A 49267-nucleotide genomic window follows, 5' to 3' on the forward strand; every position below is an offset into this window, starting at 1 on the left:
GATTATCAGCGCTATAAGCAGGCAGCTCAGGAGCTTAAGGTAAGAGCGCAACAGCGGCAACAGCATTTCACCCGTCCGGCGATGGCCGTTCCCGATGATGTTGTGCTAACTGTTGAACCGGGGATTCAAGCCGCAGATTTGCAGACGGCCCTGGCACGACTGATTAAGCGAGCTCGAATTGCCCGGCCAGTCACCCAGAGCATTCAGCAAGAACAATATACAATTAAAGAACAGATGCAGGTGGTTCTGACCCGGTTAGAACGGGCTAAGGGGCCGATGGACTTCGAACGCTTAGTGGGACAGACCACGGTGGTGGACGAGATTGTCACGACCTTCTTGGCGATTCTGGAGTTGGCTCGACAGCGGCAAGTGGCACTCTCACAGGCCAGTCGACTGCTACCCCTGCAAGTTAATTTTTTGAAAGCGAAAGGAAGTTATGCCACCGATGTCACCTCTGGCACAAATTGAAAGTCTCTTGTTCGTGAGTGGCGACGAGGGGATCACCGTGGCGGATTTAGCCGCGGCAACCGGTCTTTTACGGCCAGCCATTCTAGCCAGTCTAGAACGACTGGCGGAGAAGTACCGGGATGACGCGGACTCAGCCCTGGAGCTGATGGTCAATGAAACCACCTATCGTCTGGTGACTAAGGCCGCGGCGGGTGATCTCATCAAACGGTACTTTGAGAATCCACTCAGTACGAGTCTGTCACCGGCATCCTTAGAGGTCTTGGCGATTATTGCCTACCGCCAGCCGATTACGCGAATCGAAATTGATGAGATTCGGGGTGTCCAGAGTGCGTCAACGGTTCAGAAACTGGTCTTGCGCCGGTTGATCGAAGATGCCGGACGGTTGGACGAACCCGGTCGACCGAAGGTGTATCGGACAAGTGCCTATTTCTTAGATTACTTTGGTCTCGGAGAACTGACGGATCTACCACCATTGCCTGCCGCGGCAACGGCTGGCGAACATACGGATGACGACGGTGGCGATATCTTTTTAAAAGCCTTCAATCAACAACTCAATCAAGCAGGAGATGACAAATAAATGGAACGATTACAAAAAGTTTTAGCCCACGACGGGGTGGCCTCACGGCGTCAGTCGGAAAAGCTTATCATGAGCGGCCGAGTTCGGGTTAACGGCGAAGTTGTGACGGAACTGGGAACCAAGGTTGGCGTTCACGATGAAATCGTAGTTGATGGTGTGCCCGTTTCTAGCGAAGCACCAACCTATGTGCTGTTGTATAAGCCCCGTGGGGTGGTGTCAACGGCTAATGATGAAAAGGGCCGGGAGACGGTGGTCGATCTGATCGAAAACGTTCCCCAACGAATTTATCCCGTGGGTCGTTTAGATTATGATACGACGGGCTTGCTACTACTGACCAATGATGGTGAACTCGCTAATCGGTTGACTCACCCTCGTTATGGGGTCGAGAAGACCTATGTGGCCAAGGTCACGAACATTCCAAGCAACGATGCTTTACGCCAGCTCCGCCAAGGGGTCAAGGTGGATAATGTCACCTATGCACCCGCCAAGGCTAAGGTGTTGAGCACCGATGACAAGAAGCACACGGCGATTGTCTCGCTGACAATCCATGAAGGAAAGAACCATCAGGTCAAGAAGATGTTGGCCAGTGTGGGTTGTCCCGTTGAAAAGTTGAAGCGCGAGGAATACGCTAAACTGACGCTTAAGGGCCTTAATCCCGGGGATTCTCGTTATCTGAAGCCCGAAGAAGTTAAGGAATTGCGTCGATTGACGGATTTGGCCTAAGTCAAATGATTGACAGATCAACGCAGTATTAGTATATTTATGGTGTCAAATAATTTATGGTTCATCTTCAGGGCAGGGTGAAATTCCCGACCGGCGGTAAAGTCCGCGACCCGTGTTAAGCGGTTGATTCGGTGTAACTCCGGAACCGACAGTAAAGTCTGGTATGCAGAAGATGAGACGTTGCTCTTTGCGTGGGCTCATGTTTGCGTAAAGCCAAGGTCTTACCCTTCTGTGGTGGGATCTTTTTTCGTGGTCGCACCACTGAGATGGCCGCAAGGAGGAACAGAATTATGGAAAATGTTCACAAGGGTCTAGGCGTTCGGGCAATGGTGGAAATGTCACTGTTTGCGGGGGTGGCCTACATTCTCATGTTCATGTCGGTTTCAATTATTCCGATCGTACCGTATATGAAGCTCGATCTTAGTGATTTAGTCGTCTTGGTTGGACTTGGGGTCTTCGGGCCCACGGGAGCGATTCTGATTGCAGCTTTGAAGGAATTGCTCTACTTCGTGACGACTGGGATGGACATTATGAACTTTATCGGCGTCATGACGGCTTTTATTGCGGACGTGGCCTATGTGTTACCGATCAGTGCCGTTTTGCGGCGACAACATACCGTCTCGATTGGTCGCCATATTCTCGCGGTGATTGTCGGAACGGTTAGTCTAACGGTGGTGTTGTCATTGGCAAATTGGTGGGTCATTACGCCACTTTACCTGCAAGTCTGGCACATGAACCTGGGGCTGCCAGTGAAGCAGCTAGTTCTGCTGGGCGTGGTGCCCTTTAACCTGATTAAGGGGATTGTGCTCGGGGTGCTCTTCATTCCCCTGAATCGCCGATTGGCGCCGTGGATGGCTAAGCATACGCTGTCATAAAGGACCACATAAACAATTACACGTAAACGAGGGACTGGCGGTTGTCAGTCCTTTTTCTATGGTAAAATTAAGCAATATGAGGAGATGGTCTTTTGGAAGCGGCGGATTTAATTCAGGTTTTGACCCCACAACAAACGCGGCGTCTGCGGGTGATCGAAAACCTCCTTCGTGGGAAAAAGACAGTCTCAACGCTCTATTGGGGGCAGCGCTATCAGCTCTTGCCTCTCATTGGGTTGGATAAGTCCCTCGATCGAGGGGGCTTGGATGCCGCGGCCCGGTCGCTAGTTACCGGCGGTTTAGCGACGCTAGACGAAGAGAATGATCAGCTGCGGCTGACGCCTACCGGTGTCATTGCCGCCCAGCGGACGTATTATCAGCCACAAACGGCCGACACCTGGATCCAATTGGACCTGATGGCCGCACGACAACGTTTACTGTTGGCCGTCCAAGTTGTCAGCGAGTATACCCATGCCACGCGGCGCTACTATCCACTGGCCACGGATCTGGCGACTCGCCAAGCAGTCAGAGCCTGGTTTCAACGAGAAAAGTCCGATCGGCTGGGCCAGCAAATTCTGCAGGCCCTGACTCACGCCTTAGAACAGTTGCCTGAGACCGTAGCGACGGTGACGACAAGTCTATTGACCGGGTATCAGCACCCCGGGCTGACCCGTGAGCAGGTTGCTCAGCGGCAACAACGGACGGCCTGGGAGGTCACACTCATGCAGCTGGATGGTCTCATGCAGATCTGTCAGGATGCGCGAGTGGACCAGACCCCATTTACCAGTTTGCTGAGTAGCTTGTGGCAATCACCGGTGACCCGTAGTGCTCAGTTAACTCTAGAGGCAGTCCGGCAGACGGGGGATCTCGATCAGGTGGCTACCCAACGGCGGATTAAGCTCAGTACGGTACGGGAGCATTTATTAGAGGCGGCCATCTTTTTGCCTCTGGTAGACTTCCCCTATGAGCAAATCCTAACGCCCAAACTATGCCAACTTTTTGCTAAAAATCTAACGGGAGCAATTGATGACTGGCAATATACCAGTTTACCGGCTGACTTGCAGGCTCGGTATGATTTCTTTTACTTTCGGTTGTATGCCATTTGGATTGAGAAAGGGGGCGTTCTGAGTGACGGCGTTAACAACGAGTCTTAAACAGGTCTTTGGCTTTGACCACTTTCGAACGGGTCAAGAAGAGACTCTGCGAGACCTCGATTCCGGACAGGACGTGTTGGCAGTTCTACCAACCGGCGCGGGTAAGACCTTAATCTATCAGCTTTACGGTTATCGTCACTCGGGTTGTGTCCTGATCGTGTCTCCATTATTATCATTGATGAATGATCAAGTAGACCGGATGCACATGGCAGGGTTTCGCCGGGTAGCGGCCATTAACTCGCTAACCGGACGAGACGAACGGCAAGCGATCCTACGTCATCTGGGAGATTACCAGTTTCTCTTCATGTCACCAGAGATGCTTTCCCAGCCGACGATGCTCAGTCAGCTTCGTCAGTTAACGCTTAGCCTGTTGGTTATTGACGAGGCCCACTGTATCGTGCAATGGGGGCCGGACTTTCGCCCAGAATACCTCTTACTGGGGGCGATTCGCGAAAAGTTGGGAATGCCCCGAACCTTAATGTTAACGGCCACGGCAGGCAAGACGACTCGACAGGAGATTGCCCATCAGTTACGGTGTCACCCTCAGGTGGTGGCGACGTCCGTGGATCGGCCGAACATCTTTCTCGATGTGGAAGACGTTGGGGATGGCACGGAAAAGCAGGCTCGCCTGGCCGAGTTAGTGGCAAAGTTGCCGGGGCCAGGAATCGTGTACTTTTCTAGCAAGCAGCTCGCCAGTGACATGGCCTTGTGGTTGCAGTCGCAGACGGGCAAGGTCGTTGCCGCTTACCATGCTGGTTTGGACAACGAAGCCCGGTTCAAGATTCAGCAGCAGTACATGGCTGGTCAGCTGGATCTCATCTGTGCCACCAGTGCATTCGGCATGGGTGTCGATAAGAATGACGTGCGTTATGTGATTCATTATCATTTGCCGGCAGATATGGAAAGCTATGCCCAGGAGATTGGGCGAGCCGGCCGTGACGGAGAACCGAGTCTGGCGGTTCTGTTGTATGCGTCGGGGGATGAACAACTTCCCTTAATGTTGGGGCAGGCTAATCGGCCCACAGCGGTCACCGTCCATGACTACTACGCACATCCAGAGGCGTTTGATGTGGCTGATCCGGGCGTTCATCTGCTGGAATTTTACCGCAATCACGGGATCAGTGAGGCGGCAGTAGTGCGGCTCTTTACCCGCCGTGAACGCGAGCGTAACCGGGCCCTGGCTCAGATGCTGAGTTATGTCAGAGAGCCCCATTGCCTGCGTCAGAACTGGTTACAGGCCTTCGATGAGCAGGGTTCCCATCATGAGCACTGCTGTGCCCCTAAGCAGGTGGCACTCGATTTGGCGGCGCTGAATCTACCGGAAACGGCAGTGGCGACAGCCGCAGAACCTGAGATCGCGTGGCGTGACCAGCTTCGACAGCTATTTTAAGAAGATTTTAGAGAATTCAGGTTGTCGATATGGTACAATTACGGGTGAAAGTTTTTCTGGGAGGTTAGATGATGAGTCAAAAGCGTGACGATCAAACACCAAAGGAGCAAGAATCCCATCCATGGGATCAATCGTTTGCCGATGATCGCGACGATCAGGGTAACCTGTCGCGATCAAAGATGCGGCGGCAGAATCACAGCAACACGATGGTGACGATTATTCTCGTTGCCATTATCATCGTGATTGCGGCGGCCTCACTGGTTTATGGTTTAGCACGACAGAGCGCGGTTAACCGGCCTGAGAATACGGAGAATGTGGCGACGAGCTCATCTCACTCGTCTAAGGCGGCTAAGCACAAGTCTTCAGCCAGCAAAAAGTCTTCCTCAACGACCAGTAGTCGCAAGAAGAACTCAACGTCAACGACGACTGCTAGTTCAGCAAAGAAGACTAGCAGTTCTTCGGCTACCCAAGAAAGTCAAGCGGCTTCATCGTCTAGCAAGACCACGAGTAGCAGTAGTAGTACCACTGCTGGTGCCAAGTACACGACCGTTGAATCTGGCCAAGGTGTTTATCGAGTAGCGACCAACGCTGGTATCTCGGTAGACAAGTTGCTGGAACTCAACGGCCTTTCCTCGGGTTCATCATTGTATCCGGGTCAGCGCTTACGGGTTAGATAAGCAAATGATTAAAATTGGATAGGGAGCTTGGTTTTCATGGATAAACAAGGTTTGCAAGTCGCAATCGACGGACCAGCATCGGCTGGTAAGAGTACGGTTGCCAAGATTGTCGCAACACGTTTTCACTACATTTATTGTGACACCGGGGCGATGTATCGCGCCATCACTTGGAAGGCGTTACAGGCTGGGGTTGCTTTAGATGACGAGGCGGCTATCAAGAAGCTGTTAGACGGCATCGTGATTCGGTTTGAACCCGGGAAACCCGTACAAAAGGTTTTTGTGGATGATACTGAAGTAACGTTGGCGATTCGCCAACCAGATGTCACAAACGCTGTTTCTCAAGTATCCGCACTATCTGCGGTCCGGTCAGAGTTAACGGAACGGCAACGGCAGATCGCTGATGCCGGGGGCATTGTCATGGATGGGCGCGACATTGGCTCGACCGTTCTTCCCAACGCCGAAGTGAAGATCTTCATGGTAGCGAGCGTCGATGAACGCGCGCAACGTCGTTTGAAGGATAATGCGGCTAAGGGGATTAACACACCATTGGCGACCCTGAAGTATGAAATTGAGGAGCGGGACCGGAAAGATTCCACTCGGGAAATTTCACCATTAACCCAGGCAGATGACGCGATTCGGCTTGATACGACGTCGATGTCCATCGAACAAGTTGCCGATCGAATCGCTGAAATTATTCAAGAAAAAGAATCCCTAGAGAAATAGGCATTTTACTAGCTTTTACTGGCGTAATCGGCTAGAATAGTATATAGAGTTGTCGCAAGGAGGAAAAATTCGCATGAGTGAAAATGGCACGAGTCAAAACAATGAAAACAACGATTTATTGAATGCTTTAAACAGCATCGAAACCGTTAAAGTTGGTGACGTTGTTAAGGGTGAAGTCTTAGCAATTGATGATGACCAACAAGCAATCGTCGGGATTGCCGACACTGGGATTGAAGGGGTGGTTCCTAAGAAGGAATTATCCACTAAGCCAGTCGATGATATTAATACTGTAATTAAAGTCGGGGACGTTATGGACCTCGTCGTAATTTCTCGCATCGGTACCGATAAGGAAGGCGGCAGTTACTTACTGTCACAACGTCGTTTGGAAGCCCGTAAGGTTTGGGACGACATCCAAAAGGAATTCGAAGCTGGTCATACGTTGACTGCCCCTGTTACCCAAGTGGTTAAGGGCGGGTTAGTCGTTGATGCTGGTGTGCGTGGATTCGTTCCTGCATCCATGGTATCCGACCACTTCGTTGAAGATCTTTCTCAATTCAAGGGTCAAACTCTTGAATTTAAGATTATCGAAATCGAACCTAGCGAAAACCGTTTAATCTTATCTCACCGTGCAATCGTTGAAAAGGAACGGGCAGCTCAAAAGGCCGAAATCATGGCTAAGTTGACCGCCGGCGACATTGTCGAAGGTAAGGTTGCTCGTTTGACCAACTTCGGTGCATTCGTTGACCTTGGTGGCGTTGATGGGTTGGTTCACGTTTCAGAAATCGCCTTTGAACGGGTTGAAAAGCCTAGCGATGTCTTGAAGGTGGGTCAAGAAGTTAAGGTTAAGGTCTTGTCTGTAGACCCAGACCGTGACCGGATTTCCCTTTCCATCAAGCAAACCTTGCCAGAACCTTGGGATGGTATCGAAGAAAAGGCACCACAAGGTAGTGTCTTGGACGGAACTGTTAAGCGTTTGACTAGCTTTGGGGCCTTCGTTGAAGTCTTCCCTGGCGTTGAAGGTTTAGTTCACATTTCCCAAATTTCTCACCAACACATCGCAACGCCTGCTGACGTTCTGAAGGTTGGTCAAGAAATCAAGGTTAAGGTCTTGGACGTTCGTCCTGACGACCACCGTTTAGCCTTATCAATCAAGGCTCTTGAAGAAAAGCCACAATCTGGTGATGACAGCAATGCTGGCGAACACCGGAGCAGCAGTAACAACAACCGTAGCCGGAACAATGGCGGTAACAACCGTCGTCGTAACGGCCGGAACTCTGCTGAAACTTCAACGGCTAACGCCCCAGAAGAAAGCACTGGTTTCTCTTTAGGCGACCTGATTGGTGACAGCTTAAAGAAAGATATGGAAGATAACGAAAACAACTAATACGTTTGGTTGAAATGGGTCTAGAGCGAAACTTTTGTTGGTTTCGTTCCAGACCTTTTTTCGTCACTATTTGAAATTAAAGGAGGGATTGTCGTGGCATTTCCAGTAGTTGCCATTGTCGGCCGCCCCAACGTGGGGAAGTCGACGTTATTCAACCGGATTGCCGGTGAACGCATCTCGATTGTTGAAGATACGCCAGGTGTCACCCGTGACCGGATTTATGCCGGTGCCGAGTGGCTGGGAACCGAATTCCGGATGATTGATACCGGGGGAATTGACCTCGGTGACGAACCATTCATGAGTCAAATTACCCAACAAGCCGAAATCGCGGTTGAAGAAGCCGATGTGATTGTCTTTATCGTGAGTGCCCCTGAGGGTGTGACCGATGCCGACGAAAAAGTTGCTAAGATCTTGTATCGGGCCGACAAACCAGTTATCCTGGCCGTCAACAAAGCCGATAACCCCGAAGTTCGGGAGTCCATTTACGACTTCTATGCCTTAGGATTTGGCGATCCATACCCCGTTTCTGGGGTACACGGACTGGGCTTAGGGGACCTGCTTGACGCTGTTGTGAAGGAATTCCCTGACAACAGTGGTGCGCCCAAAGATGACACGATCCGTTTCAGTCTGATTGGCCGTCCCAATGTTGGGAAGTCGTCTTTGGTGAATGCCATTCTTGGTGAAGACCGGGTGATTGTTTCCGACATTGCCGGCACCACGCGTGATGCCATCGATACCAAATTTACCGCGGACAAGACGAAGTTTACCATGGTCGATACGGCGGGGATTCGGAAACGTGGGAAAGTCTACGAAAACACGGAACGCTACAGTGTGATGCGGGCCATGCGCGCCATCGATAACTCTGACGTTGTCTTGATGGTCATGAATGCCGAAGAAGGGATTCGCGAACAGGACAAACGAGTTGCCGGTTACGCCCATGAGGCGGGACGCGGGATCATTATCCTGGTCAACAAGTGGGATACCTTGAAGAAGGATAACCACACGCTGACGGATTTCCAGAACTTGATTAGACTGGAGTTCCAATACCTGAGTTATGCGCCAATTATCTTTGTTTCCGCTAAGACCGGTCAACGACTGGAACAATTACCAGCGCTGATCAAACGGGTCTCAGAAAACCACAACAAGCGGGTTCAATCATCCACGCTGAACGATGTGGTGATGGATGCCATTGCCGTTAATCCAACACCGTCGGATAACGGGAAACGGCTACGGGTTTACTACGCGACGCAGGTCGCCGTGGCCCCACCAACCTTCGTGGTCTTCGTCAACGATCCGAAGATGATGCACTTCTCGTACGAACGTTTCTTGGAAAATCAGATTCGGGAACACTTCGATTTCGAAGGGACACCCCTTCATCTGATCGAACGCGCAAGAAAGTAAGACAAAGGGCCTTAGACCGGCTCTAAGGGGGATTTTGGTGAGTTTTCACCGAAAACTCTTAATATTCGACGTTTTATTACTAAAAAATGCCGTTATCCCTTGTCATATAAGGCTTCCTGTGCTATCTTTGATTAAGAAATGATGCGGCTGACCGTATTTGTTTCATCATTTTTGGACCACTCAAAAATGATCTAGATGGTAATCATCTAATCTTCTTTGCAGGAGGTGAATTCAAACATGGCAAACAAAGCACAATTGGTTAGCGACGTTGCAACTGCAACTGGTTTAACTAAAAAAGACGCAACGGCTGCAGTTGATGCAGTCTTCGATTCTGTCCAAGCAACGTTAGCTAAAGGCGAAAAGGTTCAATTGATCGGCTTTGGTAACTTTGAGGTTCGTGAACGTGCAGCTCGTAAGGGCCGTAACCCACAAACTGGACAAGAAATCCAAATCCCTGCAAGCAAAGTACCTGCATTCAAGCCAGGTAAAGCTTTAAAGGATGCTGTTAAATAATGACTCTTCATTATTTAATCGGTAAAGGACCAGGTCGACTCTTGTCGGTCTGGTTTTTTATTACCCAAAATTTGCGCTGGACTGAGTGTTTATGGTTTCCATGTTTGCTGGGATTGCGTATAATTAAATGCGTTGTGAATTTTAGTGAATTTAACGAAATAGGGGTGGCTGTGACAGGGCTGCACCTAATGAGCAGATTAAATGGAGGCGGGTTATGAGTTACGCACAAACGGCACTTGACCAATTGGAAAAGGGGCAGCTTGAGGATTTTAAGAAGCAGTATGCCTTGTCGCTACGCCATGACGACGATGATACCCTGTTTAGTTTGGCGGAGGAACTCTACTCACTGGGTTTCTTGAACCAGTCGCGGCGAATCTACGAGAAGCTGCTGAAGAAGTACCCGGACGAAGATGAATTGCGGACCAACCTAGCGGATATTGCCATCGATGAAGACAAGAATGATGAGGCCCTGGACTACTTGAACCAAGTCAATCCGGATTCCCCAGCCTATGTGGAATCTTTGATGGTTGCGGCCGACTTGTATCAGACCCAAGAACTCTTTGAGGTGAGTGAGCAGAAGCTCCTGACGGCTAAAAAATTAGCGCCGGACGAGCCTGTGATCACCTTTGCCTTGGCCGAGTTGTACTTTACCATGCGCGAGTTCCGGAAGGCCATTCCTTTATACCTTGACCTGATCACCAGCGGAACGACGACACTTTCTCAGGTGAACCTGGTTGAACGTTTGGGTGTGGCCTATGCCAATGCGGGTCGTTTTGAACAGGCGATCGGCTATCTTAAACAGATTCATCCGGGCGATATGACCCCGGACGTCAAATTTGAAACGGCGTTTACCTACCTCCAGCTGAAGGAACGGACGACAGCAATCACCTTATTTGACGAACTGAAGGACAGTGATCCTCATTACACCTCACTCTATCCTTATCTGGGACAGGCACTGGAGGATGAGAACCGGCTTCCTGAGGCCCTGAAGAGCCTCCAGGAAGGTTTAGGTGTCGACCAGTATAACGAGAAGCTTTGGCTCCAGGCGGCGCATGTGGCGACGAAATTGGACGATGAGAAGCTTGCGGAACGTTACCTGAAGAAGGGACACGAACTGGATAGCGAGGATTTAGGAGCCGTGATTCAGCTCAGTAATCTCTACGTCAAGCAGGAACGTTGGGACGAGAATGCCGAACTGGCCAAGCCATATCTGGCGAGTGAGGATGCCGACCCACAACTGTACTGGAACCTGGCAGTGACGGCGCAGCACCAAGAGGACTACGATGCGGCGAGAAAGTACTACGATGCCGCGACACCATTCTTTATGGACCAGGCTGACTTCTTAAAACCAGTCATCTACTTCTACCGTGAAGAAGGGGCCACTGACCAAGTGGTAAAGTTGCTAACGGCTTACCTGAAGGTTGTGCCAGATGATGAAGAGATGGCGCTAATGCTAGAGGGTTATCAGGAAGATTAACACACGAGGAAGGTGACCACGGGGTCATCTTTTTTAATAAGTTAGAACACAATAATTACTTTAACTTATAACATTCTTCGAATCACAACCGCAAAACCCGCGGTTGCAACCCCTAGTCAACAATCAATTCAGTTCGTCCAAAAGGACGCCGTCTTTGAATTCAATTCTGCGGCCGAATCTGTTAGACTGGCATATAGAGCATTACCGACTACTATCGGCTGGAAAGGTGACGGAAAACATGCAATTGAACCACTTACCACAGGAATTCGAGCTGGCACGGCCCGTCTTACAAACCATCGAGCACGCGGGCTACGAGGCCTACTTCGTTGGTGGCAGTGTCCGTGACACTATTTTAGGGAAACCTATTCACGACGTTGACATCGCCACCAGTGCCTATCCCAACGAGATTAAGGGGCTCTTTCACCGCACCGTCGATACCGGTATCGAACACGGAACGGTTATGATTTTAGACCACGGAACCGGCTATGAAACCACAACTTTCCGGTCGGAATCAACCTATACCGACTTCCGACGACCGGACCAGGTAACCTTCGTTCGTTCCTTAGAAGAAGACCTCAAGCGGCGGGACTTTACCATCAACGCCCTGGCAATGAGGGAGGATGGCGAAATCATCGATCTTTTTGATGGCCTCAACGACCTGAAGACCCATCAGATTCGGGCGGTGGGCAATCCTCAGGAACGGTTCCACGAAGACGCCTTACGCATGATGCGGGCCGTTCGTTTCGCTAGTCAACTCGACTTTACCATTGTCGAACCGACGTTAACGGCCATCACCGATCATGCCGAGCTACTCGCCAAGATTGCCGTTGAACGCACTCAGATGGAGCTACTCAAGCTCTTCACCGGTCAGACACCGCAACGCGGTCTGAAACCATTCATGGCGACGGGCTTATGGAAACATTGTCCTGACTTTGCGGTGCACGAGGACGCGTTAAACGATCTGACTCAACGTCTGACCCAGGGGGTAAGTGATGCGGAGACAGCCTGGACACTACTGGCAACGCAGTTCGACCTGGCAGCCGCCGCCATCTCCCCATTTCTGAAGCACTGGAAGACGGCCAACCAGACCATCGCCACCGTTCAAAACGCCAGCCAGACGGCACAACACCTCCGCCAAGGCGCGCTCAATGCCTGGCAGCTTTACCAAGGTGGGGCTAATTTAACGCGGGCCAACGAGGTCGCCGTCATTCTCGGCGCCCCTGATCGCCAGGCTGAATTGACCCAAGCCTATGCCGCACTACCGATTCATGATAAAAAACAATTGGCCGTGACTGGCCGCGATCTCATCAAAGCCGGGATTCAACCCGGACCACAGTTGGGGGCAACCCTCGGCGATCTCGAATTCCAAGTCGTCACGGGACAGTTGCCCAACGACGCCTCCGCGCTAATTCATCAAATCACCACCAACTGAATCTAAACTAAGAGAGTGAAGACAGTATGCAAACCTTACGCGCAGAAAATTTACACCGAACTTATGGTGAAAAGGTCCTTTTTGACAATTTAAATTTCATTATTAACGAACACGACCGTATCGGCCTGATTGGGGTCAATGGGAGTGGGAAGACATCATTGCTGGACACCTTAGCTGGCGTCAGCAATGACCAAACCGGGGTAATCGACACCCCTAAAGAATACAGCATCGGATACCTCACGCAAAAGCCCGCTCTTGATGAGAATTTGACGGTCATGGACGCCGTCTTCTCTGGTGACCAGCCGGTCTTTAAGACTATTCGACGTTACGAAGCCGCTCTGGCGACTTATGGAGCGCATCCAGAGGATCAGAAGGCACTTCAACGCTATCTGGATGCCGAGGCCCAGATGAACGAAGAGGACGCCTGGACGGCCGAGAGTGACGTCAAAACTATCCTGACTCAACTGAAAATTACGGACCTCTCACAGTCGATTAAGACCATGTCCGGAGGTCAGATCAAGCGGGTGGGTCTAGCGCAAGTGCTGATCCAATCGCCAGACTTGCTCTTGTTAGACGAACCGACCAACCACTTGGACTTCGATTCTATCGCCTGGCTCCAACAGTATCTGAGTGCCTACAAGGGCGCCTTACTCGTTGTCACTCATGATCGGTATTTCTTGGATCAGGTCGCTAACCAGATCTGGGAACTCGACTTTGGGAAACTCTACCAATATCCCGGAAACTACCAGGATTACGTCCAGGAAAAGGCCGAACGGGTCAATCAGGAGGCCGTCGCCGATCGGAAACAACAGCGGCTCTACCAGCAGGAATTAGCCTGGATGAAGGCCGGGGCCCAAGCGCGTTCGACCAAGCAACAGGCCCGGATCAACCGATTTAACGATCTGGAAGATAATGTAGGGACGCGTCAGGTGCAACACAACGTTGCCATTTCTTTGGGGCAACAACGCTTAGGGAAGAAAGTCATTGAGCTTAAAGACGCCACGCTGGATCTCGGAGGGCACCACATTCTCAATGATTTCAGCGACCTCATTCAGGCCGGCGAACGCATCGGGATCAGCGGGGACAACGGGGCCGGTAAGTCCAGTCTCTTAAATGTCATCGCCCAGCGGCTACCCCTGGATTCCGGCACGGTATCAATCGGTGAGACGGTCAAGATGGCTTACTACACGCAACAGATCGAACCAATTCCCGAAGACAAGCGCATGATTAACTACCTTTCCGAAGTTGGACAAACGGTTACCGACAAGGATGGAAACGCCGTCAGTGTCACGGATCTCTTGGAACAATTCCTGTTCCCACGATTCATGCATGGCACCCTGATTCGGAAGTTATCTGGTGGGGAAAAGCGTCGGCTCTACCTATTGAAGCTCCTCATGGAACAGCCCAATGTCTTACTACTAGACGAACCGACCAATGATCTCGATATTGGAACCTTGACTGTGTTGGAGGATTACATTTCGCAGTTTGCGGGGACCGTAATTACCGTTTCCCATGACCGTTACTTCCTGGATAAGGTGGCCGATCGGCTCCTGATCTTCAATGGGAATGCGCAGATTGACCGGTATTCTGGCAGATTTAGCACGTATCTAAATGACCGTTTGAAGGCCGATAAAGCCCAACCAACGGAAAAGAAGGCGCCCAAGACCGTCGCGAAGGAGACGCCTGACAAACCTAAGAAGAAGGTCAAGCTGACCTATGCCGAACAAAAGGAATGGGAAGGCATCGAAGGGGTCATCGACGGTTTGGAAGACCAGAAGTCACAGGTCAAGGACGCTATGAATGCCAACGGCGCCAACTATGACAAGTTGGCCGACCTCCAACAACAACTAGACCAATTGGATCAACAGCTCGATGATAAGATGGCGCGTTGGGAATACCTCAGCGAATACGCCGACTAAGGAGACGACTAGCATGTTAGAAGCGGCTTACCTCAATCTCGCCAAGACAGTCTTGACGGAAGGTCACCAAAAAACCGATAGAACGGGGACTGGGACCATCAGTCTGTTTGGTTATCAAATGCGATTCAATCTGCAGGAGGGTTTTCCACTCTTGACCACGAAGAAAGTGCCCTTTGGCCTCATCAAATCAGAATTGCTCTGGTTTTTAAAAGGGGATACCAATATTCGTTTTCTCCTTCAACATCATAACCACATCTGGGACGAATGGGCCTTTCAACGCTTCATCGAAAGCCCCGACTACCACGGCCCTGACATGACGGACTTCGGGCGACGCTCACTGGTCGATTCGGCCTTTAACGACCAGTACCAAGCTGAAAAGAAGGCCTTTGATGACCGCATCCTAAACGATCAGGCCTTCGGGGACCACTATGGTGATCTCGGCTTGGTCTACGGGAGCCAGTGGCGCGCCTGGCAGGGACACAACGGCGAAACGATTGACCAGTTGGCCAACGTGATTCAGACACTACGGACGCACCCCGATTCTAGACGGATGATCGTTTCAGCTTGGAATCCCGCCGACATGCCTTCGATGGCCTTGCCACCTTGTCACACGCTGTTCCAATTCTATGTGAATGACGGTAAATTGAGCTGTCAGCTCTATCAACGCAGTGGTGACATCTTCCTAGGGGTTCCCTTTAACATCGCCAGTTACGCGCTGTTGACGTCACTGATTGCCAAAGAAGTCGGACTTGAGGTTGGCGACTTTGTTCACACCTTAGGTGATGCCCACATTTACAGCAACCACATCGAACAAGTCAAAACACAATTATCCCGGACACCGAAAGCGGCACCTAAACTGTGGTTGAATCCGGATAAGTCCAGCATCTTCGATTACGACATGCACGACATCAAAGTTGAAGGTTACGACCCAGCCCCCGCAATTAAGGCCCCAGTGGCCGTCTAAGACAGGAGGACCCACCTATGCTGATCTTCTTATGGGCAGAGGGTAACCAGGGCGTTATTGGCCAAAATGGCCAGCTTCCTTGGCACCTACCTGCTGACATGCACTTCTTCAAGACCGTCACGACCGGCAATACCATTTTGGCGGGATCACGAACCTATGCCTCGTTTGGCCGGCCGTTGCCCAATCGCCAAAACATCGTCATTACGCATCAGGATCGTACTAACTTCCCGGCAGAGGTCATCGTGCTTGAAAGTATCGATGCCGTCCAGCAGTATGCCGCGACCCATCGCCAGGATAAACTCTTTGTCGTGGGTGGGGCCCAAATCTTTACGGCCTTACTACCTGACGTTAATCAACTCTACCGAACGGTAATCGACGCTGACTTTGCCGGGGATACCTGGATGCCCACCATCGATTACAGTCAGTTCGAGTTGACTGCGACCCAACCGGGCGTCCGAAATGAGAAGAATCCTTACGATTATCGATTCGAACAGTACCAGCGCCGCTCCGTGAAATAAGCCAATTAAATGACGTCGGAATGAAATGAACCCCCTGAATTGGATCTTCTCCAGTTCAGGGGGTTCATTTCATCTACGTCGCTTGAATCTTACAAATTCACAAGCATAGAATACTTTGTAAAGTGTTTGAATTTATCATTATCTGGTATCAAAATACTTAATCGAGCAGGTGCATTTCTGTATTTATAATTAAAGGAAGGGGTTGTAAAATAGAATTTTGCGATCTTACTCTTCCCATCGCTCAGTTCTTTTATCGTATAGCGAGTGCCGTTGACATGTTTCATCCACTGACTCATGTTACTAAAACCATACGGAACATTAATCCAAATACTATTGAGAATGTTGGAGTTTCCTTTTATTGCCCCATAATTTCCGGGGGCCAATTGCTTAATTTGCATCGTAACCGTGGCGCGTTTTTCATCGGCACTGGTTGAGGTCACAACTTTTAAAACTTTGAACCTAACTTGTGGGGCATTTACCCACTTGTTTTGAGAAAATATTTTTTCACTAACAGGATGCTTAGACCCACTATTTATTCTTGTATATTGCCAAACGCCTAGGCTGATTAAGCTCAAAGCTGCGAGGATTATGAGGCTATAAATTGTTAAATTACGCTTCTTCATCTATTCTGCCAGCCTTTACCTTTATTCGCTGTGAGGTGATGTCTTCTAAAAATTCACGATCGTGAGATGTAATTAAAAATGTTGATCCCATCGAGTTTATCTCACGAATGTAGGTGGTTAGTTTCTGGATACTTTCCTCATCCAGCGCATTTGTGGGTTCGTCTAAGACAATTAATTCACAGTTCCCTAACATTGCTTGCGCGATACCCAATTTTTGTTTCATGCCGAGCGAAAACTTTCTAACCCGATTCTTTTTATCAGTAGGCAAGTCAAATTTAGTCAGTAGATTTAGTAAACTGTCTTCATTGACGGCGCCTTGTAATCTCGCAATGAGTTCAAGATTTTTAAATGCTGAAAATTCTTCTATGATACTGGGAGATTCAATCAATGCACCAGATCTAACCGGGAATCGACTGCTTACTGATACCAGTTCACCTTTAACTTTAACTTCACCAGTCGTTTTAATTAATCCTAAAATGGATTTTAGAATCAAGGTTTTGCCAGAGCCATTGATTCCCTCTAAAGTTGTTATGCTACCTTTTCTTACGGTTAGGGAGACATTGTCTAGCAATGTTCGACCCTTTACGACTTTACTGACATTAGTCAATTCGATTAAGTTCATTATTCTCTCTCATTTCATTTCAAATTTTCCATAGATTAACACATACGCAACGCACAACAGTAGGGAACAAATTATCAGCTCAACAATTGATGCCTGAGGCATTGCCGTTCTTCTTGTAGCCATTGTCAGATTTAAAGGATTCAGCTTATTTATTGAAAATGCAGTGTAGACAACAAAAAGGATTGGCACCAGTAACAGGAAGATCCTGTTAATCCAGCCACACAACTGCTGAACGACAAGAATAGCTAGCAGTGATAGAAACAAGATAAAGTTAAATACCAAATACTGTTCAAGTAAATTGCGTTTTAAAAAACCAGTGAATCCTAGGGAACTGAGATCAACTAGTGTTGTGGTTAATTGGATTATCCCCATGTAACCCAAGACTAGCAAGATTAAAAAGGATAAGTTGATTAATCCTACCTGCATTTTGGTGAATCTCTGGCTTCTAATTTGCGACAGTAACTTTTGGTGAACTTGATTAAAACTGTCACCGATGATAAATAAGGGCAGCATTAATAGTAGCAGCCAGAAAATAGGGAGATAGGGGTGTCCGGCCTTAATCATTTCAAAGCTTGGACCATTCGTCGTGGCTTCCAAAATGGAATTATAAGCATGAAACCGTACTTTCAAGATAATAATTGTCGCGACGTAAATGCCAGTAAGCCATAAAAAACGTTGAAGCACATGTGACACTAAGTATTTGAATTGTACATACATCAATCTGGTCACTTAATAATCCCTACCTTTTACAATGGCATTTAAAATCGCGGAAATAACCCCAAGCATTGGCAACAAACTAAGACAATTAATCAATTTTACTAATGGTGGTTCAAAATCCATAAATTTCCAAAATGGGAGACTAACGCCTACTTGATGTAGACTAAAAAAAAGTAGGTTGAGTGAGACGGCGACGAAAATGCCAATTATTCTTTTTCTAGTTAACATGAATCCAATTAAAGCTATAAGTACTAAGAGAAGTTGCGCAAAGTAGACCTGAACAAGGCCTAATAAGACAATAACTAAAGTTTGAAAATCTGTAATCGTTCTTAGACTCGCGAAACTTGCCACCGTTAACGTCGCCCACGGCGCCCATAAGAGAAACTGTATTAGAAGAGACTGAACGAGTATCTGGTAAAATAAGGTCTGTCGTGTTCCAACGGTTAGATAGTCAGTGGACCGGTAGGTAATATGTGATATCGCAATCAAAGAGGTAACCAGTAAATAGATAAGGCCGATTGCAAACTTGCCAAACATTTGTGTATATACCGTGGTAAACATCATTGCGTCACCGGTGAATACAGCTGGCTCGCTCATAATAGTTATAAATTTAGAGGCAACAATCAAGAGAATCACGGTACTGGCAATTCCCAATGCCCTGAAATAAAGGGGAATATAATGTACCTGCTGTTTAAAGACGTTATAAATCACTGAGTTTTTCCCTTCCTAACCGTAGAAGTATCATTGTGCATCCAATGGATACAATGGTTGTGGCTAAGGTTGTCCCAAGACTGATATCTGACATCGCGGTTTGTTTAAGAAAGTCTGCGGGTGATAGGCTATACGGTGTAACATGCAAGCCTTGGAATAACAGTAAGGACATTTGGATCAGCAATCCGACGCTCAGGGAGAAAAAGCGATTATTCAAATTCAATGATATTGCGGTCGTAAACAAGGCGTATAGTCCTCCCCAAAGGAACACCATGATTAAGTTCAGCAAATAATGAACAAATGGATGGGTGTAATACAGTGATACTAGCAAGGTATTTCGATTAATAACTAAAATATTTTGGTTTAATAGATTATCTGGGAAGGTACTAGGCACCTTTAATGCAATTGCTGTAAAGTTGACTAATAATGGCAGTGTGACAATTAAACCACCTAGTAGAAAGGCTAAAACGTAGTAATCTCGAAGCACTTGCTTCAACGTATTTTTCAACTTCACCTGCATGAAAAAACCATTACTTAGATCCTTTTTTAGCAAAGTGGCTGCTGGCAATGCCGCTATTAGAGGTAAGACCAGGTAATAAGCAATTGAAGCAAAATGAAAGCTATCAATTCCCATCCATAATGTGTACGGGGAAGAGTGAAAAGAATTAGATTGTTGGGTAAATTGTTGCAGTATTGGATAAGCTTGAATGCTTGGAAGAAGTAACGCGATAACAAATATCGAAAAAAGTGTCCGTTTATTTAGCCGATGCCATAAAGTTAACAACTGACGTGCTCCAATCTAATTATTGACTTATGTTTCATGGTAATCCGGAGATAAGCATCGAGATTCCAGTTCCACACGGTATTACTCCCTAAGTAGGTCACTTATCTCCGCACTTCGTAACTATACAGAAGTTGTTTAGACATGCAAAGGACGAAACGTTCGCATTCAAAAAGCCTATAAGTATACATACATCGTAATGTATACTTATAGGCTCCTTTAGTATTTATCCATAATTTATACCTGTACGATTGGTACAGACGTGCTTTCTACTTGATCAAAAAAGCAAAACCGTCTTTTGAATAATTGGTATGTACCAGTCCAATAAATCTTTCCGGCTTTTTCTATCATTCAGTATCCAACGATATTCATAGAACTGGTTACAAGCGTTTTAATATCTTTTTTTGAAATCTATGCTTTAATCCGCAAGTCAGACAGGGGTTGTTGAAGGATAGTAAGACAGGATATATGTTTCCTGAATACCCTACAGTCGTCTGTGGGCACATTGTGCATTAAAAACCAACTAATGAGATCCCTCTATGACCGTATCTGGTTTGAGTGGCTAACATTCCCTAGTATTTTTCGTTTTTTTAAGCGTAGAGCAAGATCGAGAAGTACATCAATCCGGTTCCTAGCATCACAAAGAGATGCCAGATGACGTGGCCGAAGGGAATCCCTTTAAAGCTGTAGATGACGGCACCCAAGGTAAACGCCACGCCGCCCGCAACCAGCAAACTGAACCCAATCGGTCCGAGGCCACGATACAGGGGTGAAATTCCCATCAAGCACATCCAGCCCATGACGACGTAAATCACCGTGGAAAGTTTTTGAAATTTTCCTAGCCAGATCGCTTTGTAGATAACTCCGGCGATGGCCATGGCCCAGATGATCCCGAACATGACCCAGCCCAAGGTTCCACCAACCACTAATAGACTGAATGGCGTATAGGTTCCAGCAATCAATAGGTAGATGGCACAATGATCAAATATTTGAAAGACATGGCTGGCACGGGTAAAGTACAACCCGTGGAAGAGGGTTGAGGCTAAGTAGAATAGCACTAAGATGATCCCGTAAACCAGGAAGGTGGTCATCCGTAGTTGCCCACCTTTACCATGAGCTTGTAAGATTAGGATTACCAGACCGGCAATACTCAGCGCGGCGCCGATGCCGTGAGTCACGGCATTGAGCACTTCATTAACGATTTGATAGGTGTGACTGCGTTCTTGTGTCAAGCAAACTCCTCCTTAAGTGACCAGTCTTGAAACTTTTAACAAACTGGCCCGGTGAGTTAGCAACAACTACTGAAAAAATTCAGTAACTCTGCTATACTATTACCGTATGTTTCATTACGCATATTGTAGCATAAACCAAATCTCTGGTCAGAAAGAGTGGGATATCCATGGCTAAAATTAAAATTGTTACGGATTCATCTGCTGGCTTAACCGATCAGCAAATCCAAGACTATAACATTACCATTATCCCGTTGACGGTCATGATCGATGACACCATTTACGTTGAACGGGAATCCATCACAAACAAAGAATTTATTGAAAAAATGAAAATGTCCAAGACCCTACCGAAGACGAGCCAACCGCCGTTAGGTAAGTTCGTTGAGACTTTCGACAAGCTCGGGGCAGACGGCAGTTCCGTCATCTGCTTCAGCATGTTAGCCGCCATCAGTGGCACGGTTCACACCGCCGAACAGGCCGCACAACTATCGAAAACCGACGTCACCGTTGTGGATAGCCAATACACCGATCAGGCGTTGGCCTTCCAAGTTGTCGAGGCTGCCAAGTTAGCGGCAGAGGGTGCCGATAAGCAAGCCATCTTAGACCGGGCTGTGGCTGTCCGTGACCACACCAAGCTCTTTATGGGCATCGTAACGCTTGAGAACATTCTCAAGGGTGGTCGCCTTAGCCGGGCTGCGGGTATGCTAACGGCTTTGTTAAACATTAAGATCGTGCTCCAGGTCACTGGGGGCGAACTGAAGATCAGAGCTAAGGGCCGGGGTATGAAGACTATCGACCGTTACTTTGACAAAGTGTACGAACAGATGAAACAGATTCCAGATATCAAAGCGATTGGCATTTCTCACGTGGAGGCCTTCGAATCCGTTGACAAGATTCAGGGTCACCTGCATGAGATGTTCCCGGACAAAGATGTCCTGGTCAGAGAAACGGTACCCATCATCGCCACCCATGGGGGACCTGGGGCCTTTGCTCTGATGTACTACACCGATCCAACTAAATAACACCATCGACAAAAAAGGGGTGGCATAGCCACCGCTTTTTATTTATCCCGAGGGGGACTTTAAAATGAAGAAAATCGGAAGACTCAGTAAGGTGATTGGGGTCGCTTTACTCCTGGTACTCATCGTTTTGGCTGCCTTGACCTACTGGCACCCCGGCGTCCGGACGACAAAGAGTGGCACCGCTAACCAGCACCGGAAAGTTGTGCGGGTCGTGGCCTTGGGAGACTCACTGACCGAAGGGGTCGGCGATCCACAAAAGGACAAGCAGGGCGGCTATACCGGCCGTCTCAAGACCATGATTCGCCAAAAGGATCACGTCAAGGTCGTCATGCATAATTACGGCAAGTCCGGTGATCGTAGTGACCAGATTGAAGCGCGGCTGGTCAAGAGTTCCAGCATGCAGCGGCAGTTAGGAAAGGCCCAGGCAGTCGTGATGACTGTTGGGGGTAATGACCTGCTACAGACGTTGACAAAGAATGTCACCATTAACCAACAGTCGCGCCTCAATACGCAACTGGACTCCGCAGAAACCACCTACCAACAGAAGCTCAAGCATCTCTTGGACACGGTGCGACACTACAATCCTAGTGCACCAATTTATCTCTACTCAATCTACAATCCCATCTACGTTTACTTTGCCGATGTGGCGCAGATTACGAATGCCGTCGACGATTGGAACGACGCGACGGAACAGACGGCCGATAAGTTTAAGCAACTCTACATGGTCGATATCAACCGTGCCTTATCCGTTGGCCAGTTCAAGTCAGTCACCCAACAGGTGAAGTTAAAACGCACCGCTCAGAAGGCCAACGACGGGCAACTCTCGGCACAGAACTTTCAGAAGCAAATCCTAGCTAGCAGTGCGACTGACGAGCTGAATGATTATCTGTCACCCGTCGACCACTTTCACCCCAATGCCAAGGGGTATCGCTTGATGACTGACTACGTCTTCAAGAAAATGCAAGCCCACCAACAGTGGCTAATGAAGTAAGGAGGCACCATCTTTTATGAAACGACACGCGACAACCACTTCGACCAACTGGTGGAAGTGGGGCTTTATCGGGCTAGTTAGCCTGTTCGTCATTATTCTTGTGGTCATGGGGATCAAGGCCACGTCCGGCGTTAAGGTGGCCTCTACGGCCAAGCCCGACACGGATACCACCAATATCAATGTGACTCTGAATAAACGCCAGGTGAATGCCTTGGCAGACTACTATGTCAATAAGTCCCTTGAGGGGCAAGATGTTAAGTATCAGTTCCAGGTCACGGATCACGCCATGATTACCGGTTCAACTAAAGTTTTAGGTGCTAACGTGAACTTCGTGTTACTCTTAAAGCCCACAGTGTTGCCCTCTGGTGACGTTAAATTGAAGGCACAGAAGCTCTCAGTGGGGTCATTGCCCGTGCCGATCAGCTTCGTGATGAGCTACATCGCCAAGAACTATCCACTACCCAAATGGGTTGCCATGGATACGCGGCAAAGCACCATGACGCTACATCTGACTGCTATTGGCAATGGCAAGAAGTTATCCTACGCTGCCAAGAAGATCGACATGTCCGGTGCCGGGAAGTTCGTCTTCCAAGCTCGGATTCCGAAAAAATAAAGGAGGAATTGTATGCCTAAGACGTTTTATCAATTTCTCATGACGCAACGTAACCCAGAGAGTTTTGAGCCGCTCGCTAATTTTGCGAACAATGCTTTTCTGGATAGCGCCTTTCCTAAACAAGAGACTGAATTTGACCCCTTGTCCAAATATTTAGAAGAAAATGCGCCATACCTGCCATCCATGACTATTTTTGATGATGCCTGGCAACTCTACTTGGCATCACTGGCTTAAGCTTCATGAAATTAAATGGCAACGACTAAAGTCTATCTGCGGATAGGCTTTTTATTTTGACCCAAGTTGACTGCCACACTGGAAACGATTTTTACCAGTGCCTTAAATTTTCGTCAATTGGACAGTCTAGCGGGCAATCTCCTCACTTTTACCAGATAAATCAATCATAAATACATATTATACCCATACTTATGCCTGTTGATATTGATACTTTGTCCTATATTTGCTAGTATAATCTGTATAAAGTATAGGTTATCCTTGTATTCTGAAATTATAATAACGAAATTGGAGTGGTGAGGATGAAGTCAAAGCTGTCAGGTGTTAAGCCTGCATGGATCATTGGAATTGTAATCGCACTTATTGTCATTGTGGTTGGTGTTATTGCACTAAAGCCTAAAAAGTTAAACGGCAATTATTCTACAGAGGTCACCGTTTTATTTATCAAGTCGAAAGATACATTGAAATTCACCCGTGATAATAAGGTCGTTGAATACCAGGATGGGAAGAAGGGGGCCACAGGAACTTACAAGATTGATGGTAAGGACCTGAATTTCAACCTCGATAGTACCGCGATTAACGCCAAGCTGGCTGATGATCACAAATCATTCAAGGTCACCTCTGGATCTGGTTCGGGTGCAGTAGCCGCAGGTTTGACATATACCCTCGAAGATTAGTCTCACATAAAAAGATAAGAAGATGACATCATGACAAAAGAAGAAATTTTAACTTACTTATTTGCAAAACGTGATTTAACTGCCGGCGTTCAAGATGCGCGCCACGACGCCTATGAGGCCAAACAGGCCTTCGAGGCTAAGACCAAGTCGCTCAAACGACAAACAATCTGGATCGCTGTTGGGGGATTTTTCCTGACCCCCATTGTGGTCGGTATGGTTGCCAAGATTCTTGGGGATATCATTGGATTAATTGGAATATTTGCCTGGTGGGGTGCTCTGATCTACGCCGTCATTCTCTATTTCCAGAAGAAGAAAGCAGCCGCACAGGTTGTCGAACAGGCCAATGAAAAGGTCACCCAAGCCATGTCAGAGCAAGCCTATATCGACGGTAAAGCTGACTTTCCTGACAAGTTCTACAGCTTTTGGACAATCGATCGTTTGATTCATTTGATTAACGAAAACCGGGCAACCTCGTTGCAGGAAGCCTTTAACGTTGCCGAAACACAAGACTTCCAGAACGACCAATTGTCTCTGCAACAAGAAAATCTTGCCGTTAGCCAGTCAACGAATAAGATGTCGGCGATTTCCGCTGCGGCTAATGTCTTTACGGCATTCAACACCCGGAAGTAATGACTTCCACTTTATTAGTCTAGAACTTTATCAGACGCCGAATGGCTACGATCAGTAGCTTATTTTCGGCGTCCAAGGTTCTGGGCTTTTATTTTAGCTAGCCAAATCAAACCACATATAGGAGAGGTCAATATGGATGCCCTAAAACAAGTTTCAAAGAAAACCTGGACCCGCGTTGGTATCGTCGCCGTAATCTTAATTTTAATTTTTGGTGGGGCGTACTTCTGGAATCACCGCAAGATTAGTGTTTTCAGTCACAACGCGTCAAATGTCCGTTTTACCGGCTACAATGGTTCCGGTAACGTCACCTTCGATTCCGCAGATATCATCATGAAAACCATGGTCAAGCGCGTCAAGCTCGGTGACTACTGGGCCAATAAGCTCACAGCTAGACCCGATGATATTGAGAACTGGCAGGACGATGAAACTGGACTGTCATCCGGAGATAGCGAGAAGCTCGCCAAGATTAGCCAATGGTATAAAGAAACCTCAGTGACCGCCTCTAAATCTGGTGATCTCAGTAATGGTGACACGGTGACTCTGAAGGTTGACACGAGCAATGACAAGTCCAATCCCATTAAGCCGGAAAGTAAAACCTTCAAGGTAAAAGGCCTGGATAAGATCAAGACCATCGCTACGAGTTCTGTTTTCAAGGAGCTGAAGGTGTCCTTCACTGGCTTTAACGGTCGTGGTCAAACGGTGATCAAGAGTCAGGGTGCTGACTGGAAGGACGCAAATGACTTGACAGTTACCAACAATGGTCACCTTTCCAACGGGGATAAGGTGAAGATTCAAGCCCCTGTAGACTTCTTCAACAACGATGGCAAGACCTATACAGGAAAACACTACTTCACGGTAAAGGTGCATGGTCTTAAACCATTGACTAAGTTCAAGAATGTCAAAGCCGTTCAAAAACTTAGCGATGCCTTGATTGACAAGGAATACTCGGCCGATGATGAGTTTGGAAATTACGCCAATAGTTTCAAGGCCATGTATCTCATCCCATATACTGATAATGATGATAACGGCTTCGAAGAAGATGTTACCATCAACAGCGATGCTGATCTCAGCGGTACGCAACTCTTAGAGGTTGATACCCTCTACACCGTGATCGATAAGGATGACGAGGATGCCAAGCCTGAAATCTACAATGTACGGTTGACTGAACTTAAGTATGACTCTAAGGGGAACATCAATATTAGTAAATTAGACACAGATGATAATTCCTCGATTGAACCTGTCGGTAGCTTCAAAACAACGGAACACAACTTCAAGACGGATGGCATTCAGATCAAATAGATCCAGGCGGGAATACCGAAAAGTTATTTACGTGCCAACTGAAACGACAACGATTTCAAAACGGTATAACACCGTGACCGGTGTGCCTAGTTTTCAAGTGGTCTTATTCGACTATGGTCATCGTCGTTTGAAGGGTTAGGGGAGTGATTCAGATGCTTATCTGGGATAGCTCATAGTTAGTGTCCAGCTTCAAAATTTGGTCGGTCACTAACGACCAGCCAGTGGAGTAAGTTCGCAACCCCGTGTTAATTCGTGTAAAAACAGCAAATCAAGGGAGTTCTTAAAATGAAAAAAGTAAATCGTATTTTAGTGGCCACAATGATGGCCTTCACCATGTTGGGCGGCACGGTTGTGCCGAGTGTCACTGCGGCTGCTACCAAAAAGACTGGTTACAGTCGGATCGGAAAGACCTCATTGGCACATACTAAGTATAAGGTTAAGAATACCAAGGGTCGGACTTACAAAATGACTGGTAAGGCTAAGAATATCAAGTTGAAGACCAATCATTATTTGAAGAATTATAAAAAGACCAAATGGACTCGAACGAAGAGTACATTAATCAAGCATAAGGGTAATTGGATGCTTTACTATTACATGACACCGATTACTAAGAAAAAGCATGCTGGCGGCTGGGTCAAATTAACGGATATGAAACCAGTCAAAACGCATAAAGCAAGTAAATATGTTATGGCAGATTTTGACACATGGTATCGGGGGTTAAGTACGAAGCAACGTAATCAGTATTATCAACTTGTTCGCGATGGCGATAACACGGATGCCGAACATGAATTATCATCATACGCAGGGTGGTTACAATATGTCTTGTTCAGTTAAAACAAGTAAACTCAACCAATTTATCAACTTCATATTTCAGCCACAACAGCTGTTATACAAGTTAAGAAATCGGTCTTTAAGCCTGTAGCGTGTCAAAACCAAAGGAGCTTTCAAAATGAAAAAAATGAGTCGTATTTTAGTAGCCACTGCCATGGTCTTTACTACGATGGGTGGCACCGTTGTTCCGAGTGTGACGGCATCTGCTGCCAAGAAGACTGGGTATAGTCGGATTAGAAAAGTAAGCACATGGAACCATGCCAAATATCGGGTCAAAAATACCAAAGGTAAAACCTATAAGATGACTGGAACAACTAAAAATGTAAAGTTGAAGACCAATCATTATTTGAAGAATTATAAGAAGAACAAATGGACTCGAACCAAGATTACCCAAATCAAGCATAAGGGTAGTTGGATGGTCTACTATTATATGATTCCAATTACCAAGAAGAAACATGCTGGTGGCTGGGTTAAGTTAACGGATATGAAGCCTGTGAAGACTTATAAGGCAACTAAGCATACGGAGGCTGATTTTGACACCTGGTATCGAACCTTCAATAAAAAGGGTCGCAACCAATATGCACACAGTACTGATGGCGCAGCTCTTGATGCATTAGGAAACCCTTCTCAAACTGTTTATTTGTCTATGTTTTTTAAATAAGTCTACTGTAATTTAAGCAGTCGGCCAAAAGGAAGTTTTTAGAATGAAAAAATTGAATCGTATTTTAGTAGCCACCCTGACGGCCTTCACGATGTTGGGCAACACGGCTGTATAGAATGTGACAGCTTCGGCAGCTAAGAAGACCGGCTACAGTCGAACATTTAAGACGCCATTGGCACACGACAAATATAAGGTTAAGAATAAAAATGGTCGTATTTTTAAGATGACTGACAAGGCTAAAAATATTAAGTTGAAGACTAACCATTACTTGAAGAATTATAAAAAGACCAAATGGATTCGAACCAATAGCACCTTAATCAAGCATAAGGGTAATTGGATAGTTTATTACTATATGAAACCAATTACAAAGAAGAAGCATACGGGTGGCTGGGTCAAGTTAACGGATATGAAACCTATCAAAACACATAAAGCGATCAAGTATACGTATGCTGATTTTGATACGTGGTATCGTACATTGACTAAAAAGCAACGTAATCAGTATTACCAACTTGTTCGCGATGGTGATAATACAGATGCTGAAGGTGAGCTATTGCCATTTTCAAGTGGGTATTTTCTATAAAAATCAATCAGTTCATACAAGTAGACTCAGCCAACTTATTTTAACTTCATATCTTAGCCACAACAGCTGTCATACAAGTTAAACAATCGGCCAAAAGGTAGACTTTTTAGGCTAGTGATTTGCCTACGCGGATCGCTACACATTGGGGGCTAATTCCGACCCACATCCATTTCACTCATGTACTCATTGTAAGTGTTTCTAAACACAGTCAATGACAAACTGTCAGTATCTCTAATTACTATGAAGGGAGTTTTTTAAAATGAAAAAAACGAGCATCAACATTGCCGCGTTTGCGGCAATGTTGATGCTCGGTGGTAGCTTAGCACCAGCAACCACAGCTGATGCAAGCACCAAGTATCGGCGCACCAAAATTGTAAAAGTTAAACATACCAAGTATAAGGTGCGAAACAAGAAAGGTAAGACTTATAAATTCAAAGGTAGTTCAAAGAAACTAACTTTGAAAGCCAATCATTACCTGAAGAACTATACTAAATCAACTTGGAAACGCACGAAGCAAACCAAGGTATACCGGGTTGGCAAAAAGAAGGTTGTATACTACTATGTGACCACGTCAAAGCATAAGGCGGCTGGCTGGGTTAAGAAGTCTGATTTGAAGGTTAAATCAGCGAAGAAGGCTAAGACAATCAATAACGACAACAATTCAAAGCCTAAGAATAATAAGACTCAAGCCAAATCACAATTAAAAAAAGATTTTGATGCACGAGTGGGAACAGGCAGTGCCGGTGGTGGTCCTATGCCATCAGTATGGTAAAAATAATTCATACACAGATAAATCAGACTAATGATGCTCTGATTTATCTGACTACAATTTACCTACGCAAAATGGGGCTAATCACCCACACCCACATTTCGTTCATTAATCGTTGTAATTTTCTCTAAACACAGTCGATAACAAATTGCCAAGATTTCCGATTACTATAATCGAAATCGACCAATACCGATTATGGATTATGGTCGATCGGCTAACATGAATTACCTTTCAACTGGTAATCGCAACAGGAACTGGCTGTGATTCAAGTCAGCATACGGAGAACCCCTGAATGAATTTTTAACCAGCATAGTTATTATGAGGTCCTTGACCGAAGCAACCTGCAACAATCTGACGGTTGTTCAGCTGCCATTGGTAGCTTTAAAACAGTGGAACACAACTTCAAAACGAATGACATTCAGATAAAGTAGGTGCGGAGAGGACATTTAAGCATCGATTGAAACACGGACTATCTTAAATCGTTCATAAAATGGTAGAATGGAAACGCTGATTAAATTCCGTTCTACCTTTTTTATGATCTTAATCTTCATAAAAGTGCAAACTGGGTTTAATCTGATCCCATATCTTGATAGATTGTTGGAAACACAAGTAGTTCCTAGAATAATCATGTGATTTTCCACGAAAGAGCAACCGACCATTTTGAATTAGACTTTCGAACAGAAGTAATCATCTTTTTACTAAAATAACTAGCATAGTTTACAAAACTTCTGGTGTCCAAACCGCCCTGGACATATGGCCATCTTTGGGCACCTTTTCTAGAATACGAATCTTGACAAGCTACAAACGTTGCTACATCAAAGGAGAGAACACTATGAGTACCATTCAATGGTTCCCAGGCCATATGGCCAAGGCAATTCGTCAAATGGAAGAAAACGTCCACCTCGTGGATATTATCTTCGAATTAGTCGACGCCCGCATTCCTGCTTCATCCCGTAACCCCGAGGTTACCCGGATCGCAAAGGACAAGCCACATCTAATCATTTTAACCAAGAAGGACTTGGCAGACCCGCAACAGACCGCCGCTTGGATGCGTTATTACCAATCACAGAACCTGCCAGCCATTTCGATTGATTCCAGGGCCAACGTGACCCCTAAGCAAATCACCAAGATTGCGGCCAGCATTCTGGCCGACAAGCTCGCGGCTGAAAAAGAAAAGGGTCTGAAGGAACGGCCAATGCGTGCCATGACCGTTGGGGTGCCTAACGTGGGGAAGTCCACGTTATTGAACCATCTAGTGAGCCGCAAGGCCGCTCAGGTCGGGGATACCCCTGGCGTGACAAAAGGGCAACAATGGTTGCGATCCAGCAAGCACCTAGAATTATTAGACACACCCGGAATCCTCTGGCCTAAGTTCAAGGATCAGGACGTGGCGTTGAAGCTTGCGTTGACCGGAGCCATCAAGGAAAAGCTCTATGCCAAGGATGACGTTGCCTTATTTGAGTTGAAATTCTTCCGGCAATATCATCAGGCTGCGCTACAGGAACGGTATCATTTGGCAGACGAAGACTTCGACCTGTCTGACGTTGATCTGTTAATGCAAATCACCGCCAAACTCGGCATGCGTGAAGATTACGAACGGGCCAGCGAACGCCTCATCTTTGACGCTCGCCGTTCTAAGATGGGTGGGTTCACCTGGGACCGCGCACCCCAAGCGGGTGAGGACCATGAGGACTAAGCCCGTTAGCCTAGCCGAACTCCGCCAACAGTTGACCGATGTAACGTCGGCTTCAGACCCCCGTCTGGAGGCGCTAGCCGTCGATCCCCGTAAAGGGGCCCAGCAACTCCTGACCAAGCTTAAACGTCAGCTTGCGCGTCGTGAGGCCGCTGAGGAAGCCTTTCAACATCGCCTCCACTACGAAAGACCATTCTGGGCAGCTGGTCAACAGGTTGCCGGCGTCGATGAAGTCGGTCGGGGTCCCTTGGCCGGGCCAGTCGTGACTGGGGCAGTTATCCTGCCCAGCGACTTTGATATTCCTTTGGTGAATGATTCCAAACAACTCACACCCAAGGAACGCGAAGCCCTGTACCCAAAGATTCTGGCCCAGGCCACGGCCGTTAGCATTGGGATTGGGAGCCCGCAACTCATCGATCAGATTAATATTTATCAGGCAACGCGGGTGGCCATGCAACGAGCCGTTCTCGGACTCGGCGTGGCCCCAGACCATTTGATCGTCGACGCCATGCAGATTCCGGTGGATCTTCCGCAGACCCGGCTAATCAAAGGGGACGCCAAGAGTGCCAGCGTTGCGGCGGCTAGTATCGTCGCTAAGGTCTACCGGGACCATTTAATGGCAGCCTACGATCGCCTTTACCCCGGCTACGGCTTTGCCAAAAATGCCGGTTACGGGACCGCCAAACACCTGAACGGCTTGGCCGATCGGGGTGTCACTCCAATTCACCGCCGAACTTTTTCACCCGTTCAGAAAATAATCGCCAATGAATCACGGAGTTAGTCCTAAAGAGGACAGGAGGTTGCGACATGCAACTGACACTTCGTGATTTTTTCATGCGCTTACCCTTAGTTACCGGCATCGGTCCCAAGACTTGTGTGGCCTGCTGGCACTGGTTAATGGCTCATCCCCAGATTCAAGCCATCACCACTGCCACTCTCGACCAATTAGGTGTCGAGCTATCATTACCCGCCGAGCGACTCAAGCAACTTCATCTGGAATTGTTCAGCCACGCCATGAACCAACAAATAACCGAAAATCTCACCCACAGTGGGTGTCTCACCATTGTCGACCAAGCCTATCCACCGCAGCTTAAAGAAATCTATACGCCACCGGTGGCCTTATTCTTTCAAGGTGACCTCCGAATTCTCCAGGGACCCCAGCTGGCGGTCGTGGGCTCACGACACCCGACCAAGTACGCCTTAACAGCCATGCGCCTATTACTACCGGCCGTAGTCGAGGCCCATATTTGTATCGTTTCCGGTCTGGCGCAGGGCGTCGATACGCTCAGTCACCAGGTCGCCTTGGCCCATCGGGGACACACGGTAGCGGTCATTGGGACCGGACTAGATAAATGTTATCCCGCCGCCAACCGTGACCTCATGGAGACCTTGGCCCACCAACAACTCGTGCTCTCCGAATATCCCTGGGGAACAAGTGGTGCCCGACATCACTTTCCGGAACGCAACCGGATCATCGCCGGTCTCTCACAGAGTGTTCTCGTGGTCGAGGCGGCTCACCATTCGGGGAGTCTGATCACGGCTAATTTTGCACTTCAGGAGAACCGAAACGTCCTTGCGGTTCCCGGGACAATCGACGGACCAAACTCGGTCGGCACCAATGAATTAATTCTCGCCGGAGCAAAACCAATCTTGAATTCTGAACATATAATGGAAGAACTTTTAGTTGACAAGCTACCCTGACTTGAAATATCATGTGTGGGATTATAGTGAAATATTTAGCGAACTTTTGTTTCGCAGTTAAAACAAGTCGATAGGAACGGGGATTCCCGCCCAGCGGGGCTTCGTTGCCTATTATTCGAGGGAGTAATGTGCATTGCCGACTAAAGCAAAAACTAAAACGACAGCTAAGAAACGGCGAAAGCCACAAAAAAAATTAGTGATTGTAGAATCACCAGCGAAAGCCAAGACCATTGAGAAGTATTTAGGTCGGACCTACAAGGTCGTTCCCAGCTTGGGACACGTCCGGGATCTGCCTAAGAGTTCCATGGGGATCGACTTCGATAACGACTATGACCCACACTACATCTCCATTCGGGGGAAGGGTGATGTGATCAAGGGCCTACGTTCGGAAGCTAAGAAGGCCAAAGCCGTCTATCTCGCATCTGACCCTGACCGTGAAGGGGAATCCATCGCTTGGCATTTAGCCCACGTCCTTAACTTGGATGTGACCGCTAAGAACCGGGTCACCTTTAACGAAATCACGAAGGACGCCGTCAAGGAAGCCTTCAAGACACCACGGTCCATCGATATGGACCTGGTCAACGCCCAACAGGCCCGCCGGATCTTAGACCGGTTAGTGGGATACTCTATCTCACCTCTGTTGTGGAAAAAGGTTAAGAAGGGTCTGAGTGCCGGTCGTGTGCAATCGATCGCACTGTCCCTGATTATCGCTCGTGAAAATGAAATTAAGGCGTTCAAACCTGAAGAATACTGGACGATCGACGCCGACTTCAAGAAAGCTCGCCACACCTTCAGCGCCAGCTACTATGGCTTAAACGGTAAGAAGGCTGACTTGAAGGACAATGACGCCGTTCAAGCCGTCTTGGGTAAGCTGGATCGCAAGGGTGACTTCGACATTACCAACGTCGTACGTAAGGAACGGAAACGTTCCCCACAGCCACCATTTACCACCAGTTCCATGCAACAAGATGCTAACCGGAAGTTAAACTTCCGGACGCGAAAGACTATGATGGCCGCTCAACAGCTTTATGAAGGGATCAACCTGGGTAAGGAAGGAACGCAAGGGCTCATTACCTATATGCGGACCGACTCCACTCGGATTTCCAGCATTGCTAAGCACGAAGCCTCAACGTTTATTCATGAAAAGTACGGCGCAGAATTTGCCGCGACCAAGCCAATCAAGGGAAAGTTGCCTGAAGGGGCTCAGGATGCCCATGAAGCTATCCGGCCAACGTCCGTCTTCCGGACACCGGCTAGCCTGAAAGAACGTCTGACCAAGGACCAATTCCGGCTCTACCAATTGATCTGGAACCGATTCGTTGCCAGTCAAATGACGAACGCGATCATGGACACCATGGCTGTTACGTTGGACCAAAACGGCGTAACCTTCAGAGCCAATGGTTCCAAGATGAAGTTCGAAGGGTTCTTGAAGATTTACAAGGGTGGTAAAGAAAAGGATAATCTCCTCCCTGATCTCGAAATTGGCGATCACGTGACCTTAGCCAAGACCGATCCGGCACAACACTTTACCCAGCCACCTGCACGTTATTCCGAAGCCAACTTGATCAAGGCTTTGGAAGAAAACGGGGTCGGTCGGCCATCAACCTATGCCCCAACGTTGGATACCATTCAACGGCGTTACTACGTTAAATTAGTCGGTCGGCGTTTCGAACCGACTGAGCTCGGAGATATCGTCAATACCATCATCAACCAGTACTTCCCGGACATCGTGGACGTTGGATTCACGGCCGGTCTGGAAGAGCAATTGGATGGAATTGAAGAAGGCAAGCAGGATTGGGTCAAGGTTATTGACACCTTCTACAAGCCATTCTCAACCGAAGTGGCACACGCCGAAGATGCGATCGAAAAGATCCAAATCAGAGACGAACCAGCCGGCTTCGACTGTGACATCTGTGGGGCCCCAATGGTCATCAAGATGGGGCGTTACGGGAAGTTCTACGCTTGTTCACGTTTCCCAGATTGCCGGAATACCAAGGCGATCGTTAAGGAAATCGGCGTCATCTGTCCCGTTTGTCACAAGGGTCAAGTCATCGAACGTAAGTCCAAGAAGAACCGGATTTTCTACGGTTGTTCACGTTATCCGGACTGTGACTTTGTCTCATGGGACAAGCCCGTTGGTCGTGATTGTCCTAAGGATGGTCACTACCTGGTTGCCAAGAAGATTCGTGGCGGCTCGCAGATTGTTTGTCCTAACGGTGACTACGAAGAAGCGCCACAGAAGTAAGTTCTCACCATTAAATCTCAATTTCGTTTCATTGGCGTTGACCTCTCGGGGGTCAACGCTTTTTTTGCCCCTTCACTTATTACTAACGTAAAAACACTCATTTTTTTCGCACTATTTTGGGAAAAATCGTTTCAATCAAATAATGGTACATCCCCAACGGTATCGTTAAGACTGTCTGTTGGCGGCATCAAAAAAACGACAGACCTATTCGGGCTGTCGTTTCTAAAATAAGCGCTAACTGGCCAACCAAATCTCAGGATGGGCAAAGGCTAACTGGAGCCGTTCCAGGAATTGACTCACGTGATAGCCATCCGCAACCGCATGATGAATCGTCAAGGACAGGGGCATTTGCCAACGCTTGGCTTTCTGTTCAAACTTTCCCGCCTGGATGACTGGGAAGAACGTGTTTAACGGGGTGAAGGGCAGGGGCGTGTAGCTGGTAAAGTGCGTCCAGGGAATGCTGCCGATCATATAGGTATTCGCACTCTGAGGAGCCTTAGGCATCGGTGTCCGCTGATCACCGTATTCAGCCAAATCAGCCAGATAGTTGCGATGGAATTGTTTGAAGTCGGGATCGTAGGCCGTCCACAGGCTAGAAATACTGTGGTCATCTGCATGCATCACCGAGTAAGACGGGTGAAGAACTTCGTAGCGTTTCAATTGCCCAGCATCGTCCCGCGACACCCTAAATTCTGGTGTCTGGGCAATGACCTTCGAGACCAGGTAGAGATAGGCCGCATTGAACTTGTAGTCACGGGCCGCAAGCCATTCTTTGGTAGCCGTGACATCGAGATCAACGGTGAGGGTGAATCCCGTTGGCATCATCTTGGTAAAGTAATAAAAGTATTCCCGTCGTGACCAAGTGGCCAGGTTGATCGGGGTGCTGTGCGTGTTTAAATTTGCCATGTGAAACCCTTTCTGGTTGCTTAATTGTAGGCTGGCTGACACTTCTCCAGCCACTTGGCCTTGAGATCCTTCATGGTCTGCCGGAGATTATCGACGTCGGCGGTATCGGCCTTCCAGAGAACGCTGTAGGTAAAGGCGTCCGCCCCGAGGGCATTCCAATCTGCCTGTAAGGCCGTATCGTGGTAGAAATTCTCGTTGAGGTTGGTTTGATAATAACCCCAGCGATTGTGAATGTTCCGGGCGACGTCAATGAAGGTCTTGCCGTTCTGGTTATTCTTGATCTGGATCACACCGTAGTAGGTCGGTGCCGCCTTATAGTTTTGAATGATTTCTTTGCGATTCATTTGTTGCTCCTTATCATCAAGGTTCCGCCAATATTCACTACCACTCGCCGTCCGCTTCAGGAACCCATAATCAACTAAGTAGCGACGCAGTAAGGGGAAGTCAGCATAGATCGGCTTCAACTTGGCTGTAAGCTCCACTTCCGTCAGATGCTGGGTCATGGGCAAGGTCTGACTGACCCGCGTCAAGATCGCTAAGATGGCTTTTTGGTGTCTAGGCCACCGCGTTAATGTCAAAGGGTTGATGGACGTAAAGTACTTCGTGACCAGCTCGTCGTACTCGGCGGTCGTCATGGTGAAACGCGCATCCTTTTTTCCGGGCTGTTCAGGGAACGTGACGAGTTGCTCGACCGGCGCTGGCTGATTGAAAACCTGTTCATAAATAGCCAAATAAAGTTTGGCCTGCTTGGCCTTCTCGCGGAAGGTAAACTTTTGATGCCGCACGGTGGCCGCCGCCACACCCATTTTCTCAGCAATAGTTGCATCCTTATGGCCCTGGGCAAATGCCAATAGAAGGTCACGCTGCCGGGCGGTCAGTGTATTGTATTTGTTATCAGTTCGAATCAGGTCAACCACGGCATTGGGGTGACTAGCCGCCAGGTGCCGTTGAATCATCGTGGCTGCCGGATAGAATTTATCATCTTCCGGAAAGACTTGGTCCTTGGCAAACGTCGCCTCACAAGTATTACAAATATAGGCTTCAGCCGTTTCATGCCAGCCCTGTTTAATTTCAGTTACTGTCAGATCAACTAAGTTCATGTCTCATCCCTCCAATTGCATCTACTTTACAAATGTTTATCAATTCTGTCAACAACTATTTTATCGTCAGCAAGCAAAAAGGACGATAATCACGGCTTCAATCACGTTTAAGCACATCAAGTCGCTAAAGGACATGTTTGCCGTTATCATAAACATAGTCTCTGAACACCAGTCGTTATCATTCACCACGCCATAACGGCGACCAGTCTATCAAGCCCACCCACAGCCTTTTTGATGAGTTAGTTGAGTTTTTAGAGCGTGTTTGCTAGCATTAACTCGTAAAGAAATAGGAGGTGAGCGCCGTGGCAACAGCGATTGAACAATTCATGAGTTACCTGAGCGGCGAACGCCAGTATTCACCTGAAACGGTCAAGGCCTATCGGGAGGATCTGACGGAGTTCACCACTTTTCTGAAAGAGACTGGCGGGACCAAACCTTGGGATAAGGTTGATCAGCTCGACGTGGAGGTCTATCTGAGTCATCTCTACGACCAACACTACGCGCGGACAACCATCGGTCGCAAGCTTTCCTCGCTACGTTCCTTCTATAATTTTCTGGTGAGTAATGGTCAGGTTGCCGATGACCCCTTTGCCTACATTCAACTCAAACGGCATCAGAATCATCTCCCACGGTTCTTCTATGAGCGCGAGATGACGGCGCTTTTCGCCGCGGCGGGGGCCAACCCCAACGCGCAACTCGCGACACGTGATTCCGCAGTCCTCGAAGTGCTCTACGGCACCGGAATTCGGGTTAGTGAGTGTGTGAACTTAACCATGGGCGACATCGACTTCGACAACCGCCTCATGTTGATTCACGGGAAAGGAAACAAGGAACGCTACGTGCCGTTTGGCCATTACGCCAGCGATGCTCTGAAAACTTACTTCGAGGCTGCCCGGACACCCTTGATGACGCAATTTCATCATCAGCATGACTTCGTCTTCGTCAATGCCCATGGTGAACAACTCACGTCAGCGGGGGTCACGTACCTCCTGAATCAAATGTTCAAACGTAGCACGTTGACGGGGGAGATTCATCCCCACATGTTGCGGCATACATTTGCCACCCATCTCCTGAATCACGGGGCGGATCTTCGTTCCGTTCAGGAGCTTCTGGGCCACAGTAGCCTCTCAACCACTCAGATTTATACCCACGTGACGCGAGAACACCTCCAACGGGATTACCGTCAGTTCTTTCCACGCGCCACAGCGGATCACCAGTCACCATCAACCAAATAAGGAGATTATCAACTATGCCAGTAAAATTTGAAGCCACTACCATCTGCGCGGTTCGGCACAATGGCCATAACGCCATGGCCGGCGATGGCCAAGTTACCATGGGCGAAAAGGTCATCATGAAGGGGACCGCCCATAAGATTCGCCGCATCTACAACAACCAAGTCGTTGTCGGTTTTGCCGGCAGTGTTGCCGACGCCTTCAACCTAGAAGAAAAATTCGAAGGTCAACTCAACGAATACAGCGGTAATTTACAGCGGGCCGCCGTAGAACTCGCCAAGCAGTGGCGTTCCGACCAAGCCTTACAGAAGTTGGAAGCCTTGTTAATCGTCATGGACAAAGACGAGATGCTTCTAGTGTCCGGTTCCGGTGAAGTCATTGCCCCCGACGATGACATTCTAGCCATCGGTTCCGGTGGTAACTTTGCCTTAGCCGCTGCCACGGCGTTGCATCACCATGCCACCGACATGAGCGCCAAGGAAATTGCCGAGAGTGCCATTCATATCGCCGGCGGAATCGATATCTTTACCAACGAAAACGTCATTTCTGAAGAATTATAAAGGGAGGCCTCACCGTGGACGCTATTAATAAAACACCAAAAGAGATTGTGGCCCTACTTGACCAATACGTCATCGGTCAAGATGAAGCCAAGAAAGCCATTGCCATTGCCTTACGCAACCGGTACCGGCGCATGCAGCTCGATGCCGCCATGCAAGAAGAAATTTCACCTAAAAACATGCTTATGATCGGGCCTACTGGGGTTGGGAAAACTGAAATTGCCCGGCGCTTAGCCAAGATTGTTCATGCGCCATTTACCAAGGTCGAAGCCAGCAAGTTCACCGAAGTCGGTTACGTCGGCCGAGACGTCGAGTCCATGGTCAGAGACCTCGTCGAAGTCTCCGTTAGCATGGAGAAGCAGGATCAATTCAAGAAGGTCCGTAACGACGCGGTTCAGGCAGCCAACAAGCGATTAGTCAAACTCCTGGCACCCGCCAAGAAGAAGGCTAACAAGAATAACAACGACTTCGCCAACATGATGAACATGTTTAGTCAAATGCAAAACGGCCAGACGCCAACGGCCCCAAGTGAACAAGAAGAGGTCAGTGACGACTTGCGAAACGAACGCCTGTCATTGGCTGAACAACTGAACCAAGGCCTCCTCGAAAACCACCAGGTTGAAATCGAAATGGCTGACCCGCAACAGGCCAATGCCACCGATAACAACATGTTGGGTCAAATGGGCATCGACCTCAACGACACCCTCGGTGCTATCATGCCCAAGAAGCAAATCAAGCGGACGGTCACAGTGGCTGAAGCTCGTGAAATTCTGGTCAGTGAAGAATCCGAAAAGCTGGTCAACAACGCCGACATCAATCACGACGCCATTCAACGGGCCGAAAACACCGGGATTATCTTCCTCGATGAAATCGACAAGATTGCCAAGGGCAGTAGCCAAAACAGCGGTGACGTTTCCCGTGAAGGGGTTCAACGCGACATCTTGCCAATCGTCGAAGGGACGCAGGTTAAGACCAAGTATGGGACCATCGACACCGACCACATTCTCTTCATCGCTGCCGGAGCCTTTGCCGAGTCTAAGCCTAGCGACCTCATTGCCGAACTGCAGGGTCGTTTCCCAATCCGAGTGGAATTGAATGACCTCAGCAAGGATGACTTTGTCCGAATCCTAACGGAGCCCAACAACGCACTGATCAAGCAATACATTGCCTTGATTGGTACCGACAACGTCAAGGTGACCTTCACCATGGAAGCCATCGAACGGATTGCCGAACTCGCCTTTGAACTCAACCACGAGAACCAAAACATCGGGGCGCGGCGTTTGCAGACAGTTTTGGAAAAGCTCCTCGAAGATCTCCTTTACGAAGGACCTGACATGGGAACCGGCGACGTCACGATTACCGAGAATTACGTCAACGACAAGATCGGTGACATCGTACAAAACAAAGACTTATCACGTTACATTCTTTAATCACAGCGTAAAGGACCAGGGCAGACGACCTTGGTCCTTTTTGTAGAATGCGGTATCATAAAGACAGCTCTTATCATTGTGGGAGGGATTCGATGTTAACGTTAAAAAATGACTACCTAACGGTCAAGATTAATCCGTTAGGCGCCGAAGTCAGCAGTGTCCGGGACAACGAGAGTGGTCTCGAGTACATGTGGCAGGCCGATGCCGCGTACTGGGGACGCCACGCCCCGATTCTCTTTCCAATCGTCGGTCGGTTGAATCAGGATCACTATACGTTCCAGGATCATAGCTACCACATGACCCAGCACGGGTTTGCTCGTGACCGGCCATTCACGGTTCAGGACCAAACGGCCACGCGCATCGTGCTCCAACAGACGAGTGACGATCGGACCCGTGACGTTTATCCCTTCGATTTCACGCTGACCCTAACGTTTGAACTGAAGGACCACGAGTTACGGACTGATTTAGCCGTAACGAACCCCGCGGAAGACACCTTATACTTCTCCATTGGGGCCCATCCCGGTTTCAACGTGCCTTTAGGTGGGGCGTTAGCCGATTTCACCGACTATCAGGTCACGGTGTCGCCTAAGAAGACCTACCAGCGCATCCCCTTAGTAGGCTCTTCCAGCGACAGTCAGCATCCGGTGCCGCTGGCTCTCACCCAACCCCTGACGCTGGATCACGAATTATTCAACCACGATGCGCAAATCCTAACGCTCGACAACCACGAAACAACGGTTATGCTGAGCACAACTGCCGACGATCACGGGGTAGCCTTGACTGTCGCCGCACCGTATCTGGGCATTTGGTCACCATACCCCAAGCAGGCGCCATTCGTTTGCCTGGAGCCGTGGTGGGGACTGGCCGATGACGTGCAGGCCTCGGGTCAATTTACCGACAAGGTTGGTCTGCAAAGCCTCGCAGGCGGCCAGGCCTTCACTGCGCACTACCAAGTCACTTACTTTTAGACAAAACAAAAGCTCCCAACGACTAGAAATAGCCGTCGGAAGCTTTTTCGCTTCTTAGTGTGAACGTTTATGATAGCCATGGCCAAAGGGCACCAGGGATTCGGTGCCCGCTTTAATGCGGGCAATATTAGCGCGGTGCCGGTAAAAGACAAACACCGTAAGCACTAGGGCAATTCCCGTTAAGTACCAGTCCTGAAAGGCCAGGGAGATCAGTGTGATCAACGAGAAGGCAATCATGCTGGCCAGACTCACCATGCTGGTCCAATAGATCAGGCTGACCCACAGGCCGGCCGCGATGACGAACATGATGGGGTTATAAGCCAGTAGCATTCCCGCTGACGTGGCGACGGCCTTGCCACCCTTGAAGTGGTCGAAGACCGAGAAGGTGTGGCCCAGGATGGCCATCAACCCGAATAAGAGGGGGGTAGCCGTCCCGAGAATCGTGGTCACATGACCCCAGGTAGGGAGTAAGGTGGCGACGGTGCCCTTAGCAATGTCTAACACCATGACGATGGTCCCGGCATAAGGTCCTAGGACCCGATAGGTATTGGTGGTCCCGATGTTTCCCGAACCTGACTGTCGAATATCGGTGTGGAAAAATGTTTTGCCTACCCAAACCCCATTGGGAATGGCCCCCAGAAGGTAGGCCACGATTAATAAACCAATTAATTTCACAGGTAATTCCTCCGCTCTTCCTCGCAACACGAGCCCAATCCGATCGAGATCGTGTTTATAAGCTGTTCACTATTTTAGCATGTTTTACCCATTACGCCAATTATCTCGGGAAACTAGCCACGCTTTGTTTTCCTGTGGTATGATAATGTGGTTACTGAAACCCCTAGCCGCGCGAACGCTTTCGCTTCATTGAACATATGTTCGTATCGTGGTAAACTAGGGGCATACCAACGAAAAGAAACTAGTAAAAGTAAAGGGGATTTACGCATGGCGAAAGCAAAAGCAAAATATGACGATTCCTCCATCCAGGTGTTGGAGGGATTGGAAGCTGTTCGTAAACGTCCTGGGATGTATATTGGGTCAACTGATGGCCGCGGTTTGCATCACTTGGTCTACGAAATTGTTGATAACGCCGTCGATGAGGCTTTGGCCGGTTACGGTAAGGAAATCAATGTTACTATCCACCAGGACAATAGCATCACCGTTGTCGATCATGGGCGAGGTATGCCAGTCGGCATGCACGCTTCAGGGATTCCAACGCCAGAAGTTATTCTGACGGTCCTCCATGCCGGTGGTAAGTTTGGTCAAGGCGGCTACAAGACCTCTGGTGGGTTGCATGGGGTCGGGGCTTCCGTTGTGAACGCCTTATCCAGTGCACTCACCGTCACCATCGTTCGTGATGGCGTCCGTTACGAAGAAAAATTCGCTAACGGTGGCCACCCCCAAGGGACCCTGGTGAAGAAGGGCAACACGCGGGCACACAATGGGACCACGCTGACCTTTAAACCCGACACTAAAATTTTTACAACGACTGTTTATAACTTTAATACGCTCTCAGAACGACTGCGGGAATCAGCCTTCCTGCTCAAGGGTGTCAAAATCACCTTAACTGACGAACGATCCGGCCAGGAACGCGCCGAAGAATACCATTACGAAGAGGGTATCAAGGAATTTGTCAGCTACTTAAACGAAGACAAGGATACCCTTGGAGATATCATGTATTTCGATGGCAAGAAGGATGGGATTGAAGTTGAAGTCGCTGCTCAATACAACGACGGGTATACCGAAAACCTGCTGTCCTTCGTCAACAACGTCCGGACTAAGGACGGTGGGAGTCATGAAGTGGGTATGCGTAGTGGCTGGACCAAGGCCTTCAACGAATATGCCCGCAAGGTGGGCCTGCTCAAGGATCGCGATAAGAACCTGGAAGGCACCGACGTTCGTGAGGGCTTGTCTGCGGTCATCTCCCTGCGGATCCCAGAAAATCTCCTACAATTTGAAGGCCAAACCAAGGAAAAATTGGGGACGCCAGAAGCACGAACTGTTGTCGACAACGTGATCAGCGAACAACTCGGGTATTACCTGATGGAAAATGGGGACTTCGGTCAGATGTTGATCCGTAAGTCGACCCAAGCCCGTCAGGCCAGAGAAGCCGCCCGAAAGGCCCGTGACGAGAGCCGTAGTGGTAAGCGTCACAAGAAACACGAACGCCTTTTATCTGGTAAGTTGACCCCAGCGCAATCCAAGAACGCCGCCAAGAACGAACTGTTCCTGGTCGAAGGGGATTCCGCCGGCGGATCGGCTAAACAGGGCCGTAACCGGAAGTTCCAGGCCATCCTGCCCCTTCGAGGTAAGGTTTTGAACACCGAAAAGGCTAAGCTACCCGACATCATGAAGAACGAAGAAATCAGCACCATGATCTATACGATTGGGGCTGGGGTCGGCGCGGAATTTAACATTGAAGATGCCAACTACGATAAGATTATCATCATGACCGATGCCGATGACGATGGGGCGCATATTCAGATTCTCTTGCTCACCTTCTTCTATAAATACATGCGACCAATGATTGACGCTGGGCGAATCTACATCGCCTTGCCACCGTTGTATCGTATCAAGACGACCGGCAAGAAATCACAGATTGAATATGCTTGGACCAACGACGAGTTGGCAGCCAAGACTAAAAAGATTGCCAACCACGGCTACAACCTCCAACGTTTCAAAGGGTTAGGGGAAATGGACGCCGAACAACTTTGGGAAACCACCATGGATCCCGACAATCGAACTCTGATTCGGGTTCAGATTGACGATGCCGCACTGGCCGAACGCCGTGTGACGACCCTAATGGGGGACAAGGTTGAACCCCGCCGGAAGTGGATCGAAAACAACGTTCAATTCACGCTAGAGGAAGACAACACGAGTCTGTTGGAATCCTCCGATCCCGAAAAGTAAACCAATTATCGGTGAAAGGAGACATCATTTCGTGAGTGAAGGACAGAAGATTCAAGAACTAACGTTAGAAGAAGTGATGGGTGACCGCTTCGGCCGTTACTCAAAATCCATTATTCAGGAACGGGCCTTGCCGGATATTCGTGATGGCTTAAAACCCGTTCAACGGCGAATTCTATTCGCCATGAACAAAGATGGTAACACCTATGATAAGGGCTTCCGTAAGTCCGCCAAGTCTGTCGGAAATGTCATGGGTAATTTTCACCCCCATGGTGACAGTTCGATCTACGAGGCGTTAACGCGGATGAGTCAGGACTGGAAGGTCCGCGAACCCTTAATTGAAATGCACGGGAACAACGGGTCAATGGACGGCGATCCCGCTGCCGCTATGCGATATACCGAAGCCCGTCTGAGTAAGCTGGCTGGGGAAATGCTCCGCGACATTGATAAGGACACCGTGGAAATGGTGCTCAACTTCGATGATACGGAATACGAACCCACCGTTTTACCTGCTCGGATTCCGAACCTGCTGGTAAACGGCGCTACCGGGATTTCTGCAGGTTATGCCACGGAGATTCCACCGCACAACTTGGGTGAGGTCGTGGATGCCTTGATCTACTTGCTCAGCCACCCCAAGGCCACGCTACCTGAACTGATGAACTTTGTTCAGGGGCCCGACTTTCCAACTGGCGGGATTATCCAAGGAAAAGACGGCATCGTCAAGGCCTATGAGACCGGTCGAGGCCGGATTGTCGTGCGCTCGAAGACGGTCATTGAACCCCTACGTGGGAACAAGAGTCAGATCACGGTTACCGAAATTCCTTATGAAGTTAACAAGGCCCAATTGGTCAAGAAGATTGATGAGATTCGCTTGAACAAGAAGGTTGAGGGCCTCGCCGAAGTCCGCGATGAAACCGACCGTGATGGTCTGCGGATCGCGATCGAATTGAAACGTGACGCCGATGCCCAAGGGGTTCTGAACTATCTGTTCAAGAACACCGAGCTGCAAATTACCTATAACTTTAACATGGTTGCCATTAACCATATGCGACCAGAACACGTGGGCTTGAAGACCATCCTGAGTGCCTACCTGGAACACCAACGCGATGTGATTACGCGACGGACCAAGTACGAACTCCAGAAGGCTTTGGACCGACAGCACATTGTGGTGGGGCTAATCAAGGCCTTGTCCATTCTGGACCAAGTCATCACGACCATTCGGGCCAGCAAGGACCGGCGTGATGCCCGGAACAACTTGATGACCAGCTACGACTTCTCCGAGAAACAAGCCGATGCCATCGTGGCCTTACAGCTTTACCGGTTGACCAACACCGACGTGACCCAGTTAGAAGCTGAATCCGAACGACTGTCGGCCGCCATCGAACGGGATCACCAGATCTTGGCGGAAAAGAAGACGTTAAACGCCGTGCTCCGCAAGGAACTGAAGGAAGTCGCCAAGGCTTACCGCAACCCTCGACGGACCGAGATTCAGGACGAAATTGAGGATCTCAAGATCAAGACGACCGTCACCGTGGCCGACGAGGACGTGATCGTTCTGGTCAGTCACGACGGTTATCTCAAACGCTCCGGCGTGCGGTCTTACACGGCTTCTGATCCCGAGGACAATGGGTTGAAGGACGAAGATTATCCAATTTTCTTGGAGAAGTTGAGTACCTTGAACCATCTGATGATGTTTACCAGCAAAGGGAACCTCATCTATCGACCCGTTCACGAGATTTCGGACGTCAAGTGGAAGGAAACCGGGGAACATATCTCCCAAACGATCGGCTTAGCTGCCGACGAGGAGATTGTGGCCACGTTTGCCTTTAAGACGCTCAAAGAGCCCGGCCGTTTCCTCATCGCTACCAGCGATGGCTACATCAAGCAAACGGCCTTCAGCGACCTTACACCAGGTCGGACGTACAAGCGCCGGGCCATGGTCTTTGAAAAACTTAAACATCCCGAAGCCAGCGTCGTTCAGGTCAAATACCTCACGGATACTGACGATCAGACCGGAATCTTACTCCTGTCACAAAATGGTTATGCCCTGAGATATCCAATCGACGAGGTTTCCATCAATGGGGCCCGGACCACTGGGGTTCGTTCCATGGATCTCCGTGACGACGACCAGGTCGTTAATTTAGCCCTGGTTACCGATAAGGATACTATTGCCATGATTACCCAGCGTGGGGCCTTCAAGCGACTCGCGATGAAGGAGCTTTCCGTCACGAGTCGCGCTCGTCGTGGGGTCTTAGTACTCCACGAACTCAAGCGCGATCCGCACCGAGTCGTGGACTTCATGACGATTCCAGCTGGCAATCCGCCACTGGAAATTATCACCAGTCGGGAACGAACCCATGACGTCATGCCAACCGATCATCCTCTGAGCGGGCGTTATTCCAACGGTTCATTCGTGGTTGATACCGACGTCGAAGGGACGCCAATCTCCCTACGTCTCAAACCAACAGAATTGGTTCTGGACTAGGCCTAGTCGCCGTTTCTGAGCGAAAATCGTTGCGCTTTCAATGGAAACAGCCTATTATATACTTTAATAGTAACCATTAGACTGAAGTAGTGTTCGCCAGTCGTACGCCACGCCAGTCAGAAGGAGTAAACGCGGATGAAGACGAAACAAGAGAGCATCTTTTCTTCTAAAACCCTGACGTATTTTCTACAGCTTGCCGAAACCATGAATTACACGCAAGCTGCTCAAATTCTGGGCATTACCCAGCCAGCGTTAACCCAACAGATTAAGAAGTTGGAGCGTACGGTGGGCGCCCCGTTGTTCTATTCGGTAGGTAAGAAACTTCGCCTATCAGATGCCGGTTACACCATGCTTGACGCCACGCATAAGATTTATGCGATTCTGAATCAAGCTACCGATGAGATCCAGCAGTCAACCAGCGCAACGCAAGGGGAGATCAACATTGGTCTCCTGGCCTCGATGGAAGATGCCGTCTTCGAGGACTTTGCAATTCTGTCCTATCAGAAGAATCCGGACGTCAAGATCTCGTTTCACATGCTGACCCGTAAAGAAATCTGGGAACGCTTGGAAAACAATAAGATTGACCTGGCCATTATGTACCTACCGGACGATTCTATTAAGAATTGGAAGCCATACGAGTCAAAGAAGATTATTTCCGATGATCTGTTGTTTATTCACCACGATGAACGACTCGCTAAGAAACGGCGAATCAAGTTCAAAGACACTACTGATCAGGTTTGGGCCATGTATCCCGATGGTTACTATCTGAATCAGACCATTCACGAGGCCTATAAGAACCAGCTGGCTGACTTCCCGAAAGGGGTCGCCAACTTCACCACGCCAACGCAGCTCCTGCATTTCTCGATGCAGACCCAGGCGTCCACAGCGTTACCCAACTCGTTTATGGTTGGTCAAGAATCGTTGCCCCAAACGTGGACAGCACACTTTGACCCCAACATTCGATTTGATTTGGCGTTCGTCTTCCGTAAAGGGAAGGCGGAGATTCCCCGAATCAGTCACTTCCTGGCGCAGTTCGATCAGTATTTAGAAGCTGAGGACTATATTTCACGCCTTAAACATTTGCGTAACAAGTAAACCTAAAAATCTATTTGTTAAAGGAGTTTTTTCAATGAGTAAAGCCTTAATTTTCGGTCACCAGAATCCTGATACAGATGCCATTGTTGCCGCCAAGGCCTTTGCCTACTACCAAACGCAACGTGGTTATGACGTTGAAGCGGTTGCCTTAGGTGAACCTAACATGGAAACCAACTACGTCTTGAACCATTTCGACGAACCAGCACCACGGGTCGTTAAGACGGTTTCTAACGAAGTCGACCAAGTGATGTTAGTCGACCACAACGAAGCGCAACAAAGTGTTTCGGACTTAGACAAGGTTCAAGTAACCTTCGTCGTTGACCATCACCGGATTGCCAACTTCCACACTGATGCCCCTCTGTACTACCGTGCAGAACCAGTGGGTTGTGTCAGCACGATCTTAACGGAAATGTTCGACGAAGCTAAGATTGAAATTCCTGCTAAGTTAGCAGGTCTGATGCTTTCAGCTATCATTTCTGACACCTTGTTATTACAATCGCCAACCACGACTGACAAAGACCGCGAAGCCGTTCGCGCCTTAGCAGAAATTGCTGATGTCGACGTTCAAAGTTACGGGATTGCCATGCTTAAGGCTGGTACTAATCTGGCTGCTAAGAGCGACAAGGAATTAATCGATGGGGACGCAAAGTCCTTTGACATGAATGGTCACAGCGTACGTATTGGCCAAATCAACACCGTTGACTTGGACGACGTGATCTCTCGTCAAGCTGGCTTGGAAAAAGCTATGCAAGACGAAATCGCTAGCGAAGGCTACGACTTATTCATTACCTTAGCAACTAACGTGTTGAACAGTGACTCCGAACTCATCGTTGCTGGTGAACCTAAGGATGTCGTTGAAAAGGCCTTTAACACGAAGCTGGCTGACAACCGTGCTAGTCTTCCTGGTGTTGTTTCCCGGAAGAAGCAAGTTGTGCCACCATTGACTGAAGCCTTTAACGCTTAAATTATTGAGATTAAACGCTTATTGAAGAAACTATTCTTCAATAAGCGTTTTTTTTCGGAAAAAAACCCGACCTTGCTATAATACTGACCGATGGTAGCCGTTAGGCACATTCCCTTAGAGAAGAAGGGATTCTGCATGACAAGAAGTGCATGGTACCGTAAAGCTTTAACGACGTTAGTAACAGTGGGTCTTTTTGTCAGCCAAATCGGTGGGATTGTTGCTTCGGCGGCAACAACCACACCGTTCGGGGCGCAGCGGTTCGCGAAAGACCATGCGACCTATGTGATTACCACTAAATCGGATTATTACAAGTCGATTTGGCGGTCTGCCATCGATGCCTGGAACGCAACTGGGGCATTCAAATTTAAGTCTAGTTCAAGCAGCAAGGCCCAGATCACCTTGGGAATCGCTTCAAAGAGTGAATCCAAGAAAATGGGTAACGATGTCGGATTAACCGAATTTTGGGCCCGGGATAATTATTTTGTCTCGGTCAACTCACTTCTAAATGCCAGATTAATTAAGGAATACGATTACTCACGGTCCGACGCGATCCACGTGGCCGAACATGAATTGGGTCACGCCATGGGATTAGCCCACAACCCATCTACCAAGAGTGTGATGTATTACCGTAACCGTGCCGTTGGCATTCAAAGAGTTGATATCAATGGAGTCAGAGCCCGTTATCAGACACCGGCTGGCCGCACAAACTAAAGGCTTAGACGATTGCAAAAGAGGCTGTGACATAAGTCTCCAAAATGAAAGCTGGTTGAGAGGAATCTTCGGATTTCTCCCGACCAGCTTTTTGGTA

49 protein-coding genes and 1 riboswitch (1 of these 50 running past the window's edge) are annotated in these 49267 nt (G+C 48.5%); of the genes, 40 read left to right on the forward strand and 9 right to left on the reverse strand.

Annotation, left to right across the window (positions count from 1 at the left end; genetic code table 11):
• The 16 genes from EKM70_RS04725 to EKM70_RS04800 all read left to right on the forward strand — a co-directional run.
• Window positions 1–468, forward strand: the 3' portion of a protein-coding gene (locus tag EKM70_RS04725; RefSeq protein WP_125545740.1) for a segregation and condensation protein A. Its footprint begins 321 nt before the window's first position; the window shows 468 of its 789 coding nt (coding positions 322–789); its start codon lies off the left edge, out of view; the stop codon is at window positions 466–468.
• A complete protein-coding gene (gene scpB, locus EKM70_RS04730; protein WP_125545826.1) occupies window positions 446–1045 on the forward strand; it encodes an SMC-Scp complex subunit ScpB in 600 nt (199 codons plus the stop codon). Before EKM70_RS04725 ends, scpB begins: the two co-directional genes overlap by 23 nt.
• Window positions 1046–1768: a pseudouridine synthase gene (locus EKM70_RS04735; RefSeq protein WP_125545742.1), complete on the forward strand. Its 723-nt coding sequence runs from the start codon at window positions 1046–1048 to the stop codon at window positions 1766–1768.
• Between the two features lie 59 nt (window positions 1769–1827).
• Window positions 1828–1946, forward strand: a riboswitch (FMN riboswitch).
• 112 nt (window positions 1947–2058) lie between these two features.
• Window positions 2059–2643 (forward strand): ECF transporter S component, encoded by a 585-nt coding sequence (locus tag EKM70_RS04740; protein WP_125545744.1) that lies wholly within the window; start codon window positions 2059–2061, stop codon window positions 2641–2643.
• 92 nt (window positions 2644–2735) lie between these two features.
• Window positions 2736–3794, forward strand: coding sequence for a helix-turn-helix domain-containing protein (locus EKM70_RS04745; RefSeq protein WP_125545746.1), 1059 nt, complete (start codon window positions 2736–2738; stop codon window positions 3792–3794).
• Window positions 3769–5184: a RecQ family ATP-dependent DNA helicase gene (locus EKM70_RS04750; RefSeq protein WP_125545748.1), complete on the forward strand. Its 1416-nt coding sequence runs from the start codon at window positions 3769–3771 to the stop codon at window positions 5182–5184. Before EKM70_RS04745 ends, EKM70_RS04750 begins: the two co-directional genes overlap by 26 nt.
• A gap of 71 nt (window positions 5185–5255) precedes the next feature.
• On the forward strand, window positions 5256–5861 hold the full coding sequence (locus EKM70_RS04755; protein WP_125545750.1) for a LysM peptidoglycan-binding domain-containing protein: 606 nt from the start codon (window positions 5256–5258) through the stop codon (window positions 5859–5861).
• Window positions 5862–5897: 36 nt separating this feature from the next.
• Window positions 5898–6584 carry a (d)CMP kinase gene (gene cmk, locus EKM70_RS04760; protein ID WP_125545752.1) on the forward strand — a complete coding sequence of 229 codons (687 nt, stop codon included), beginning with the start codon at window positions 5898–5900 and terminating at the stop codon, window positions 6582–6584.
• Between the two features lie 73 nt (window positions 6585–6657).
• Window positions 6658–7968: a 30S ribosomal protein S1 gene (rpsA, locus tag EKM70_RS04765; protein WP_125545754.1), complete on the forward strand. Its 1311-nt coding sequence runs from the start codon at window positions 6658–6660 to the stop codon at window positions 7966–7968.
• 93 nt (window positions 7969–8061) lie between these two features.
• The gene (gene der / locus EKM70_RS04770) at window positions 8062–9369 is read left to right on the forward strand and encodes a ribosome biogenesis GTPase Der (RefSeq protein ID WP_125545756.1); all 1308 of its coding nucleotides are present in this window, start codon (window positions 8062–8064) and stop codon (window positions 9367–9369) included.
• A gap of 237 nt (window positions 9370–9606) precedes the next feature.
• Window positions 9607–9882 carry an HU family DNA-binding protein gene (locus EKM70_RS04775; protein ID WP_011667553.1) on the forward strand — a complete coding sequence of 92 codons (276 nt, stop codon included), beginning with the start codon at window positions 9607–9609 and terminating at the stop codon, window positions 9880–9882.
• A 214-nt stretch (window positions 9883–10096) separates the two neighbouring features.
• Window positions 10097–11359: a tetratricopeptide repeat protein gene (locus EKM70_RS04780; RefSeq protein ID WP_125545758.1), complete on the forward strand. Its 1263-nt coding sequence runs from the start codon at window positions 10097–10099 to the stop codon at window positions 11357–11359.
• 238 nt (window positions 11360–11597) lie between these two features.
• Window positions 11598–12791, forward strand: coding sequence for a CCA tRNA nucleotidyltransferase (locus EKM70_RS04785; RefSeq protein ID WP_125545760.1), 1194 nt, complete (start codon window positions 11598–11600; stop codon window positions 12789–12791).
• A 26-nt stretch (window positions 12792–12817) separates the two neighbouring features.
• On the forward strand, window positions 12818–14710 hold the full coding sequence (locus EKM70_RS04790) for an ABC-F family ATP-binding cassette domain-containing protein (RefSeq protein ID WP_125545762.1): 1893 nt from the start codon (window positions 12818–12820) through the stop codon (window positions 14708–14710).
• A 13-nt stretch (window positions 14711–14723) separates the two neighbouring features.
• The gene (locus EKM70_RS04795) at window positions 14724–15674 is read left to right on the forward strand and encodes a thymidylate synthase (protein WP_125545764.1); all 951 of its coding nucleotides are present in this window, start codon (window positions 14724–14726) and stop codon (window positions 15672–15674) included.
• Between the two features lie 17 nt (window positions 15675–15691).
• Window positions 15692–16192: a dihydrofolate reductase gene (locus tag EKM70_RS04800; protein WP_125545766.1), complete on the forward strand. Its 501-nt coding sequence runs from the start codon at window positions 15692–15694 to the stop codon at window positions 16190–16192.
• Window positions 16193–16281: 89 nt separating this feature from the next.
• On the opposite strand, the gene EKM70_RS04805 is transcribed toward EKM70_RS04800, so the two are convergent.
• From EKM70_RS04805 to trhA, 6 genes are all read right to left on the reverse strand, one after another.
• Window positions 16282–16815: a hypothetical protein gene (locus EKM70_RS04805; protein ID WP_125545768.1), complete on the reverse strand. Its 534-nt coding sequence runs from the start codon at window positions 16813–16815 to the stop codon at window positions 16282–16284.
• Window positions 16802–17437: an ATP-binding cassette domain-containing protein gene (locus tag EKM70_RS04810; protein WP_125545770.1), complete on the reverse strand. Its 636-nt coding sequence runs from the start codon at window positions 17435–17437 to the stop codon at window positions 16802–16804. The genes EKM70_RS04805 and EKM70_RS04810 overlap by 14 nt, the downstream gene beginning before the upstream one ends.
• A gap of 9 nt (window positions 17438–17446) precedes the next feature.
• Entirely contained in the window at window positions 17447–18034 is a 588-nt protein-coding gene (locus tag EKM70_RS11495; RefSeq protein ID WP_225416379.1) for a hypothetical protein, read from the reverse strand.
• 132 nt (window positions 18035–18166) lie between these two features.
• The gene (locus EKM70_RS04815; protein WP_125545772.1) at window positions 18167–18865 is read right to left on the reverse strand and encodes a hypothetical protein; all 699 of its coding nucleotides are present in this window, start codon (window positions 18863–18865) and stop codon (window positions 18167–18169) included.
• Window positions 18855–19649, reverse strand: coding sequence for a hypothetical protein (locus EKM70_RS04820; protein WP_125545774.1), 795 nt, complete (start codon window positions 19647–19649; stop codon window positions 18855–18857). The genes EKM70_RS04815 and EKM70_RS04820 overlap by 11 nt, the downstream gene beginning before the upstream one ends.
• A 587-nt stretch (window positions 19650–20236) precedes the next feature.
• Window positions 20237–20878, reverse strand: a complete 642-nt coding sequence (gene trhA / locus EKM70_RS04825) for a PAQR family membrane homeostasis protein TrhA (protein WP_125545776.1) — start codon at window positions 20876–20878, stop codon at window positions 20237–20239.
• Window positions 20879–21045: 167 nt separating this feature from the next.
• Between trhA and EKM70_RS04830 the strand changes: the two genes are divergently transcribed.
• From EKM70_RS04830 to topA, 15 genes are all read left to right on the forward strand, one after another.
• On the forward strand, window positions 21046–21897 hold the full coding sequence (locus EKM70_RS04830) for a DegV family protein (RefSeq protein ID WP_125545778.1): 852 nt from the start codon (window positions 21046–21048) through the stop codon (window positions 21895–21897).
• Between the two features lie 64 nt (window positions 21898–21961).
• Window positions 21962–22888, forward strand: a complete 927-nt coding sequence (locus EKM70_RS04835; RefSeq protein ID WP_125545780.1) for an SGNH/GDSL hydrolase family protein — start codon at window positions 21962–21964, stop codon at window positions 22886–22888.
• Between the two features lie 16 nt (window positions 22889–22904).
• Window positions 22905–23501, forward strand: a complete 597-nt coding sequence (locus tag EKM70_RS04840; RefSeq protein ID WP_125545781.1) for a YpmS family protein — start codon at window positions 22905–22907, stop codon at window positions 23499–23501.
• Window positions 23502–23513: 12 nt separating this feature from the next.
• Window positions 23514–23735 carry a YozE family protein gene (locus EKM70_RS04845; protein WP_125545783.1) on the forward strand — a complete coding sequence of 74 codons (222 nt, stop codon included), beginning with the start codon at window positions 23514–23516 and terminating at the stop codon, window positions 23733–23735.
• A gap of 299 nt (window positions 23736–24034) precedes the next feature.
• Window positions 24035–24409 carry a hypothetical protein gene (locus tag EKM70_RS04850; protein ID WP_125545785.1) on the forward strand — a complete coding sequence of 125 codons (375 nt, stop codon included), beginning with the start codon at window positions 24035–24037 and terminating at the stop codon, window positions 24407–24409.
• A gap of 30 nt (window positions 24410–24439) precedes the next feature.
• Entirely contained in the window at window positions 24440–25039 is a 600-nt protein-coding gene (locus tag EKM70_RS04855) for a hypothetical protein (protein ID WP_125545787.1), read from the forward strand.
• A gap of 132 nt (window positions 25040–25171) precedes the next feature.
• Window positions 25172–26338: a hypothetical protein gene (locus tag EKM70_RS04860; protein WP_125545790.1), complete on the forward strand. Its 1167-nt coding sequence runs from the start codon at window positions 25172–25174 to the stop codon at window positions 26336–26338.
• Window positions 26339–26623: 285 nt separating this feature from the next.
• Window positions 26624–27172: a hypothetical protein gene (locus EKM70_RS04865; protein ID WP_125545792.1), complete on the forward strand. Its 549-nt coding sequence runs from the start codon at window positions 26624–26626 to the stop codon at window positions 27170–27172.
• A gap of 115 nt (window positions 27173–27287) precedes the next feature.
• Window positions 27288–27830 carry a hypothetical protein gene (locus EKM70_RS04870; protein ID WP_125545794.1) on the forward strand — a complete coding sequence of 181 codons (543 nt, stop codon included), beginning with the start codon at window positions 27288–27290 and terminating at the stop codon, window positions 27828–27830.
• A 172-nt stretch (window positions 27831–28002) separates the two neighbouring features.
• A complete protein-coding gene (locus EKM70_RS04875; RefSeq protein WP_225416380.1) occupies window positions 28003–28410 on the forward strand; it encodes a hypothetical protein in 408 nt (135 codons plus the stop codon).
• Between the two features lie 259 nt (window positions 28411–28669).
• Window positions 28670–29182 carry a hypothetical protein gene (locus EKM70_RS04880; RefSeq protein ID WP_125545798.1) on the forward strand — a complete coding sequence of 171 codons (513 nt, stop codon included), beginning with the start codon at window positions 28670–28672 and terminating at the stop codon, window positions 29180–29182.
• 829 nt (window positions 29183–30011) lie between these two features.
• Window positions 30012–30875, forward strand: a complete 864-nt coding sequence (gene ylqF / locus EKM70_RS04885) for a ribosome biogenesis GTPase YlqF (protein ID WP_125545800.1) — start codon at window positions 30012–30014, stop codon at window positions 30873–30875.
• The gene (locus tag EKM70_RS04890) at window positions 30865–31653 is read left to right on the forward strand and encodes a ribonuclease HII (protein ID WP_125545802.1); all 789 of its coding nucleotides are present in this window, start codon (window positions 30865–30867) and stop codon (window positions 31651–31653) included. Before ylqF ends, EKM70_RS04890 begins: the two co-directional genes overlap by 11 nt.
• Window positions 31654–31679: 26 nt before the next feature.
• Window positions 31680–32573 carry a DNA-processing protein DprA gene (gene dprA, locus EKM70_RS04895; RefSeq protein WP_125545804.1) on the forward strand — a complete coding sequence of 298 codons (894 nt, stop codon included), beginning with the start codon at window positions 31680–31682 and terminating at the stop codon, window positions 32571–32573.
• A gap of 133 nt (window positions 32574–32706) precedes the next feature.
• A complete protein-coding gene (topA, locus tag EKM70_RS04900) occupies window positions 32707–34818 on the forward strand; it encodes a type I DNA topoisomerase (protein ID WP_125545806.1) in 2112 nt (703 codons plus the stop codon).
• Between the two features lie 234 nt (window positions 34819–35052).
• Here the strand turns inward: topA and EKM70_RS04905 are convergent, their stop codons facing one another.
• Together EKM70_RS04905 and EKM70_RS04915 are read right to left on the reverse strand one after the other, a co-directional pair.
• Entirely contained in the window at window positions 35053–35724 is a 672-nt protein-coding gene (locus tag EKM70_RS04905; protein ID WP_125545808.1) for a chloramphenicol acetyltransferase, read from the reverse strand.
• A gap of 20 nt (window positions 35725–35744) precedes the next feature.
• Entirely contained in the window at window positions 35745–36824 is a 1080-nt protein-coding gene (locus EKM70_RS04915; RefSeq protein WP_225416381.1) for a DUF2087 domain-containing protein, read from the reverse strand.
• A 302-nt stretch (window positions 36825–37126) separates the two neighbouring features.
• Here EKM70_RS04915 and xerC point away from each other — a divergent pair, with 302 nt between their 5' ends.
• From xerC to EKM70_RS04935, 4 genes are all read left to right on the forward strand, one after another.
• A complete protein-coding gene (xerC, locus tag EKM70_RS04920; RefSeq protein ID WP_125545810.1) occupies window positions 37127–38059 on the forward strand; it encodes a tyrosine recombinase XerC in 933 nt (310 codons plus the stop codon).
• 14 nt (window positions 38060–38073) lie between these two features.
• Window positions 38074–38616, forward strand: coding sequence for an HslVU peptidase proteolytic subunit (gene hslV, locus EKM70_RS04925; RefSeq protein ID WP_057732546.1), 543 nt, complete (start codon window positions 38074–38076; stop codon window positions 38614–38616).
• A gap of 14 nt (window positions 38617–38630) precedes the next feature.
• A complete protein-coding gene (gene hslU / locus EKM70_RS04930; RefSeq protein WP_125545812.1) occupies window positions 38631–40043 on the forward strand; it encodes an ATP-dependent protease ATPase subunit HslU in 1413 nt (470 codons plus the stop codon).
• 92 nt (window positions 40044–40135) lie between these two features.
• Window positions 40136–41011, forward strand: a complete 876-nt coding sequence (locus EKM70_RS04935) for an aldose 1-epimerase family protein (protein WP_125545814.1) — start codon at window positions 40136–40138, stop codon at window positions 41009–41011.
• 54 nt (window positions 41012–41065) lie between these two features.
• Here the strand turns inward: EKM70_RS04935 and plsY are convergent, their stop codons facing one another.
• On the reverse strand, window positions 41066–41686 hold the full coding sequence (gene plsY, locus EKM70_RS04940; protein WP_125545816.1) for a glycerol-3-phosphate 1-O-acyltransferase PlsY: 621 nt from the start codon (window positions 41684–41686) through the stop codon (window positions 41066–41068).
• A gap of 267 nt (window positions 41687–41953) precedes the next feature.
• On the opposite strand from plsY, the gene parE reads away from it, so the two are divergent.
• The 5 genes from parE to EKM70_RS04965 all read left to right on the forward strand — a co-directional run bounded on the left by parE (window position 41954) and on the right by EKM70_RS04965 (window position 49170).
• On the forward strand, window positions 41954–43918 hold the full coding sequence (gene parE, locus EKM70_RS04945; protein ID WP_057878404.1) for a DNA topoisomerase IV subunit B: 1965 nt from the start codon (window positions 41954–41956) through the stop codon (window positions 43916–43918).
• Between the two features lie 76 nt (window positions 43919–43994).
• Complete coding sequence (gene parC / locus EKM70_RS04950) at window positions 43995–46400, forward strand: DNA topoisomerase IV subunit A (protein ID WP_404819857.1); 2406 nt, start codon at window positions 43995–43997, stop codon at window positions 46398–46400.
• Window positions 46401–46535: 135 nt separating this feature from the next.
• Window positions 46536–47495: a LysR family transcriptional regulator gene (locus EKM70_RS04955; RefSeq protein WP_125545820.1), complete on the forward strand. Its 960-nt coding sequence runs from the start codon at window positions 46536–46538 to the stop codon at window positions 47493–47495.
• Window positions 47496–47529: 34 nt separating this feature from the next.
• Window positions 47530–48459, forward strand: coding sequence for a manganese-dependent inorganic pyrophosphatase (locus tag EKM70_RS04960; RefSeq protein ID WP_057878403.1), 930 nt, complete (start codon window positions 47530–47532; stop codon window positions 48457–48459).
• Window positions 48460–48594: 135 nt separating this feature from the next.
• Complete coding sequence (locus EKM70_RS04965) at window positions 48595–49170, forward strand: matrixin family metalloprotease (RefSeq protein WP_125545822.1); 576 nt, start codon at window positions 48595–48597, stop codon at window positions 49168–49170.
• Window positions 49171–49267: the final 97 nt, after the last annotated feature.

The organism is Levilactobacillus lindianensis (assembly GCF_003946095.1).
GTDB lineage: Bacteria > Bacillota > Bacilli > Lactobacillales > Lactobacillaceae > Levilactobacillus > Levilactobacillus lindianensis.

Bases quoted from the DNA above. Each gene is read 5' to 3' on its own strand.
- EKM70_RS04735 (WP_125545742.1), top strand. From the start codon at position 1,046: ATGGAACGATTACAAAAAGTTTTAGCCCACGACGGGGTGGCCTCACGG.
- EKM70_RS04935 (WP_125545814.1), top strand. From the start codon at position 40,136: ATGTTAACGTTAAAAAATGACTACCTAACGGTCAAGATTAATCCGTTA.
- EKM70_RS04795 (WP_125545764.1), top strand. From the start codon at position 14,724: ATGTTAGAAGCGGCTTACCTCAATCTCGCCAAGACAGTCTTGACGGAA.
- EKM70_RS04855 (WP_125545787.1), top strand. From the start codon at position 24,440: ATGACAAAAGAAGAAATTTTAACTTACTTATTTGCAAAACGTGATTTA.
- EKM70_RS04755 (WP_125545750.1), top strand. From the start codon at position 5,256: ATGAGTCAAAAGCGTGACGATCAAACACCAAAGGAGCAAGAATCCCAT.
- EKM70_RS04965 (WP_125545822.1), top strand. From the start codon at position 48,595: ATGACAAGAAGTGCATGGTACCGTAAAGCTTTAACGACGTTAGTAACA.
- EKM70_RS04840 (WP_125545781.1), top strand. From the start codon at position 22,905: ATGAAACGACACGCGACAACCACTTCGACCAACTGGTGGAAGTGGGGC.
- EKM70_RS04780 (WP_125545758.1), top strand. From the start codon at position 10,097: ATGAGTTACGCACAAACGGCACTTGACCAATTGGAAAAGGGGCAGCTT.
- parC (WP_404819857.1), top strand. From the start codon at position 43,995: ATGGGTGACCGCTTCGGCCGTTACTCAAAATCCATTATTCAGGAACGG.
- EKM70_RS04775 (WP_011667553.1), top strand. From the start codon at position 9,607: ATGGCAAACAAAGCACAATTGGTTAGCGACGTTGCAACTGCAACTGGT.
- EKM70_RS04870 (WP_125545794.1), top strand. From the start codon at position 27,288: ATGAAAAAAATGAGTCGTATTTTAGTAGCCACTGCCATGGTCTTTACT.
- EKM70_RS04800 (WP_125545766.1), top strand. From the start codon at position 15,692: ATGCTGATCTTCTTATGGGCAGAGGGTAACCAGGGCGTTATTGGCCAA.
- EKM70_RS04890 (WP_125545802.1), top strand. From the start codon at position 30,865: ATGAGGACTAAGCCCGTTAGCCTAGCCGAACTCCGCCAACAGTTGACC.
- EKM70_RS04810 (WP_125545770.1), bottom strand. From the start codon at position 17,437: ATGAACTTAATCGAATTGACTAATGTCAGTAAAGTCGTAAAGGGTCGA.
- scpB (WP_125545826.1), top strand. From the start codon at position 446: ATGTCACCTCTGGCACAAATTGAAAGTCTCTTGTTCGTGAGTGGCGAC.
- EKM70_RS04785 (WP_125545760.1), top strand. From the start codon at position 11,598: ATGCAATTGAACCACTTACCACAGGAATTCGAGCTGGCACGGCCCGTC.
- EKM70_RS04830 (WP_125545778.1), top strand. From the start codon at position 21,046: ATGGCTAAAATTAAAATTGTTACGGATTCATCTGCTGGCTTAACCGAT.
- dprA (WP_125545804.1), top strand. From the start codon at position 31,680: ATGCAACTGACACTTCGTGATTTTTTCATGCGCTTACCCTTAGTTACC.
- EKM70_RS04835 (WP_125545780.1), top strand. From the start codon at position 21,962: ATGAAGAAAATCGGAAGACTCAGTAAGGTGATTGGGGTCGCTTTACTC.
- EKM70_RS04790 (WP_125545762.1), top strand. From the start codon at position 12,818: ATGCAAACCTTACGCGCAGAAAATTTACACCGAACTTATGGTGAAAAG.
- EKM70_RS04955 (WP_125545820.1), top strand. From the start codon at position 46,536: ATGAAGACGAAACAAGAGAGCATCTTTTCTTCTAAAACCCTGACGTAT.
- hslV (WP_057732546.1), top strand. From the start codon at position 38,074: ATGCCAGTAAAATTTGAAGCCACTACCATCTGCGCGGTTCGGCACAAT.
- EKM70_RS04860 (WP_125545790.1), top strand. From the start codon at position 25,172: ATGGATGCCCTAAAACAAGTTTCAAAGAAAACCTGGACCCGCGTTGGT.
- parE (WP_057878404.1), top strand. From the start codon at position 41,954: ATGGCGAAAGCAAAAGCAAAATATGACGATTCCTCCATCCAGGTGTTG.
- cmk (WP_125545752.1), top strand. From the start codon at position 5,898: ATGGATAAACAAGGTTTGCAAGTCGCAATCGACGGACCAGCATCGGCT.
- EKM70_RS04960 (WP_057878403.1), top strand. From the start codon at position 47,530: ATGAGTAAAGCCTTAATTTTCGGTCACCAGAATCCTGATACAGATGCC.
- EKM70_RS04880 (WP_125545798.1), top strand. From the start codon at position 28,670: ATGAAAAAAACGAGCATCAACATTGCCGCGTTTGCGGCAATGTTGATG.
- ylqF (WP_125545800.1), top strand. From the start codon at position 30,012: ATGAGTACCATTCAATGGTTCCCAGGCCATATGGCCAAGGCAATTCGT.
- EKM70_RS04850 (WP_125545785.1), top strand. From the start codon at position 24,035: ATGAAGTCAAAGCTGTCAGGTGTTAAGCCTGCATGGATCATTGGAATT.
- rpsA (WP_125545754.1), top strand. From the start codon at position 6,658: ATGAGTGAAAATGGCACGAGTCAAAACAATGAAAACAACGATTTATTG.
- EKM70_RS04905 (WP_125545808.1), bottom strand. From the start codon at position 35,724: ATGGCAAATTTAAACACGCACAGCACCCCGATCAACCTGGCCACTTGG.
- EKM70_RS04915 (WP_225416381.1), bottom strand. From the start codon at position 36,824: ATGAACTTAGTTGATCTGACAGTAACTGAAATTAAACAGGGCTGGCAT.
- EKM70_RS04805 (WP_125545768.1), bottom strand. From the start codon at position 16,815: ATGAAGAAGCGTAATTTAACAATTTATAGCCTCATAATCCTCGCAGCT.
- EKM70_RS04845 (WP_125545783.1), top strand. From the start codon at position 23,514: ATGCCTAAGACGTTTTATCAATTTCTCATGACGCAACGTAACCCAGAG.
- EKM70_RS04865 (WP_125545792.1), top strand. From the start codon at position 26,624: ATGAAAAAAGTAAATCGTATTTTAGTGGCCACAATGATGGCCTTCACC.
- EKM70_RS04740 (WP_125545744.1), top strand. From the start codon at position 2,059: ATGGAAAATGTTCACAAGGGTCTAGGCGTTCGGGCAATGGTGGAAATG.